This window comes from Nonomuraea pusilla (assembly GCF_900109355.1).
Taxonomy (GTDB): domain Bacteria; phylum Actinomycetota; class Actinomycetes; order Streptosporangiales; family Streptosporangiaceae; genus Nonomuraea; species Nonomuraea pusilla.
Genome location: NZ_FOBF01000002.1, coordinates 230,360 through 287,897, shown reverse-complemented (window position 1 = coordinate 287,897; position 57,538 = coordinate 230,360). Strand labels below are relative to the sequence as shown.

Below are 57,538 nucleotides of genomic sequence, written 5' to 3'. Positions count from 1 at the left end.
GGGGCTCCGCTGTCCCTCGCGGCCCTGGCCGCGGGAGCCGTGCTGAGGCCGTACCCGGTCGTGGCGGGGTCGGTGTTCCTGCTGCTGATCCACGTCGCCGTCCACGTCCGCCGGTACGGCCCCAGAGGGCAGGGGGCGGGCGTGTTCGCCTTCATGGCCTTCTTCCTGGCGCAGTTCACCGGGGCACGAGCGGTTCAGGTGCCGCAGCTCGGCGCGGCGGTGCTCGTCGCGTTCTGCGCCGTCGTGGCCGTTGGCCACTGCCTGGGGCACATGACGTCGTCCCGCGTCCTGGCCCGGTTGCGGCGTAGCTTCGACGGGCGGCTGCGTGACGTCCTGCGGGACACGGCCGCCGTGCTCACCGCCGGACCGGACGCCGGCGCACTTCGCCCGTCGATGCAGCGCCGCCTGGACAGGCTTCACGCGGCCGTGCTCCTGATCGGGGACTTTCTCGGTGAACGCGGGGTCGATGGGGCAGCCGACGGCCCGCTTCTGGGGTACCTCGCCCGCGTGGAGGTGGCCGCCCAGCGGCTGGCCGTCCTCGTGGTCCGCGCCGCCCGCACACCGGTCGCCGCAGACGATCTCGCCGAGGCGGACGGGCGGCACCGGCTCGCGGCACGGATCACGATCCTGCGCCACCAGCTCGCCTCCGGCACGCCTCCCACCTCCGGCCGGCGAACGCGGGAACGTGAGATTCCGCCGGCCGCGTCCCCCTCGTTGCGGGACTGTCTCCAGGGGCTCGACGAACTGGCCGCTCTGCTCCGGGGCACCGCCATCCCGCCGACCGGGGCATCCTGTGCCGGCCGGTGTCGCAAGGCGGGCTTCCAAGAGCGCGGACGGGGAACGACCCGGCAGGCCCTCCAGGTGACCACCGCCTGCGCGCTGTCCATCCTCGGCGGCCACCTGGTGTCCCCGGAGCACTGGTACTGGGCCGTCATGGCCACGTGGGTCGTGTTCGTCAACACCGAGAGCACCGGCGAGGTGCTGCTGCAGAGCGTGCGCCGGCTGGCGGGTACCGTGCTCGGCGCGGTGTTCGGCTACGGCCTGGCCACCCTGGCCGCACCGTACGGCCCGCTGCTCCTGGTGCTGCTGCTGGCGTGCATGTTCGGGATGTTCTACACACCGGCGGACGCCTACTGGGCGGTCACGTTCTTCATCACCGGCATGCTCACCATGCTGCTGGCGCTGCTGGACACGTTCTCTGCGGACGTGCTCCTCGTGCGCGTTCAGCAGACCGCGCTGGGAGTCTCCTGCGGCGTCCTCGCCGCCGTGGTCGTGGCGCCCCTCACGGTCCGCCGTGCCCGCGAGGAGGAGCTGGCCCACGTCCTGCTGATCCTGCGGCGCCTGCTGGACGCGACGACGCCGGGCCCGGGCACCGGCGGCACGACGAGCCTGATCCGCGCGGCCCATGACTTCGACCGGGCAGTGGAGTCCTTCCGCAGGGCCTGCCTGCCGATCGTCCACCCGCTCAATCCCCGGCGCGGCCGCCGTGATCGCGCCCGCCACCTGCTGGAGGTGCTGGACGCCGCCGCCTACCACGCACGGAGCCTGGCCGCCGTGGCCGGGCGACTGCCGCCGGGCGGCGACGCCGCGTACGCCACCCGGGTCACCGCGGCGGCCGGCCGCGCGCGGGAGAGGGTGACGCACCTGATCCGGCTCACGGGCCGCCGGACGGGCGCCGCCTGCCTTCCGGCACGCCCCGAGGTGGCCGGAGCGCTGTCCCTGCTCTCCGGCGAACGGCGGATGCGTCGCGGGCGCGTGTCGCCGCGGCGGCGTCTGCTGGTCCACCTCGACCGTCTCGACCTGACGCTGGCGACGCTCACCCGAGCCCTCGACCCGCCCCAACCGGCTGCCGCGCAGGTGCAGTCACGTGACGCATACCGCGGCACCTGCCAGCCGCCGCACCATGGGTGAGCAGGGCCGTCATGAGCGACCGCTCCTCCGCGTTGCGGCCCCAGCCGCGAAATCCATCGAACTGGAGACAACCATGGACACCATCACCCTGGGCGACGTCACGCTGACCCGGGTGCAGGAGTACTTCGGCCCCGTCGACATGACGCCCGAGACGTTCTTCCCCGACAGCCCGGAGCGCGCGTGGCAGGACCACCGTTCCTGGCTGGTGCCGGACTTCCTGAACGCCGAGACCCGGATCGTCAACTCGGCGATCCAGACCTGGGTCCTGCGCAGCGAGGGCAGGACCATCCTGGTCGACACCGGCGTCGGCAACCACAAGGAGCGCCCGTACGCGCCCGTGTGGAACCGGCTGAACACCGACTTCCTGGACAACCTCGCCCGCGCCGGAGTCCGTCCCGAGGACGTCGACCTCGTCATCAACACGCACCTGCACATCGACCACGTCGGCTGGAACACCTACCTCGACGGCCGGACCTGGGTGCCGACGTTCCCCAACGCCACCTACCTCATGCCCAGGGCGGACTTCGACTTCTGGAACCCCGCCAACGAGCACAAGCCCCGGCTGGGCCGCGGCAACCAGAACGTCTTCGAGGACAGCGTCGCCCCCGTGCACGAGGCCGGCCAGACCCTGCTCTGGGAGGACGGCCACCGCATCGACGGCAACCTGCGCCTCGACCTCGCCCCCGGCCACACGCCGGGCTCGTCGGTGCTGACGCTGGAGTCCGGGGCGGACCGGGCGCTGTTCGTCGGCGACCTGCTGCACAGCCCGGTCCAGATCCACGAGCCCGACTCCAACAGCTGCTTCTGCGAGGACCCCGCCGGGGCCCGCGCAACCCGGCGCAAGCTCCTGGGTTGGGCGGTCGACAACAACGCCCTGGTCATCCCCGCGCACCTCGGCGGCCACGGCGCCGCCGAAGTGGTCCGGGAGGCGGACAAGTTCGCCATCAAGGGCTGGGTGCCCTTCGCCCCGTACACCGAGCAGGCCTGAGTCCCTGCGGAAAGGCACCACCGTGAACCACCACCCCGACCCCGTCGCCACCACCGCGCAGGGAGCCGTCCGAGGCCTGCGCCAGGGCGCCGCCCTCACCTTCCGCGACATCCCCTACGCCGCCCCGCCCCGCGGCGCCGGCCGCTTCGCGCCGCCGCGGCCGCACGAGCCGTGGGACGGCGTACGGGACGCCACGGCACCGGGGCCCAACGCGCCGCAGTCCGAACGCAAGCTCGGCAACGTGGACATGTCCCCCTACTTCGGCGCCGGTTGGAGCCGCGGGGAGGACTACCTCACCGTCAACGTCTTCACCCCCGCCGCCGGCGGTACCGGGCTGCCGGTCATGGTGTTCGTCCACGGCGGCGGGTTCGTCGCCGGCTCGACGCGGTCCCCGATGTACGACGGCTCCGCCTTCGCCCGCGACGGCGTCGTCCTGGTGACCCTCAACTACCGGCTCGGCATCGCCGGGTTCCTCGACCTGCCCGGGGCCCCCGCCAACCGCGGCCTGCTCGACGTGGTCGCCGCGCTGCGCTGGGTGCGGGAGAACATCGCCGCCTTCGGTGGCGACCCGCGCAACGTCACCCTCTTCGGCCAGTCGGCCGGGGCGACCATCGTCGGCGGCGTCCTGGCCACCCCCGAGGCCGCCGGCCTGTTCCGCCGTGCGATCGTGCAGAGCGGCAGCGGCCTGGGCGCGTTCACCACCGAGCAGGCCGCCCGCGTCACCAAGGCGGCGGCCGAGGTGCTGGGCGTCAGGCCCCACGCCCGCGACTTCGCAGGTATCCCCGACGAACGCCTGGTCGAGGCCGCTTCCCGGCTCTCGGGCATCGACCTGCGGACCGAGACCCGCCACGACCCGTTGATCGGGCTCAGCCCCTTCAGCCTCGTCCTGGACACGCAGCCGGCCGAGTCCGTCGCCGCCGGGCTGAGCGCCGGCGTCGACCTGCTCGTCGGCACCAACGCCGAAGAGGGCAATCTCTACCTGGTGCCGGTGGGCGCCTACGCCACCTCGACCGCCGCCGACGTCCACGAGGCGGCGGCGCGCTCGCACCCGGATCCGGCGCGGCTCGTCGGGACCTATCGGGCCTCGCGTCCCGGGGCGTCCCACGCGGAACTGCGCTCGGCCATCATGGGCGACGCCCTGTTCGGCGCGGGCAGCCGCGCCCTGGCCGGCGCGCACGCCGCCCATCCCGGCTCCGCCACCTACGCCTACGAGTTCGCCTGGCGCTCCCCGGCCCTGGACGGGCAGCTCGGCGCGACCCACACGGTCGAGCTGCCCTTCGTCTTCGACCTCGCGGACCGGCCCGAGCTGAACGGCCCCAACGCCCTGCTCGGCCCCGGCCCGGTGCCCGTGGGCCTCGCCGCCCGCGTGCACGAGACGTGGATCCGGTTCGCCAGGACCGGCGAGCCCGGCTGGGACCCGTACGAGAACGAACGCAGGGCGACCATGCGCATCGACACCGAGTGGACCCAGATCGACGACCCCCGCCCCCAGGAACGCCAGGCCTGGAACCAAGGGCCTGCAGAGAAATGACTCTTGGCATCCCGGGTTCCCAGCCGATGGTCTGGTATGAGCGCGTCGGCGGAGACCGCGATGCGCGGTGCGCAGGTCGACGCACGCCCGCTGAAAGGCATTCCTGATCACGTCCGCAGGATCATCCAGGTCTCTGACGCCGGGTTTGATGCAGGCAGGGTACTCATAAGCCGGCAGCAGGTCCGAGCCGGACTGTGCCCAGGCGCCGCGCTTGTCATCCCAGGCTGCCTCGGCCTCGCTGAGCAGCACGTTCAGGTCGGCGGGTCGGGGGATGAAGGGGTGGATGATGAAGGTGGCTGCCCAGCCGAGCGAGACCATGTCGAGGTTGAAGGTGCGCCGATCGGGATGATCGCGCGGCGGCAGCGGGTCGGAGGCCGAGCCGGAGAACCACGGTGCGGTGTAGGCCGGCAGCCTCCCGTTCTTCTCCACCGACTCGCCGGTGGCGATGACCGCCGGCTTGCGCTGGGAGCCGTCCGTCGCTCAGGAAGTCGACAGGCATGTACGCAACGTATGACTCAACAGACACAGCGTCATCAGAGCGACACAGCCGTTACCAGCCGCTACCTGCTGTCACGCAATGCAGATCAACGTTGCGCTGTGAAACCGAACGGGATCCGGCGTTAACCACCTCCGGAAGACCACGACGGCAGGGGTACTGACCTGGGAGGACCCCGTTAACGCCGGATTCCGTTCCAAATCTCTCTGACCCCCGGCTACGCCGCCGCTACGCCCCCTACCTTGCGGGCCTGCTGCACGCGGTGCGGATGGCGGCCCCGCTGGCCGGCCCGTTCCCGACCGGCGTCGCCGGCATCACCTTGACGGAGGAGGACAAGTCCCGCCTGGAGCTATCGTGCAAACTCCTCGACAACCTCACCCCGCCACCCGAAGGCGAAGGCATGCCCGAGCTCGAAGCCGCCGACCGCCAGCGCGGGCACAACCCGGGCGGCGGCCGGAACTGGATCTCGCCGCGCTCCGGCAGACGCTGGTTGAGCTCGACCCGGACATGTGGTGGGGCGGCCTGCGGGAGCGGGAAGTCCCCGAAAGCGGCGAGGTCGTCTATCTGTGTTACCGGCACCGCCAGGCGCTGCGTTATCCCGCCCAGCTGCAGGACAGCCGAGATGCAGCAATCGCTGCTGGCGGGCAACCCGGGCGGACGATCAGCTTCCTCCGGCTCGCCGAACGTCTGCGTGAGCTTGGCATCCACTCCAGCCAGGCCCGCTCCACCGCGCTGTTCCAGCTCGCGACCGACCTGCCCGGCGTCGCGCCCTGGCCCGCATGCTCGGCATCCGCATCACCGTGGCCGTCGCCTGGCAAGGCGCCGGCAGCGGCGGCTGGACCGGCTACACCGCTGAGGTCAGCCGCCGCCATACACGACCAGCCACCATACGGCCAGATGAGGAGCACCCTGATTGAGCACGCCCATCGAGATCGTCCCCTACGACCGGCGCTGGCACGAGATGTTCGCGGCTATCCGCGACCTGATCGCCCACATACTCGGCTCGCTCGCCCAGCGAATCGAACATGTCGGCAGCACTGCAGCCCCAGGCCTGCCAGCCAAGCCCATCATCGACATCGACGTGGTCATCAACACCCGTGACGACCTGCCCGCGGTCATCAAGAACCTGCGTCTCCTCGGCCACCACCACGAAGGAAACGGGAACATATCGGGGCGAGAGGCGTTCACCAGCCCTGCAGATACGCCTTCGCACCATCTCTACGTCTGCGCGGTCGACACCCGGAACTCGCACGTCACCTCGCCTTTCGGGACTTCCTTCGCGGGCACTCGCAGACCGCGGACGCCTACGCCGAGTTGAAGAAGTGATCTGTGGTGACTCTCAGTCGTGCGGCCTGAACGCCTTCTCGGCACCCCGGATGACTCGTGCCGGACGAGCTCTCTGACGATGACAAGCGCGCCCCTGTCGCGCTGATCATCGACTGCGCCAGCGAGGAAACCGACAATCGGCAGCTGACCGCCTGGGAAATGTCGGAGAACCTGGGCCTCATCGCCTGAGGACCGTCAAGGTTGGGGCAGGACCCCCCCGAGATCCTTCGGAGGGCGGCCATGAAGCCTTTCTCGATCGTCGTCACCACGGCGCTTGTCGTCGCGATCGGCTGGATGCTCGGCCCTGGCGCGCCGTGGTGGCTGGAACACGTCGACGGCGTGACCAGTCTGACCGGCAAGGACTTGGCAGCGGCCGTCGACGCGGTCCGCGGGCGCGTCCTGGCGGTCGCCACCGGCTTGGCCGCTCTCGGCGCACTCTTCTACACCGCCCGCAACGCCGACACCGCCCGGCGCACCTTCCAGCTCAGCGAACGCGGCCACGTTACCGACCGCTACGGCAAGGCCGTCGAGCAGCTCGGCAGCGCCCAGGCCCCGGTCCGCCTCGGGGGCCTGCACGCCCTGGAACAGCTCGCCCAGGACAACCCCGGCCCGGAGTTCCGGCAGACGGTCGTGGACGTGATCTGTGCGTACCTCCGCATGCCGTATACCCCGCCGGCGGACGCAACCGATCCAGCCGAGCCCGCCGTACCGCGTGCCGCCGTAGCCGGGGTCTCCGCGCCGTCCACCGGGCGCGATCCCCACGAGGAACGCCAGGTCCGCCTCACCGCCCAGCGCATCCTGCACGCTGGGACTTCGAGCTCACTCGAGATGCTTGGGCGTTCGACCGGCAGGTGAAGGTTTGGGTTCGTGGCCAGGGAATACCGAGAGCGTTACGAGCAGACCAGATGAAGTACGGCGGCCACACGGAGACGGCTCTCCTCTCGGACATCAGTGAGGCTTTTCCAACCTGATCGGGCTGATCAGCAGGAGAGAACCGGGACGGGTTGGCATGAGAAGAGGCTCTCGGCAGCTCGTACGCCCGGGTCTGACCCCATGAACCAATAGGCTCCTGGTTGCCAGATGTGCCGGTTGAGCGGTCTTTCGACGGCTCGGATCATGTGTGGAGGGATGTCGGTGATGATGATCAGCCAGCTCGTGATCGCCGGGCTGTTGTTACCGAACCTGTCCGTACAGGCACAGCCACCTCCCCTCCACGTGATGACGTGGAACGTCTGTGCGGGCACCAACGCCGGGTGCGCGCTCTTTCGCCGCTCGAACGCCGAGCTGGCTTGGCACGTGGCAGTGCTGGCGACCGAGGCGGACGTGGTCTTCCTCCAGGAGTTCTGCACAGACGCCGACGCCGACCTGGAACGCGAGCTCGAACGCCGTACCGGCCGGAACTGGAGCGTCCGGTCAGCCGGGCTGAAGTACTCGGACGGTTCCCCGTACCAGTGCCTGCCCGACAGAAACGGCAGGCCGCGTGGGGTGCTGAGCGTCACCCTGGCCGTGGCCGTGGCCGGAGCGGACACCGGCCTCGTCGTGCACGCGCTAACCTCGCCGCCGTGGGGACCCCGCAGGTACGCCGTCTGCACGGCCGACCGGGCGTTCTGCACCGCGCACTTCTCGTCGGGATCGAGCTACGACGACAGGCAGAAGGGCAGGCCCTACCGCCACATCCAGTTGCGCGAGCTGTTCAAGCTCGGCCGGGGTGTGATCGGCGGCGACCTCAACCTTGTGCCGCGCGACGCCGCCGGGGCCTACAAGGGCCGCGACGAATGCGACCCGCGCCGGCGCTGGACCTACGTGACCCGCAAGCGGAAGATTGATTACGTGTTCGCCGGCGAGGGCCGCGTACGGAAATGCTTCGTCGATTACGCCCGGAGCACGTGGTCTGATCACGTCCCGCTGCACGCCTGGGTGAGAGCAGGCTCAACGCCGCTTGCACCACGTTGAGCTGGCCCAGCATCAGATTGTTCGTCATGCCCTACCAGCGAAACCCGGATTTGCGCATCCACCTTACCGGCCAGGGACGAATTGGGATACGTCCTCACTGAGGCCTTTCATCCGTGGGTGAGCTCGTAGTGAACCCGTCCGGCATTGATAAAGGCTCCTGCGGTTGGAAAGGATGGAGCCCATGGCCGGTCGATCTTCTTCGCATCCCTCCCACCGTCGATACCCGCCAGAGCTGAAAGCAGTCCGGTGAGTCCCACGCAGTGATCACTCGGGTGGCGCGTCAACTCGGCGTCGGGTCCGAATCGCTGCGCAGCTGGGTGCGCCAAGCTGACGTCGACGCCGGGCAACGGCCAGGCACGACGACGGAGGACGCGCAGCGAATCGCCGAGCTGGAACGCGAGGTGCGCGAACTGCGCCGGGCCAACGAGATCCTCAAGGCGGCTTCGGCTTCTTTCGCGAGCCAACTCGACCCACGCCCGCCCAGATGAACGCCTTCATCGACGCCCATCGCGACCGGTTCGGGGTCGAGCCGATCTGCCGGGTGCTGCAACACCCGACGTCGACCTACTACGCCGCCCTCCCGACCACCATCGGCCCGCGCCGTCCGCGACCAGCAGCTCAAAGCCGAGATGTTGGGGCTGGGGTCGGCCGGGTTCCTGGTCGCCGCCTTCCGTTCCAGGTCGCTCGCGCAGCGGGCCGAGATCGACGGATGAGTGATGCCGGAACGGCGGCCGAGGACTTACGCGGCTGCAGACGCGTGCGGAGTGCCCCATGCGCAAGGTGATCGTTTTCCTGATGGCGCTCGTCATCCTCCTCATCATCGACCGAGTCGCCGTGGCGAGCGTCGAGCGCGACCTGGCGAACAGAATCGACGCCGTTCCCAGCCTGTCCGGCACGTCGGCCGTGTCGATCGAGGGCATCCCGTTTCTCACGCAGGCCGTGTCGGGGCGCTGTCCAGAGGTGCGGTTCGATCTCGGCACCTTCAGCTACGGCAGCGTGCAGGTCAGGAACGTGCGGGGCGCCGCGTACGACGTGACGGCGCCCCTGGCCGACGTCCTGCGGAACCAAGCCCGTGTCCAGGCCGGTCGCGTGAGCATCAGCGGCACCCTGTCCAGGGCGACGATCGACGCGTTCGCGCCGAGTGGCGTGAAGATCGGCGGTAACGGGCGACGGCTCACGGCCTCGGGGGAGGTCACGATCGGGGCGAACAAGGTGAAGTTCAATGCCGAGCTGCGGGTCGAGGTCACCGACGGGAAGATCAGGCTCCAGGCCGAGAAGATCCAGGGCGTGCCCTTGCCGGACCAGGTCGCACAGCTGATCTCCTATCCGATCCCGTTCAATCTGCCCTTCGATGTGAAGCTGACCGGGGTCAGGAGCCTGCCGGAAGGACTGGAGCTCTTCGCCGAAGCGTTTGACGTGCCGATTCGTGGAAGAGGTTGAACCACTTCGCCCTGTCGTCCGGGAAGAGCGCGGGCACAGCAGGCGCCGAGGCTGAGCGCCACTACTTGATCCCGCCATCGTTGAGACATCATCTTGTGAACGATCAACCTCACAGAGATCCTCTCGCCGGCAAGAAAGACTGAACGACTTCCTCGAAGCCGTTCAGGCCAAGGTGTCGTGCCGCAGGTCAGCGCCTGCCCCTTCCGCCAACTTCATCTGGAAGGGACAGGCTCGGCGGTCCTGACCACCCGCGCCCCGGCCGTCGAGGTCGGAGGGCACCCCGCCTCCCTGCAGGCGCTGGAGTTCCTCGTGCTGGGCGCCGAGCACCTGGTGACCGGCCTGGACCACGTCCTCTTCCTGCTCGCCCTGCTCATCGGCGCGCGCCGCCCGCGCGACGTGGTCGTCACCGCCTCGGCCTTCACCGCCGCCCACAGCATCACGTTCCTGCTGGCCGCGATGGGGATCGTGGAGGTTCCGGCGCGGGTCGTCGAGCCGGTCGTCGCCGTGTCGATCACCGTGGTGGCCGTGGCGAACCTTTTCGGCCGCGCGGAAGGCGGGGCCGGCCGGTGGCGGCTGCCCGTCGTGTTCGCCTTCGGCCTCGTCCACGGCCTCGGCTTCGCCGGGGCCCTCGACATCGGCGGGAGCGGGTCGTGGGAGCTGCTGCTGTCGCTGCTCAGCTTCGACCTCGGCATCGAGGTGACGCAGCCGGCGATCGTCGCCGTGCTGTTCCCGCTGCTCAGGTGGCTGCGCCGCTCCCCCGCGCACCGCTGGGCGGTGGCCGCTCCGACCGTGCCGATCGTGACGGTCAGCCTGTACTGGCTCGTCGACCGGCTCCCCCTGCCGTTGTGACCGGAGGCGGCCCTGAGCTGCGAACCTGGACCGATAACCGGATTTCGGGCATTCTTGTCGAGATCTTCTGTCAAACCGAAAGGACGATAACGTGCGAATGCCCGGCAAGGCAGCACTCCTGACCGCGGCCGTCTGCCTGAGCGGTGTCCTCGCGACCCCGGCCGACGCCGCCACCCGCAGCCCGGAGAGCATCTGCGGCGGGGGATTCGGCCGGGTCTCCGGCGGCACCAAGGACGTCGTGACCCCCAGCGGCCGCAAGTACGGCACGGTCTACCTGCTCTACAACCGCGCCACCAAGCAGAACTGCGTGGTCACCATCAAGTCCAGCTTCGTCGGCGCGAAGAGCCCGGTGAGCGCCGAGCTGAGCGTCCAGCCCAAGGCGGTCAAGGACCAGAAGCAGAACCCGATCGTGCGCCGCGACAGCGGCAGGTACAAGTACTACGCCGGCCCGGTGAAGTACTGGGCCAAGGACCTGTGCGTGAAGTTCTGGGGCACGATCAAGCCCAACGGCCACGACCCGGCGGTCGCCAGCGGCGGCCGCCAGAGCTGGGGCAACTGCAGCTGACCGCGTAAGGGGGCGGGTCACCGCCCCCTTCCCGCGGAGGACGCGCGTGGACCATGGTCGTAGGCGGGCGGCTACCAAAGTCGCGGGCCTGAAGCGCCCTTATGGCCGAGGTGCGGACGGCCTCGCGGTCGGCACAGTGGTTCCCATGCCAAGAAAGATCATTCGCGGTGTGGTCACCGCCGTGGCGCTGCTCGCGGCCTCGGCGCCCGCCGTCGCCGTGCCCGTGGCCGCCCAGGCCGCCGTCCCCACCCCCGCCTCCGCCTCCACGGGCGCCGGGTTCGCCCTGCCCCGCCCGACCGGCCCCCACCCCGTGGGCGTCACCACCCTGCACCTGGTGGACCGCTCCCGCCCCGACCCGTGGGTGCCCGAGGAGAAGGCGCGCGAGCTCATGGTCTCGGTGTGGTACCCGGCCAGGGAGGCGCGGGGCAGGCGGGCGCCGTACATGACGCAGGAGGAGGCCCGGCTCGTGCTGAAGGGGCTCGGCGGGCGGGCGGAGGCCGCGGCCCCGCTCAGCGCGACGCGGACCAACGCCTACCTCGACGCCCCGCCCGCCGGCCGCAAGGGGAGCCTGCCGCTGGTGGTGCTCTCGCCCGGCTTCTCGGTGCCGCGCACCTCGCTCACCGCGCTCGCCGAGGACCTGGCGAGCAAGGGGTACGCCGTGGCGGGGATCGACCACGTGCACGAGTCGTTCGGCACCAGCCTGCCCGGCGGCCGCACGGCGACCTGCGCCGCCTGCGCGCACGAGGACGACGACGACTTCGGCGCCAGGACCGACAGGGGCCGGGCGGCCGACGTGTCGTTCGTGCTCGACCGGCTGACGGGGACGCGCCCGGCCTGGAAGGGCGGCGAGCTGATCGACGCGTCGAGGATCGCGATGGCGGGCCACTCCATCGGCGGCAGCGGCGCCGCGGCGACGATGATGAAGGACTCCCGGGTGCGGGCCGGGGTCAACATGGACGGCACCTTCCGCACCCCGATGCCCGCGACCGGATTCGAGCGGCCGTTCCTCATGCTGGGGGCCGGGAAGGTCCACGAGCCGGACGGCATCGACGTGTCCTGGCCGCGCGACTGGCGGCGCATGACCGGCTGGAAGCGCTGGCTCAACGTGCGGGGCATGGAGCACCTGTCCTTCTGCGACTTGCCGCTGTTCGCCGACCGGCTCGGGGTGAAGACCGAGGCCACGCTCTCCGGCCCGCGCACGGTGGAGATCATCCGGGCGTACGTGGGGGCCTTCGTGGACCTGCACCTGCGCGGGCGGCGGCAGCCGCTGCTGGACGGCCCGTCCAAGCGTTACCCGGAGGTCCGCTTCCTCCCCTGACGTCCGCCCTGGACTGGGGGGCCGCCCGGTGGGCATGGGGGACGAGGGGGGCAGATGGTGAAGTACATCGCGCGCATGTTTCCTGACCCGGGTGACGAGGCCATGGGGATCGTCCGCAGGGAGGTGTTCGAGGTGGCCGGCGACGGCGCTCTCGTCGTGAGCGACGTGGAGGCCCGCGACCACCCCGAGGTGCCGCTGTCGGCGGAGCAGCGGGACGCGGTGCTGGAACGCCTGGGATACGTCCGCACCGGCCCGTGGATCGAGGAGGGCGAACGGGCCGAGGCGTCGGTGCGCCCGCACTGACGCGTTCTCACACCTGTCGGCGCTGTCACTTGTCCGTCACGAACGGTGACGGCAGAGGTGCCGCCGTGACAGCTGTGGTTCGTGGTGCCCGTGGGCAGGCTGAGGGGCGTTGTCACCGTCCCCCCTGATCCTGGAGGACCCGATGCGCCACTCTTCGATCGCCGCCGCCGCCGTCGCCGCCCTGGCCGTGGCGGCCCTCGTCCCGGGGGCCGCCACGGCCCAGGCGGCCGGGGCGACCGCCTGCCCCGGGGTGCTGCGGACGCCGCAGACCGAGCTCAAGCCCGTCGTCGCCCAGCTCTCCTACCAGGCGCCCAACAATCGCGACGGCGAGGACACCGTCACCGCGGCCTACACCAAGATCCCCCAGGCGGACGAGGTCCAGTTCGTCCTGCACAGCGCCCCCCAGGTCACCTGGTGGAAGGGGATCAGTGTCACCGACCAGAAGGGCCACGTCCTGCGGGACCAGCAGGACTTCACGCAGGACGCCAAGCACGACACCCGCGTCCTCACCCTCACCAGGACGGAGGCCGCCGCCTGCGCGTACGTGTGGCTCTCCAAGGCCAAGACGTTCGGCAAGCACACCCCCATGTACCCGGTCTTCGTCCAGGCCTCCGACCTGGGCAACCGCATCGACCTCACTTGGGTCAAGGACTGACGCGCACGCGGCGCCCTCCGGCGCCGCCGCCCTGGGTGGGCGGGCGGCCCGGAGCGGTCAGGAGGGCTCCTTCGACGAGGTGACCGCGGGCAGAGGCAGCGGGCGGTCGAGGAGGAAGGTCGTGAGCAGGTCGCGGTACAGGTCCGGGCGGCCGTTCGCGATCGAGTGCCCGGCGCCGCGGACGTACACGAGGGTCGAGGCGGGCAGGATCCGCCGGTACTCGTACGTGACGTCCCACTTCAGATAGTCGCACTCGCCCCGCACGATCAGGGTGGGCACGCGGACGCCGCGCAGCCGCGGGCGCGGGTCGGGCACGGCGGAGGCGTCGGCCGAGGTGAGCTGGTTGCCGTAGAAGCCGGGGCGGTTGTCGTGCAGGGGCGCGGGCGCGCCGCCCGGGCAGCCGGTGGCGTCCTTGGCGGTGAGCAGCAGCGCGCGGAAGCGGGCGTCGGCCTCGGCGTCCGGGACGAGGGCGTGCGCGGCGGCCGGGTTCAGCTGGAGCAGGAGCCCCTGCACGAGGAAGCGCGGGTCGGAGGACAGCTCGTCGGCGCGGGCGGTCTCCGCCGGGGTGAGACGGTCCCAGGGGCCGCCGATGCCGCCGGGGAAGGCGGGCTCCCAGATCGGGCCGGGCGAGGTGAGCACCGCCTTGGCGACCCTGTCGGGATGGGCCGCCAGGTACGCCGCCGTGAGCGTCCCGCCCCACGACCTGCCGACCAGGATCACCCGCTCGGCGCCGATCGCGCCGCGGATGGCGTCGAGGTCGGCGACGTGCCGGGCGACCGTGTAGCCGGCCACGTCCTGCAGCCGGGTGGACCGGCCGGCGCCGAGCTGGTCGTAGGCGTAGACGTCGAAACCGGCGGCGGCCAGCTCGGCGCCGCCCTCCGGGACGCCCTCCCCCGGCGTTCCCGGGCCGCCGTGCAGGAAGATCACCGGAGTGGGCCGCGCCCTCCCCGACGCGGGGATCTTGGCGTAGGCGATGCGGGAGCCGGTGGGCAGGTTCCAGTAGGAGACGCCGGGAGGCGCCGCGGCGGCGGGCGGCACCGGGTAGCCGCTGAACACGGTGACGGCGGCCAGCCCGGCGGTCAGGAGGACGACGCCCGCGACGTACCCCCAGAGCGCCCCCCGCCGCAACGGCCTGCGGCGCGGAGCGCGCGGCCGCCCGGCCACCGGTCCCGCCGCATCGGGCGGCGGGGCTTCCTGCCGGGCCGCTCGCGCCGGGGCGAGCCTTCTGGCCAGGGGGCGGCCGAACAGCCACGCCGTCCCCGCCGCCGCCACCAGCCCGGCCGCCGAGAACGCCGCCACTACGGGGACGAGGGCGGCTGCCCCCACGAACGCCACCGCACCGGCGACCGGCGCCACCACCAGCCCGGCAAGCGCGAACACGATGCCGTACACAAGGTTGGATCTCATGAGATCACGCTAGGAAGCCGATCCGGCCCCCACCTCCTGCCGCGGAACCGTCCGCACCCCCGCCGCGTGGCGGGGGGCGGGAGCTCCTTGGTAGGGGCGAGCGGCTCGACCCGGGGGGTGGCCGCCGGCCCGAACCAGGTTTCTCAGCGGCGGCCCGGCCGCACCAGGCCCGTCTCGTACGCCGCGATCGTCGCCTGGAGCCGGTCGCGCACGCCGAGCTTGCCGAGGACGACCGCGACGTGGTCCTTGACGGTCGCGCGGCTGATGCCGAGCGCGTCGCCGATCTCGGCGTTCGTCAGCCCGCGCGCCACCTGGCGCAGCACCTCCGTCTCGCGCGGCGTGAGCGTGGCCAGCACGCGGGCGTCCCGCGGCTCCGGCTCCGCCGCGAACCGGTCGATCAGCCGCCGGGTGACCCCCGGATCCAGGAGGGCGTCGCCGGCGGCGGCCACGCGCACCGCGTCGGCGACCCGTTCCGGCTCGGCGTCCTTGAGCAGGAAGCCGCTCGCCCCCGCGCGCAGCGCCGCGAACAGGTACTCGTCCAGGCCGAACGTCGTCAGCACCACCACCCGCGTGCCCGGCGCGCGGGCGACGATCTCGGCGGTCGCCCGCAGACCGTCCATGCCCGGCATCCGCACGTCCATGAGCGCCACGTCCGGACGCAGCGACACCGCCAGCGCGACCGCCGCGTCCCCGTCGGCCGCCTGGCCCACGACGCTCAGGTCGGGCTCGACGTCCAGCACCGCCGCGATGCCCGCCCGCACCACCGCCTGGTCGTCGGCGACCGTCACCCTGATCAGGTCTCGGGCAGCCACACCGTCACCGTCCCGTCCTCGTGGGCGGTGAAGCCGCCTCCCGCCGCGTCGGCGAGCGCCCGCAGCCGCCTGACCGCCCTCGGCGACGCCGGCCCGCGGACCGCCGTCCCCGCGCCGTCGCCGGTCACGGTGATCTCCGCGCCCGTGCGTCCGCGCAGCATCAGCTCCACCGCCGTGAACGCCGCCACCTCCACGCCGGGGGACGCCTCGCGGCGGCCACCGGCGTACCGGACGGCCGCTTGGTGCCGCGTGGCGAGCAGCGCGATGCCCGCGAACGTGGGGGGCGGGTCGTCGCCGACGACCGGCGAGCGCAGCTCGTCGAGCGACTCCCTGAGCGCGGCCAGGCCCGCCCTGGCCTCGGCCAGCACCACGTCCAGCCGGCCGCGTTCCGCCGCCGCCAGGACCGCCCCCATGCGGCGCAGGGCCGAGGAGCGCAGCCGCGCCTCCAGGCGGGCGCGTTCGGCCCGCACCGCGGCCTCCGCCTCCCGGCTGAGCCGGACCTGCTCGTCGCGCGTCGCGGTACGTCGGCGGGCCCGCAGCCGCGCCACTCCCACCCCCAGCGCCCACGCCGCCGCCGCGGGAACCGCCAGACCCGAGGCCAGCACCGCTCCCGCCGCTGCCCTGTCGCCGACGATGCCGGGGCCGCAGGCCAGCACCAGTCCACCTGCCGCCGCCACGGTGGCCGTGGCCGCCGCACCGGGCCGCCATCGCCGGCCGCCCTGGACACCCACCGCGTACAGCAGCGTCAGCTCCACCCACAGGCACCAGAGGAAGAAGTCACCGGCGGGCTGCGTCGTCCAGCCGGCGAACCAGGCGGCGAGCAGGACCGGGTGGACCGACAGCGCCGCCGCCAGGCCGGGCAGCGGGGCGCGGGCGCGTACCGCGAGCGGCAGGGCGTGCGCCACGAACAGCACCGCCAGCAACGCGACCTCACCGGCGCTCAGGGGGACGTCGTCCGCCAGCAGGCTGAAGCCGACCGACCAGGCCACGGCGAACAGCACCAGCGCCCCGTTGGACGCCGGCCCACCCCGCCACCCGCCCCACCGACCGGGGACGGGCGGCGCGGAGACGGGCGGCGCGGAGACGGAGAGCGGGAGGGCGGCCGGCACCACGGCGGCGGGCCCAGGAGGGGAGGCCGCCGAGGCGGAGAGCGCCGGGACGGACGGCGCGAGGGCCGACGGCACTGAGACCGACGGCGCTGAGGCGGACGGCACTGGGGCGGAGGGCGCGTCCTGCAGCGGGAACTCGGCACGCACTGCCCACCCGGCCCCTTCCGGCCCTGCCGACAGAACGCCGCCGCACTCGGCCACAGCCACCCGCAGCCCCGCGAGCCCATGGCCGCCGCCGAGCCCCTCAACGTCCCGACGCCCGCCGAGCCCGGCCGCCGTCCCCGCACCGGCCAGACCCGGCGACCGGCCTACGGCGCTCGGCAGGGGCGGGGTGCGGGCGTCCCTGGACGTGGCCGCCGTCTCGTCCGGTCCTGGCACCGGCGTCGTCCCGCTGTGGCGGCTCGTGCTGTCGTCGGAGGGTTGCGCCGCGTCCTGTGTGGTGGTGGGGCCGTCGACGAGCGTGATGACCAGGCGGTCGGCCGCCTGTTCGACGGCCACCCGCACCGTGCCGCCCTCCGCGTAGCGCAGGGCGTTGGTGAGCGCTTCGCGTACCACCCGGTAGGCGACGGCGGCGATCTCCGGCGGCGCGCTCCGGGCCGTCCTGACGTAGGTGACCCGCGGATCCGGCCAGGCGGCGACCAGCGCGTCCAGGTCGGCGAGGTCGCGGGGGCCCGGCCGTTCGTCCTGCGCGCCGCCACCGGGTGCGCGGACGCCGGTCAGCCGCTCCAGCTCGCCTTCCGCCAGCCGCGCGGTCTCGGCGGCGTCGCGGACGGCACGCGCCTGCAGGTCGGGGTCGGCCAGGCGCAGCGCCGAGGCGGCGCCCACCACGATGCCGGTGAACCTGTGGGCGGCCGTGTCGTGCAGTTCCGCGGCGAGCCGGTGCCGCTCCACCTCGCCCGCCGCCTCGGCCGCGGCGCCCGCCGCGGCACGGTACGCCTCCAGCGCCAGCCGCCGCGCCCGGCGCCGCCTGCCGGACCTGCCGAGCGCCCAGGCGACGGCCGCGCACCCGGCCGTCAGCAGCGTCGCCCCGGCGACGGGCCCGGGCCGCTCGCCGAGGGCGAGCGCCGTCACCGCCACCGCCACCGTCACCACCGCGACGCCTGCCGCCGCCACCCCGGCCGTACGCCTCAGGGCGAGCACGTACAGCGCCGCGGCGACGGCGGGCGGCACGACCGCGGGCGCCCAGCCGCCCATCGGCACCTCCTCCAGCATCGTCAGCACTCCCCTACGCCTCCTCCACGCCGCCTTCGCACCGCCTTCGCATCACGGCCACCACCACCGCCCCTGGACCGGCGACGGCGCCGACGGCACCCGGGGGCGCCGCGGCGGCCGGCACCCGGGCGAGCACGGGCCGGGCCCGAAGGCGGCGTACCGCGACCGGGCGGCCGCACGGCGAGAACCGGCGCGACCGGCGCGGGGCGGCCCGCCCGCGCGCCAGGACGCAGCTGACGGCGCGCGGGCGGCACGGCGACGGCGGCGTCCAGGGGCGGCCGGTCACCGGGACGCGGCTTCCGGGAGAACGGCGGCGCGGCTCGGGCACGAGGCAACGCTATCGGCCGCCGCGCACCAGGCGGCGCCTTCGGCGGGAGGCGCCCGGCGGCTCCCCTTGGGCAGGACGTCATGCGGAGGCGGGACTCGTCCTCCCGGACGAGCCGTCCCTCCCGCACACCGCGCTCCCCCTCCCCGCGCCCGCCGGCCGTAACCTCACGAGAGGGGGAACGGGTACGCGATCATGTGATCCATGTCGATCCCCCCGGACCCGTCCGCGGCCGCACCGCCGCAGAAGTCAAGACATTCACGAATGGCTCGGGCAAGCGGCTGCCTGGCCCTGCTATTGGTGCCGCTCCTGCTGCTCGCGGCGATCGTGATGGCGCCGGTGTGGATCAATGACCACCGGCTGGCGCGCATGGTGGACCGCATCCAGGAGTATCCGCTGCCGGCCGGAACAGACTTCGGGTCCTTCGACCCGCAAGTCAAGGTGAGCGGCGACTCCGGTGACTGCTTGTACACCATCCGCTTCGGGCTCTTCACCGAGCGGCCCGTCCAGGAGGTGCTGAACCACTACCGCCAGGCGAAGATCGAAGACCCCGACGGAGACCTCGGCGACTACAGGGTCGTGGCCTTCACGGTGTTCGACGAGCCGGGCACGCCCGTGGCCGGCACCTCCGCCACGAACTCAGTGATCATCGATCTGGACGGCGTGTACGACGGCACCGGGATGGACATGCGCTGCCACTGACACGGCAGGGCCGCTCGCGCGCCGGTCTTCTGCGCTCTGACCGAGATCGCGGGGAAGGCGGCCATGACGTCGCTCACGGCCGCGCTCCGCCCCTGACGGGGCCTGCCCCCGGTGTCAGACGGTGAGGAGCACCTTGATGGCGCGCCGCTCGTCCATCGCCCGGTACGCCTCGGGCGCCTCTTCCAGGGGCAGTTCGAGGTCGAAGACCTTGCCGGGGTCGATCGTGCGGTCCCAGATCAACCCGATCAGCTCGGGCAGGAACCGGCGCACCGGGGCGGGCCCGCCGAGCAGGTGCACCTCGGCGAAGAACAGTTCGTCGCCGGGGATCCGGACGTCGTGGGCGACCCCGACGAATCCGACGTGCCCGCCCGGCCGGGCGCAGCGGATGGCCTGCATCATCGACTCCTGCGTGCCGACCGCCTCGATGACCGAGTGCGCGCCGAGGCCGCCGTCGAGCTCCTTGAGCCTGGCCACGCCCTCGTCGCCGCGTTCGGTGATGATGTCGGTGGCGCCGTACTCGACGGCGAGCTTCTGCCGGTCCTCGTGCCGGCTGAAGACGACGATCCGTTCGGCGCCGAGCCGGCGGGCGGCCAGCACGCCGAGCAGGCCGACCGCGCCGTCGCCGACGACGGCGACGGTCCTGCCCGGTCCGGCCTGGGCGGCGACGGCGGCGAACCAGCCGGTGCCGAGCACGTCGGAGGCGGCCAGCAGCGACGGGATCAGGTCGGGTTCCGGCATGCCGGGGGTGGCGACGAGGGTGCCGTCGGCGAGGGGGACGCGGGCCCGCTGCGCCTGCGTGCCGATGTCGTTCATCGACTCGGCGCGCACGCAGCGGGACTGGTAGCCGTCCCGGCAGATCTCGCAGGTGTTGTCGGAGGCGAAGAAGGAGCCGACGACGAAGTCGCCGGGCTTGACGTTCCTGACCTCGCCGCCGACCTCTTCCACGACGCCGACGTACTCGTGGCCCATCGGCTGGTCGCGGACGTCCTGGACGCCGCGGTAGGGCCACAGGTCGGAGCCGCAGACGCAGGTGGCGGCGAGGCGGATGACGGCGTCGGCCGGGTGGAGGATCGTCGGGTCGTCGCGTTCTTCCACCCGGACGTCGCCGGGCGTGCGCATCACCACACCGCGCATGTCGTTCCCTCCTCGGGGTCGCTGTCCTGACCGCCTACCCGGGGAAGGGCCCCGCTGGGGAGACCGCCGGCCAAATCGCGGTAAGGCGGCGACCGGGCCGTGGAGGCGTCAGATTCCCTCGGGGGTGAAGTCGCGGTCCAGCGGGAAGATCGGCCGGGTGAGGTTGGCGTAGGGCAGGCGGGGCAGGTCCTGGTCGACGCCGCCGGGGGTGAGGGCGAGCATCCAGCCGGCGGCCGCCTCGAACAGCTCGGGCTCCAGGTAGCCGATCTTGACGGTGACGACGTCCACGCCGGCCACGTCGACGCCGAGGCGGCGGTACGACTCCAGCAGCCGGTACTGCATGCGGCGCGAGGTGAGGAAGACGCTGAGCCCGCCGACCCGGACGGAGGCCACGCGGCCGCCGTCGGGGTCGTCGGCCACGGCCTCCAGGGTGCCCTCCAGCGGCACCGGTCCCGGGTCGCGGGTGTCGACGCGGCCGCCGGCGCGGACGCTGACCGGCGAGCCGACCGGCAGGTGGGCGATCTCGGCGACGGCCTGCGGGTCGAACAGCGAGGCGAAGACGGCGCGGACGGAGCCGTCGCGGATCTCCGGCCGGGCCAGCATGCGCTCCAGGGCGTAGGTGACGTCGTCGGCGCCGCCGGCGCCGGGGTTGTCGCCGGAGTCGCTGATGAAGTACGGCCGGGCGCCGTCCTTGATCGCGGCTTCGAGGCATTCGTCCATGGAGCCGGTGGGGGCGACGAAGGCGAACTCCTCGCGCGCCTCCCAGAAGGCGCGGGCCAGTTCGCGGGCGGCCTGCTCGGCGGCGTCCGGGTCGGTGCCGGTGGCGACGACGGCGCCGGAGCAGCGGGGCTCGTCGGCCCAGGCGAAGCCGATCCAGACGGCGGCGTCGATGACGCCGGGGCGGGCCTCGATCTCGGGGATGCGGCCGTACAGGCCGGCGGCGGGCTCGACGCGGGTGCTGGTCATCTCGCCGGGCAGCAGGATCGGGACGTGCACCAGCGTCTTGTGCGGCCGCTCGCCGCGGCGCAGCGCCTCCACGAGGTTGCGCGCGGCGCGCTCGCGGGTCTCCCACACGTCCACGTGCGGGGCGGTGCGGTAGCAGGTCAGCAGGTCGCAGCCGGCGAACAGGGTGTGGGAGACGTTGCCGTGCAGGTCCATCGCGGCCGACACCAGCGGCTCGGGGCCGAGCACGCCGCGGACGGCGGTGACGAGGTCGCCCTCGGCGTCCCGGCGGCCCGCCACGCTCATCGCGCCGTGGATGTCCAGCAGCATCCCGTCGAAGCGGCCGGCGGCCAGGCCCTCGACGATCTCGGCCTTCCACGCGTCGTACGCCTCGGGCTCGACGGCGCCGCCGGGCAGGGCGCGGGCGTGCACGAGCGGCACCCATTCGACGTCGCGCGCCCACGGCTGGTCGCGCCAGGCGTAGCGGTCCAGGAGCGCCTGGCCGCGGGTGACCTCGAAGTCGCCGGTGCCGCTGCGGTGCGGGGAGAAGGTGCTGGACTCGATGTGGATGCCGCCGATGGCGATGCGCAGGGGCACGGTGACTTGACTCCTTCTGGACGGTTCCTGGGCCTGGCCGGGCTCGCTCGGGGCGCCTAGACGGTGGAGGCGCGTACGAGGCGGCCGAGCCCGACGAGGGCGGCGTCGGGGCCGGCGAGGCTGGCCTCGATGGACAGGGACTGGGTGATCGACGGCAGGCACCGCTCGTACAGCATGCCCTTGGCGGCGGCGACGTAGACGTCCAGGCTGGACAGCGACCCGCCGATGACGACGGTGTCGGGGTTGAGGAAGTTGACCAGCCCCGACAGCGCCACGCCGAGCAGCCGGCCGGCGTTGCGCACGAGCGTGACCACGGCGGGGTCGGCGTTGAGCGTGGCGGCGACGACGTCGCGGGTGCTGGTGACGGGCAGGCCGCGCCGGGCCAGCTCGCGCACCAGGGCGGCGCCGCTGGCGACGGTCTCCAGGCAGCCGCGGCTGCCGCAGGAGCACTCCTGCTCGCCGCTGTCGGCGACGCGTACGTGGGTGACGTCGCCGCTGAGGCTGCGTCCGCCGCGGTAGACCTGGCCGCCGGAGACGAGGCTGCCGCCGATGCCGGTGCCGGCCTTGACGTAGATCATGTCGCCGGCGTCGGGGCGGAGGGCGTGCTCGCCGATCGCGGCGGCCTTGGCGTCGTTGTCGACGACGACGGCGACGTCGAAGCGGTCGCGCAGGTCGCTCTGGGCGTCGTAGCCGCTCCAGCCGGGCATGCGGGCCGGGCCGACGAGGCGGCCGTGGGGGAACTCGACGGGGCCCGGCAGGGCCATGCCGACTCCGAGCAGCCGCTGGCCGGGGGCGTGGGCGGCTCTGACGCTGTCGAAGGCCGCGCCCATCTCGTCGAAGATCGGGCCGGGGCCTGCTCCTATGTCGATGGCGCGCTCCTCGGCGGCCAGCAGGCGGCCGGAGGGCGAGCAGAGGCCGACGCGGGCGTGCCGGGCGCCGAGCTCGGCCACCGCGTAGAGGCCGCCGGCGTCGCGCAGCCGCAGGATCTTCCGCCGCCGCCCGCCGGTGGAGGCGCTGACGCCCTCCTCCAGGATGACGCCCTCCTCCAGCAGGCGGCGCACCACGCTGGAGACGGTGGAGGGCGCGACCTGCAGGGTTTCCACCAGATCCGCACGGGAGGCGGCCTGGCCGCTGGCCAGCAGGCTGAGCGCCTGGTCGCGCAGGCTGGCGGGATCCGACATGCCTCTCCTCTGGGTGCGCGTCGCGGTCGCCCGTCGTCCGGGCGCGGCGAAGATCTCCGAAAGATGTACTGGACGCGGACTGTACACCGAAATAAGTGTCCCGAACAAAGTGGATTTTTCGCATTGACTTCACCGAAATGCGTCTATACATTCTCCGGACTGAGCGCCCCCAGGAGGGCACGCGCACGTCTCGACGAGGAGAACCATGGGGACGAGAATCCGCATCGCCTGCGGCGTCGCGGTTGTCGGGCTCAGCCTGACCGCCTGCGGCGGCACCACGGGCAACAGCTCGCAACAGGGCGGCAGCCAGGGCAAGGACACCGCGACGGTGGCCTTCCGCACGCCCAACTGGATCCTGCCGATCTCGGCCCCCGGCTTCACCCAGGGCGAGAACGACATCTTCTCCACGGCCCTGTACCGCAAGCTGTACAGCTACAAGCTGGACGGCTCCAGCCCCGACAACATCGACCCGCGCCGGTCGCTGGCCGAGGCTCCGGCCGTCAGCGACGGCGGCAGGACGCTGACCATCACGCTGAAGGACAACACCTGGTCCGACGGCAAGCCGATCACGACCAAGGACATCCAGTTCTGGTGGGACCTGGTCACCACCAACAAGGACAAGTGGGCGTCCTACCGGCCCGGCGGCTTCCCGGACAACATCGAGGAGTTCAAGGTCAAGGACGACAAGACCTTCTCCTTCACCACCAAGAAGGCCTACAACACGGCCTGGTTCATCGGCAACCAGCTCAACCGCATCGTCCCCCTGCCCCAGCACGCCTGGGACAAGGGCGACCCGAAGACGACCTTCGCCGCGCTGACCACGGCCGCCAAGGACCCCAAGTCGTACGCCACCGACCCGCTGTGGAAGGTCGGCAGCGGCCCGTGGAAGCTGGAGAAGTACGTCCCGAACGGCGAGGTCGTGCTCGCCAAGCAGGACACCTACTCCGGCCCGGACAAGCCGTCGCTGAACAAGGTCGTCCTGCGGCCCTTCACCGGCGACGACTCCGAGTTCAACGTGCTGCGCGCGGGCCAGATCGACTACGGCTACATCCCGCCGGCGAACCTGTCGCAGAAGTCGTACCTGGAGTCCAAGGGCTACACGATCTCCCCCTGGTACGGGTGGTCGATCACCTACCTGCAGCTGAACTACAACAACCCGAAGACCGGGCCGCTGTTCAAGCAGCCGTACCTGCGTCAGGCGCTGCAGATGCTCATCGACCAGCCCACCATCAGCAAGGTGATCTGGGGCGGCATGGCGTCGCCCACCTGCGGCCCGGTGCCGTCCAAGGGTGAGGGCTGCGCCTACTCCTTCGACCCGGAGAAGGCCAGGCAGCTGCTGGAGGCCAACGGCTGGAAGGTCACCCCGGACGGGCAGACCACCTGCGAGGACGCCGCCAAGTGCGGCGAGGGCGTCGAGAAGGGCGCGCCGCTGGCGTTCACCGTCACCAGCCAGTCCGGCTTCACCGCCACCTCCAAGATGTTCGCGGAGATCAAGTCGCAGATGGCCAAGGTCGGCGTGCAGCTGACCATCAAGGAGGTGCCCGACTCCGTCGCGGTCACCCCGGCCTGCAAGCCGGACGAGTCCAAGTGCTCGTGGGACATGAGCTTCTTCGGCTCCCAGGGCAGCTGGTACTACCCGGCCTTCGCCTCCGGCGAGCGCCTGTTCCAGACCGGCGCCCCGGTCAACCTCGGCAGCTACTCCAACCCCGAGGCCGACAAGCTCATCGACAGGGCCCAGTTCTCCTCCGACGCCTCGGCGCTGCAGGAGTACAACGCCTTCCTGGCCAAGGACCTGCCGGTGCTGTGGATGCCGAACCCCGTCTACCAGATCTCGGCCTACAAGTCGGGGCTGCAGGGCGTCGACCCGCAGGACCCGATGAACCTGATGTACTTCCAAGACTGGTCCTGGAAGAGCTGACCCGGTGGCCCGCTACCTCCTCACGCGACTGGGCCAGGCCCTGGTCATCGTGGTCCTGGTGACGCTGATCACGTTCGTGATCCTGCACTTCCTGCCAGGCGGCGCGGCGCGGGCCATCTTGGGCAAGGAGGCGACGCTGGAGCAGATCGCCGCCTTCAACCACGAGATGGGCTACGACCGGCCGCTGTGGGAGCAGTACGCGCTGTACCTGCAGCGGCTGGTCCACGGCGACCTGGGCTACTCCTTCCAGCTCAACCAGTCGGTGGCCGAGGCGATCAGCCAGCGCCTGCCCAAGACCATGCTGCTGTCGCTCGCCTCGACCGCCCTGGCGGTCGTGGTGGCGATCCCGCTGGGCGTGGTGCAGGCCGTACGCCGCAACAAGTGGCCCGACTACACCATCAACGCCCTGTCGCTGCTGGCGTACGCCACACCGATCTTCTTCATGGGGCTCATGATGATCATCCTGTTCTCGCAGGTGTGGCCCGTGCTGCCGCCGGAGGCGCCGCAGGGCTTCACCCTCGGCGAGGTGCTGGCCGACCCGGCCGGGCTGGTGCTGCCCACGGTGACGCTGGCCGTCCTCACGGTCGCGGTCTACTCCCGCTACGTGCGCTCGTCGATGGTGGACAACCTCAACGAGAACTACGTGCGCACCGCGCGCAGCAAGGGCCTGTCCGAGGGGCGGGTCATCGTCGGCCACACCCTGCGCAACGGCCTGTTCCCGGTCATCACGCTGCTCGGCATGTACCTGCCGGCGCTGTTCAGCGGCGCGCTCGTGGTCGAGCGGCTGTTCAACTACCCGGGGATGGGGCTGCTGTTCTGGCAGTCCGCGCTCAAGCGCGACTACCCGATCCTGCTCGGCGTCACGCTGCTGATCTCGGTCGCGACCGTGCTGGGCGCGCTGGTGGCCGACATCCTGTACGCCGCCGTCGACCCGCGCGTCCGGCTGAAGGCGAGCCGCTCGTGAACGACGAGACCCGCGACGAGACCCACGACGGGGCCCACGACGAGGCCCACGACGACGGGACCCGCGTGCGCGGCCTGTGGCGGCAGGGCCTGGAGGTGTTCGTCGACAACCGGCTGGCGCTGGTCGGCGTGGGCATCTTCGTGCTGCTGGCCGCGTTCTCCTTCCTCGGCCCGCTCTTCCACGACAGCGACCAGGTCCACACCGACCTGGCGAGCGTCTACCTCTCCCCCGGCACGGCCGGCCACCCGCTGGGCACCGACGGCGTCGGCTACGACCAGCTCGGCCGGCTCATGCTGGGCGGGCAGACCTCGATCGTGGTGGGCCTGGCCGCCGGCCTGCTGGCCACCGTGGTGGGCACCGTGTGGGGGGCCATCGCCGGGTTCGCCGGCGGCTGGGTGGACGCCGTCATGATGCGCGTGGTCGACGCCATGATGTCGATCCCGGCGCTGTTCCTGTTCATGCTGATGGCCGCCATCGTCACCCCGACCGTGCCGATGCTGATCGTCATCATCGGCGCCTTCGCCTGGCTCGGCCCGGCCCGCCTGGTGCGCGGGGAGGCGCTGACGCTGCGCACCCGCGAGTACGTGCTGGCCATGCGCGGCATGGGCGGCACCGGCGGGCGCGCCGTGCGCCGGCACATCATCCCGAACGCGATCGGCACCGTCATCGTCAACGCCACCTTCCAGATCGCCGACGCGATCCTGTACGTGGCCTATCTGTCCTTCCTCGGGCTCGGGGTGCCGCCGCCCGCCGCCAACTGGGGCGGCATGCTGTCCGACGGCCTGTCGGACACCTTCAGCGGCCACTGGTGGCTGCTGTACCCGCCCGGGATCGCCATCATCCTCATCGTCCTGGCCTTCAACTTCATCGGCGACGGCCTGCGGGACGTCTTCGAGGTCCGCCTCAGGAGGAGGTAGCCATGAGCCTGTTGCGGCTTGTCGACCTCAGCACCGACATCGCGCTGCGCCGCGGCGCCGTCCACGCCCTCGACCACGTCAACCTGGAGGTGCGGCAGGGCGAGACGCTCGGCGTGGTGGGCGAGTCCGGCAGCGGCAAGACCATGACCGTGCTGTCGGTCATGGGGCTGCTGCCGCCCGGCGGCCGCGTCGTCGGCGGTCAGATCCTCTTCGACGGGCGCGACCTGCTGGCGATGAAGCCCGAGGAGCTGCGCCGGGTGCGCGGCGTGGAGATGGGCATGGTCTTCCAGGACCCGCTCACCTCGCTCAACCCCACCATGCGCATCGGCGCGCAGGTGGCCGAGCCGCTGCGGGTGCACCAGGGCGTGGGCAAGGCCGAGGCGCGCGAGCGGGCGATCGAGATCCTGCGCCGGGTCGGCATGCCCCGTCCCGAGAAGATCGTGGACGACTACCCGCACCAGCTGTCGGGCGGCATGCGCCAGCGCGTGGTCATCGCGATGGCCCTCATCCGCTCCCCGCGCCTGCTGATCGCCGACGAGCCGACCACGGCCCTGGACGTGACCACCCAGCGGCAGATCCTCGAACTCATCGACGACCTGCGCGAGGAGTTCAAGATGGCGGTCATCCTGGTCACGCACGACCTCGGGGTGATCGCCAGCCGCGCCGACCGGGTCGCCGTCATGTACGCCGGGCGGGTGGTGGAGACCGCGACGACGGAGGAGCTGTTCCGCGCGCCGCGCCACCGCTACACCGAGGCGCTCATGCACGCGCTGCCCGAGTCGGCGCAGGGGAAGCTGTACTCGATCCCCGGGCTGCCGCCGGACCTGTCGCGGCCGCTCACCGGGTGCCGCTTCGCGCCGCGCTGCCGCCACGCCACCGACGCGTGCCGCACCACCGACGTCCAGCTCGTCCAGGCCGCCGAGGAGCACCTGTACGCCTGCCTGCACCCGGTGACCGAGCCCGTGGCCTTCGCCCCTCGCGGGGCCGGGGAGCCCCGCGAGGCCGCCGGGTCGGGGACGATCCTGTCGGTGCGCGAGCTGGTCAAGGAGTACGACGCGGGCGGCAAGGGGCGCGTCAGCGCGGTGGCCGGCGTCTCCTTCGAGGTCAAGGCCGGGGAGACGTTGGGCATCGTGGGCGAGTCCGGCTGCGGCAAGTCCACGGTGGGGCGGCTGGTGGCCGGTCTTGAGGAGCCGACCGGCGGGCAGATCGTGCTGGACGGCACCGACATCGCCGGCCTCGACCGGCGGGCCCGCCGCCGCATGCACCGCGAGGTGCAGCTGATGTTCCAGGACAGCTACGCGGCGATGAACCCCCGCATGCGCATCGACGGCATCCTCACCGAGCCGCTGGAGATCCAGCGGGTCGGCGACCAGGCGGCGCGCAGGGCCCGGGTCACGCGGCTGCTCGACCAGGTGGGGCTGCCCGCACGGGCGCTGGAGCGCTACCCGCACGAGTTCTCCGGCGGGCAGCTGCAGCGCATCGGCCTGGCCAGGTCGCTGGCGCTGGAGCCGCGGCTGATCGTGGCCGACGAGCCGGTCAGCGCCCTGGACGTGTCCATCCAGGCGCAGGTGCTCAACCTGATGCGGGACCTGCAGTCGGAGCTGGGCCTGTCGTACGTGTTCATCAGCCACGACCTGTCGGTGGTGGACTACATGGCCGACCGGATCGCGGTCATGTACCTGGGCAAGCTCGTCGAGATCGGGCCGGCGAGCCAGGTGGTGCGCGCCGCGCGCCACCCCTACACGCAGGCGCTCATCGACGCGGTGCCCTCCCCCGACCCGGGACACGCGCCCAGCCCGGCCACGGCCATCCGGGGCGAGCTGCCCAGCGCGCTCAACCCGCCCACGGGCTGCCGCTTCCGCACCCGCTGCCCGCTGGCGCAGGAGATCTGCGCGACCGAGCCTCCGCTCCAGGGCGGCCCGCACCAGGTGGCCTGCCACTTCCCGCTGCGCCCCGAGGCCGCCGTGTCGGCCGGCGCGGCGCCCGCCGGGGCGGGGTGACCGCGGGAGGGCCATGCCGGCTCACGCGTCCGGCTTGACTGTCGATCTTTCTTGCACAAGATTGTTCGAGTCTTCGCGTCCCTCCCAAGGAAACCCATGAAACGAGCGATCGTCGGCGCCGTCGCGGCCGTGAGCGTGATGCAGATCACCGCCACGCCCGCGCAGGCGGCGCCCAAGAGCGACCCGGTCCGCGCGCTGCAGGCCCACCTGGCGCGCGGCCAGGCCGTCAACGTCCAGACCACGGCGAAGGTCGTGTTCACCCCGGCCATGGTGACCAGCTACGAGCTGGACGGCACGTTCGGGCTCGGCCCGCGCGGCGCCGTCGCCTCCGACGTGGCCGGCACCCTGCGCTTCAGCAAGGACATGCTGCGCGGCATGAAGAAGCGGCAGCCCGCCGACACCGAGGCCCTGCTGGAGGGGCCGATCAGGATGATCTCCTCGCCGGAGGCGACGTACGTCTCCGGGCCGATGGTCGAGCGCGCGATGCCCATGGGCCCGGCCTGGGTGCGCTACAGCCGCACGGCGCTGCCGCAGAGCAACGCGGTGCTCGACGTCCTGGAGCCCGCCACGCTCAAGACGCTCATGGCCCACCGCACGTCCTGGAGCGGCGGGGTGGTGAAGGGGTCGGTCAGGACGAGAGAGCTGGCGGCGGCGTCGCGCTCGTTCAGGTCGGAGTTCGGCCCCGGCTCCGGCACCGGCCGGGGCAAGGTCACCTACACGCTGTGGCTCGACCCGGCCGGGCTGGTGCGGCGGGTGTCGGCCACGGCCGTCATGCCGTACGGCGGCGGCTCGTTCACGATCGAGTCGTCCAGCCGCTACTCCGACTGGGGCCGCGAGCTCACGGTGCCGCTGCCCCTGGAGTCGGACGTGATCGACCGGCGGGACGTCGAGGGCGTGCTGCCCGCCCGCCTGCCGGGGATCTGGAGCTAGACCCGCGCCACCAAGAGGACATTCCGGAAAAGCCGGAATCGCCACGGTCGGCGCCGTGCCGCGGGGCGTCCGCCTCGTCCGCGGCCCGGCGCCGAGCCGCAGGCGGGGCCGCCGTTCCGCCGAGGCGGGGAACAGACGCGCGGCCCGGACCTCGTGACGGGCAGATCGGACGTGCGCCCGTTCAAGGCAGCCGATCTGGTCCGATCGTCACAGGCCGGGGCAGGGCAGGGTCCGCTCGAGTTCCACGAGGGCGAGCGGAGGGCCCTCGCCGAAGTCGTGGTCGTGTCGCCTGCCGGTCTCGCTGAAGCCGTTCTTGGCGTAGAAACGGCGGGCCTGGGCCGAGTCCCGGAGCGTCCAGAGGTGCACGCGGTCATGGCCGGCCTCCCGCAGCCGGTCCAAGGTGGCCGCCAGCAGGGCCGGCGCGAGGCCGCTGCCCCAGACGTCCGGGTGGGCGAAGAAGGTGTGGATCTCCCCGAGGCCGGGGCGGGAGGAGGAGGCCCCGAAGCGGGCGAAGGCTCCTGGGCGATCGTCCAGCAGCCCGAGCAGAACGGGGTCCTCGCCTTCGGCCAGGATGGCCTCCCACTTGGTGCGCCGCTCCTGGATGCCGGCGGCGGCGACCTTCGGCGCGCACAACGGGCCGTGGGAGACGCCCCAGGAGACTGCGTGGATCTCGCCGATGACGTCCCCGTCGCCGGGCCCCGCCTCGCGGATCCTGATCACGGCCTGCATGGGGGAGACTCTACGCGGGGCGTCCAGGGCTCGCTTCAGGGGACGTTCCGGAAAGGCCGGGATTGCTACTGTTAGCCGCGTGCTGATCGGTCGGGAGCGCGAGCAGGAACGCCTGGGCGAGCTGCTGGAGCGCGCCCGCGCCGGGCACAGCGGCGCGGTGGTGGTGCGGGGCGAGGCGGGCATCGGCAAGACGGCCCTGCTCGCCGGGCTGGCGGCGCGGGCCGAGGAGCGGGGCGTCAGGCTCGTCCGGGGGCTGGGCATCGAGTCGGAGGCGGAGCTGCCGTTCAGCGGCCTGCACCTGATGCTCCACCCGTTCGCGGGCCGCTTCGGCGCGCTGCCCGGCCAGCAGGCCACGGCGCTGCGGTCGGTGTTCGGCCTCGCCGAGGCGCCCGTGCACGACCGCTTCCTCGTCGGCGCGGCCACCCTCACCCTGCTGTCGGAGCTGGCCGAGGACGGGCCGCTGCTGTGCCTGGTGGACGACGCGCAGTGGCTGGACCGCTCCTCGTCCGACGCGCTGTTCTTCGCCGCGCGCCGGATCGTCGCCGACCCGGTCGCCATGGTCTTCGCGGTGCGCGACACGGCCCGGCCGTTCCTCGTGCCCGGCATCGACGAGCTGCGGCTGGGCGGGCTGGACCGCGCCCGCGCCGCCGACCTGGTGGCGGCGTGCGCGCCCGAGCTGACCGTCCCCCTGCGGGAGCGGCTGCTGGACGAGGCGGGCGGCAACCCGCTCGCGCTCATCGAGCTGGCCGCGGCGGCGGGGGCGGAGGAGGGCGCCGGGCGCCTGGCCGGCCCGCTGCGGGTCGGCGGCCGGGTCGAGGACGCCTTCCGCGCGCAGCTCGGCGAGCTGCCCGAGGCCACGCGCCTGCTGCTCCTGCTCGTCGCGGCCGAGGGCACGGCCGGGCTGCCCGCGATCCTGAGGGCCGCCGAGCCGTTCGGGGCGGGCGCGGCCGACCTCGGGCCCGCCGAGTCGGCCAGGCTCGTCGTCGTCTCCGGGGACGAGGTCCGGTTCCGGCACCCGCTCATCCGCGCGGTCACCTACCAGGACGCGCCGCACCACCGGCGCATCGCCGCTCACGACGCCCTCGCCCGCGCGCTGACGGGCGGCGAGCACGCCGACCGGCGGGCCTGGCACCTGGCGGCGGCCGCCGTGGGCCCCGACGAGAAGGTGGCGGCCGGGCTGGAGCGCGTGGCGCGGCGGGCCAGCCGCCTCGGAGGCACCGCGGCCGTGGCCGACGCGTACGAGCGGGCGGCCAGGCTCAGCACCGAGCGGGAGGGCGGGGCGCGCCGCATCGTGAGCGCGGCGCGCGCCGCCTACGACGCCGGACAGCCCGGCCGCGCCACCCGGCTGGCGGTCGAGGCGGCGTCGCTCACGCGCGAGCCGGCCGTCGCCGCCGAGGCGGCCTTCGTCAGGGCCCAGGTGGCGTACGAGCGCGACTCCCCCGCCGCGGACGCCGCCCTGGCCCTGGAGGGGGCGACCCTGGTCACCGGCGCCGACCCCGAGCGGGCCGTGTCGATGCTGACGGAGGCCGTCTGGGCCGCGCGGGACGCGGGGGCGCACGACCTCGTCCGGCGCGCGGTGGAGCAGTTCGGCCTGGTGCGGCTGCCGCCGGGTTCGCCGGTGGCGCCGGTCGCGCGGGCGCTGGCGGCGTACGGGCGGCTGGTCGAGGGGGACGCGGAGGCGGCGGTCCCGCCGATGCGGGAGCTGGTGGACGCGGCGCTCGCGGGGCGGGTGCCGGACTTCGTGAACCGGATCATCGCCGGGTTCATGGGGATGCTGGTGGCCGACGACGACGCGGCCGTGGCCGTGCTGGAGGCGCTGGCGGCCGACGTCAGGGGGCAGGGCGCGCTCGGCTGGCTCCCCTACGTGCTGGAGCCGCTGGCCATCGCCCGGGTGCTCCGCGGCGACTTCGGCGCGGCGGAGGCGGACCTGGCGGAGGCGACGTCCCTGGCGTCGGACATCGGCATGGACACGCAGGTCACGGCCCTGGCGTGCATCTCGGTGCGGCTAGACGCGGTGGCGGGTGACGAGGCGCGCTGCCGGGAGCGGGCCGGTGACGTCCTGGGGCACGAGGCCGTGCACCCGACCAACACGGCGCTCGCGTCGTGGGGGCTGGGCCTGCTCGACCTGGCGCAGGGACGGTCGGGGGCCGCTGTGGAGCGGCTCGGCGCGGTGTGCGGAGGGCCGGCCCGCCACGACGTCCTGCTGAGGGCCGTGCCGGACCACGTGGAGGCGGCCGTACGCGGCGGCAGGCCCGACCTCGCCCGCGCCCACCTGCCGGTCTTCGAGGCGTGGGCCCGCCGCACCGGCGGCCCGGCGGCCACGGCCCTGCTGCTGCGCTGCCACGCGCTGCTCGGCGAGGACGCCGAGGCGGGTGAGCAGTACGAGGCCGCGCTGGGCCTCAGCCTGGAGGCGGGGCGCGGCCACGACGCCGCCCGCACCCGGCTCGTGTACGGGGAGTGGCTGCGCCGCAGGCGCCGCCGCACCGAGGCCCGCGACCAGCTCTCCCTGGCCGGCGACGCCTTCGCCCGGCTGGGCACGCCGCGCTGGGCGGAACGGGCCCGCGCCGAGCTGGGGGTGCTCGGTGACCGGCCGGTCGCCGAGCCGCGCCACGCCGACCCGCTGCTGCGGCTGACGCCCCAGGAGCTGCAGGTCGTGCGGCTGGCCGCGGCCGGGCACAGCAACCGCGAGATCGGCGCGCGGCTCTACCTGAGCCCCCGCACGGTCGCCCACCACCTGTACCGGGCGTTCCCGAAGATCGGCGTGACCCGGCGGGCGGAGCTGGCCCGGCTCGACCTGTCGCGCCCCGGCGGCCCGTCCGCCGGCTGACCCCTCACCACCCGGCCGTCCGCACGCCTCCGCCGTCCGCGCGCCTCCACGCCGTATCCGTCGGCTGACCGGTCGCGGCCCCGCGTCCGCCGCCGCGCCGCCCGGCCGGGGGCGGGCTGAGCTGCTCCTTCGCCGTACCCGACGGATGACCGATGCGGGGCCGCCCGCGCGGCCCCTACGGTCACCAGGGCATCAGCACTTCGACACGGACCCACAGGAGGCGGACGTGCTTCTCGAGAACAGGACCGCGGTGATCTACGGCGGGGGTGGCGCCATCGGACGGGCCATGGCGACGGCGTTCGCCGCGGAGGGCGCGAGGGTCTTCCTCGCCGGGCGCACCCCCGACCGGCTCGACGCCGTGGCCGCGGAGATCCGGCAGGCGGGCGGCCTGGCGGAGACGGCGGTCGTGGACGCGCTCGACGAGGGCGCGGTCAACGGCTGGGTGGACTCGGTCGCGGCCGTCGCCGGCGGCATCGACGTGTCCGTCAACGTCATCTCCCACGACGCGATCTTCAAGCCGCTGGCCGACATGCCGGTGGACGACTTCGGTCGGGCCATGGACAAGATCGCCAGGACGTTCCTGCTGACCACGCAGGCCGCCGCCCGCCACATGGTCAAGCGGGGCTCCGGCGTCATCCTGCACTTCGGCGGCTCCGACCCGGCCAACTCGATGCCGGGGCTCGGCACCGTCCAGATCGGGTGCGACATGGTCGAGGCGATGCGCCGGCAGTGGGCGTGCGAGCTCGGCCCGCAGGGGGTGCGGGTGCTGTCGATGCGCACCGGCGGCATCCCCGAGAGCCTGCCGGACATCCCGCAGACCGAGCCGTACAAGCAGAAGATGGTGGACGCGACGCTGCTCAGGCGGGCGGCGACGCTGGGCGACGTCGGGCAGGTCGCGGCCTTCCTCGTGTCGGACCGCGGGCGCACGATGACCTCGACGCAGGTCAACATCTCCTGCGGCGCCCTCGTGGACTGACCGCAAGGCCCCCCGCGCGCCCTCCTCCGCCCCGGCGGAGGAGGGCGCGCCGCTGTTCGGGCACTTCCCGGAGCTTCCGCCATCGCTCGCAACCATGACAAGCGCTCGCCTCCCGCCTCTGTCCGTCTGTTCGTGGCGGCGCTTGCGAGCTCGATGGCGTCGTGGACGAAGTGACGCGCCGGCGAGCGGCCCGCCCGCCAGCACCGCACGCCCGCGTCGGTGTGCTCGGAGACGCCGCCGTCGTCGCGGCGCGCGCCCGCGCGTTCCCCCTGGCCGACCGGGTCCATGACGAGCGCGACCGGGTCCGTCAGCCGCGCCGCCGGCCTGACCGTCGCTCCCGCTGCTCGCCCTGGAGCCGGGTCAGCGGGTGGCGGCGGTGGGGCAGGCGGCGGTCGAGGAGCGCAGGACGAGCTCCGGCTCGAACAGCTGCTCGCCGGCCCGCCCGCCCCTCCCCCTGATCTCGTCGATGAGGGTGCGCACGGCGGCCACGCCGATCGCGAGCACGGGCTGGCGGACGGTCGTGAGCGGCGGGTCGGTGAACGACATCAGCAGGGAGTCGTCCGCGCCGATCACGGAGACGTCCTCGGGCACGCGCAGGCCGCGCCGCCGCGCCGCGCGGATCGCGCCCAGCGCCATGAGGTCGCTGCCGCACACGAGCGCGGTGGCGCCCTGCTCCAGCAGCAGGTTCGCGGCCGTCTGCCCGCCGGTGACGTCGAAGGTGGCGAGCTCGACGAGGTCGCCCGCGCCCGGCCCGACGAGCTCGCGCACGGCCTGCCGGAAACCGGCGAGCCGCCGCCGGACGGGCGAGTACTGGGCGGGCCCGCTGAGGAAGCCGATGCGCCGGTGGCCGAGGTCGACCAGGTGCCGGGCCGCCATCCGCCCGGCCAGGCGGTCGTCGCACGACAGCGTCGGCACCGGCAGTCCGGGCAGCTCGCCGTTGACGAAGACGATCGGCATGCGCTGCCGCCTGAGGTCCTCGTAGCGGGAGCGGTCGATCGTGCTGTCGGCGTGCAACCCGGAGACGAAGATGATGCCGGAGACGCCCCGGTCCAGCAGCATGCCGACGTACTCGTCCTCGCCCGCGCCTTCCGGGGTCATCGTGCACAGCACCGCGGTGTAGCCGTGCCGGGCCAGGTTGCCCTCGATCACCTGCGCGAACAGCGGGAAGACCGGGTTCTGCAGCTCGGCGACGATCAGGCCGACGAGCCCCGAGCTGCGGGGCCGCAGCGCGCTCGGCCGCTCGTAGCCGAGCACGTCGAGCGCGGTGACCACGGCCTTCCTGGCGCGCGCGCTCACGCCGGGGCGTTCGTTCAGCACGCGGGAGACGGTCGCCTTGCTGACGCCCGCGTGGCGGGCGATGTCGTCGAGCCGTGCCGGCACGCGGTCTGTCATCGGGGGCGGGTTTCCGATCTCTCGTTGGAACGCTGCAGGTCATCGTGAAACACCGCAGCAAATGATTGCAACATCTTTCGGCAGCTGAAAGCTCTTGTTAACTTCTCGGCACACCGCTGCGGTCACCCCCTAATCCCCCCATGGGCCACGGCCCTTTCCCCCTGGAGCGACGCTGTGCGCAGACCTTCCGGAGCACCGGCTCCCCGTCCAGGCCGCGTGCCGGCGCTCGGCCTGGCCATGTGCCTCGCGCTGACCGCCTGCGGCGGTGGCGGTGGTGGCGGCACGGCGAACGGCGGCGCGGACGGCGACGCGCCGTCGTCCGCCGCGCCGGCCGCCTCGCCCGCCGGCTCCGCCGCCGCCACGCTGACCATCTGGGCCGACCAGAAGCGGTCGGAGACCCTCAAGCCGTTCGCCGAGGCGTTCGCCAAGGAGAACGGCGTCACCGCGGACATCGTCGTCGTCGCCCAGAACCAGCAGCAGACCTTCGTCACCGCCTCCCAGGCGGGCAAGGGCCCCGACGTGCTCGTCGGCGCCCACGACTGGATCGGCAACCTGGTGCAGAACGGGCTGATCGACCCCATCCAGATGACGCAGGACCAGCTCGCCGGGTACGTGGACGTCGCCCGCAAGGCCGTCACCTACGACGGGCAGGTCTACGGCGTGCCGTACGCGGTGGAGAACCTGGCGCTGTTCCGCAACACCGGCCTCGCCCCCGAGGCGCCCAAGACGTTCGACGAGCTCGTCGCCACCGGCCAGAAGCTCAAGGCGGCGGGCAAGGTCAAGGAGATCGTGGGCTACCCGATCAGCCAGCAGAACGGCCAGTCCGGCGACACCTACCACATGTACCCGCTGTACACCTCCGGCGGCGGGCACCTGTTCGGCGCCAAGCCCGACGGCGACCCGGACCCGGCGGACATGGGCGTGGGCACGCCCGAGTCGATCGCCGCGTTCGAGAGGATCGCCGCGCTCGGCGAGAAGGGCGCCGGCGCGCTCAAGCGCTCCTTCACCTCCGACAACGCCGCCGCGATGTTCACCGACGGCAGGACGGCGTTCCTGGTGGCGGGGCCGTGGCGGCTGGCCGACGCCCGCGCCGCCGGGGTGAAGTACGACGTCACCCCCGTCCCGCCGTTCAAGGGCGGCGAGCCCGCCCGCGGCTTCGTCGGCGTCCAGGCGTTCTTCGTGGCCGCCAAGGGCAGGAACAGGGCCCTCGCGCAGGAGTTCGTCACCAACACCCTGGCCTCGCCCGAGGTGGCGCAGGCGCTGTTCGACGCCGAGCCGCGCATGCCCGCGCTGAAGACCGCCCTGGCGTACGCCTCCGGGAAGGACCCGGACGTCGCCAAGTTCGAGGCGGCCGCGCGGGACGGCGTGCCGCTGCCCGCGATCCCGCAGATGGTCGCCGTGTGGGGGCCGTTCAACAACCTCATCCACGCCGTGGTCAAGGGCGAGCCGGTGGAGCCCGCCGTCAAGGCCGCGGGCAAGGCGATCACCGAACAGCTCGGGAAGACCGGATGACGGTCACCCGCACCCCCGCCCGGCACGACCGGGCGGGGACCCGCTCCGCCCGGCGGGGCGGGGTGTTCCGGCCCGCCTCGGCCCGCGCGGTGACGGCCCGGGTCCTCGCGCTGGGCCTGATCATCGGGGTCGCGCTGTGGGCCGCCGCCCCGCTCGTCGCCTCGGGGAACTGGACGGGCGTCGCGATCACCGCCCTCGCGACCGGCGCCGCCCTGTACGCCTACCTCACCCCGCGCCGGCTGCCGCTGAAGTACCTGCTGCCCACCACGTTCCTCCTGCTGGCCTTCCAGGTGTTCCCCGTCGTCCACACGATGTCGCTCGCGCTGAGCAACGCAGGCGACGGGCACCTCGGGACCAAGCAGGAGGCGATCGCCGCGATCGAGACGTCCTCGGTGCGGCGCGAGCCCGGCTCCGCCGAGTTCCGCCTCACCGTGGCCGTCAAGGACGACGCCCTGGTCTTCCTGCTGGCCGACCCGGCCAAGGGCGCCGCCTACGCCGGCACCGCCGACGGCCTGCGCCGGATCGGCGGCGTCACCCTCGGCCCGGGAGGGCGGATCACGGCCGCGGAGGGCTACACCGTCCTCACCACGGCCCAGGCGTCCGCGCGCGGCACCGAGATCACCGCGCTCGCCGTGCCCGTGAAGGGCGGCGCCATCCGCAGCCAGGGACTGACCCGCGCCTACCAGGGCAGGGCCGCGCTCGCGTACGACGCCGCCTGCGACTGCGTCACCGGCCAGGGCACGACCTGGCGGGCCGACGAGGAGCAGGGCAGGTTCGTCGCCGCGGACGGCAGCGCCCTCCCCCAGGGGTGGAAGGTCGGGGTGGGCCTGTCCAACCTGGCGGCGGCGCTGACCAACCCGAAGATCAACGCGCACGTCGCGAGCGTCTTCGCCTGGAACCTGTTCTACGCCGTCGCGGTCGTGGCGCTCACCGCCGCGCTCGGCGTGGCCGGGGCGCTGGTGTTCCACCATCCGCGCATGCGGGGCGTGCGCTTCTACCGCACGCTCATCGTCCTGCCGTACGCCATGCCCGCGTTCGCCATGCTGCTCGTCTGGCGCGACCTGTTCAACACCGACTTCGGCCTGATCAACCGGCTGTTCGGCCTGCACACCGACTGGCTCGGCACGCCGCTCACCGCGCGGCTGTCGGTGCTGCTCGTGCAGCTGTGGCTCGGCTTCCCCTACATGTTCCTCGTCGCCACGGGCGCGCTGCAGACGATCCCGGCGGAGTACATGGAGGCCGCCCAGGTGGACGGCGCCTCGGCCTGGCAGCGCTTCGGCAAGGTCACCCTGCCGCTGCTGCTCCTCGCGCTCGCGCCGCTGCTCGTGTCGTCGTTCGCGTTCAACTTCAACAACTTCAACGGCATCTTCCTGGTGACGTCCGGCGGCCCGTTCCCCTCGGACGACCCGACGGCCGGCGCGACCGACCTGCTGATCACGTACACGTTCCGGCTCGCGTTCGGCCAGGAGGGCGCCCGGTACGGCCTCGCCTCGGCCATGTCGATCTACGTCTACCTGATCGTCGCGGTGATCTCGATTATCGGCTTCCGGCGCACCAGGGCGTTCAAGGAGGTGACGTGATGCGCGTCGTCGCGTGGCGGCACGCCGCCGCCGTGCTCATCACGGCGTTCGCCGTGCTGCCCATCGTCTTCGTGGTGTCGGCCGCGCTCAACCCGGTCGGCACGCTCAGCTCCTCCGGCCTGCTGCCGCGCGGCGCCGGGTTCGGTAACCTGGTCCGGCTGGTCGAGGAGACGCCGTTCTGGACGTGGTACCGCAACTCGGTCGTCGTCTCCGGGCTGACCGCCGTGCTGGCCGTCGCCGTCTCGGCGCTCGCCGCGTACGCGTTCAGCAGGTTCCGCTTCGCCGGGCGGCGGGCCGGGCTGGTGACGCTGCTCGTCATCCAGGCGTTCCCGCAGTTCCTCGCGATCGTCCCGCTGTACGTGATCTTCAGCGCGATCAGCGACAACTGGCCGGTGTTCGGGCTCAACAGCGTCTGGGGCGTCGTGCTGCTCTACGTCGGCGGGCAGGTCGGCGTGAACACCTGGCTCATCAAGGGCTTCTTCGACTCGATCCCGACCGAGCTCGACGACGCCATGAGGATCGACGGCTGCACCCACAACCAGGCGTTCGTCCGGGTCGTCCTGCCGCTGGCGGCGCCCGTGCTGGCGATCAGCGCCCTGCTCGTGTTCATCGCCACCATCAACGAGTTCCTCATCGCGAGCGTCTTCCTCACCGGCGACGACGCCCGCACGCTCGCGGTAGGGCTGTTCGGCCTGCTGGCCGACCAGCGCAACGCCAACTTCGGCATGTTCGCCGCCGGTACCCTGCTGACCGCGGTGCCGACGGTTCTCGTGTTCCAGTTCCTGCAGCGCTACATCGTCCACGGTCTCACCGCGGGCGCCGTGAAAGGATGACAATGCTCGATCGGGGATTCCACCACGACGGTTCGGCCGACCACGTCAGCACGCTCGCGCCCGAGCCGGGCGAGACGGTCACCGTGTTCGTCCGCACGCCGAAGGGGCACGGGGGCGGCGTGCACGTCCGCACCACGCCCGACGGCGAGCCGCACTTCACCGAGGCCCTCGTCGACAGGGAGACCGAGCACGAGATCTGGTGGCGCGCCGACGTCGTGGCGCGCAACCCGGTGACCCGTTACCGCTTCCTGCTCACCGATCCGGACGCCGCCGCCGGCTACCGCTGGCTGAACGGCTCCGGCCTGCACGCCGGCGACGTGCCGGACGCGCACGACTTCCGGCTGCTCACCCACGCCGCGCCGCCCGGCTGGGCGCGCGACGCCGTCGTCTACGAGATCTTCCCCGACCGGTTCGCCCGCTCCTCCGCGCGCCGGCCGCTGCCCGGCTGGGCGGAGGAGCGCGGCTGGGACGACCCCGTGACGGGCACCGGCCCCTCCACGCCCCGCGAGTTCTTCGGGGGCGACCTGGACGGCGTGCGGGAACGGCTCGGCCACATCGCCGCGCTCGGCGCGAACACCCTCTACCTGACGCCGGTGTTCCCCGCGCCGTCCAACCACCGCTACAACGCCTCGTCGTTCGCGGAGATCGACCCGCTGCTCGGCGGCGACGCCGCCTACCGCAGGCTGCTGGACGAGGCGCACGCGCGGGGCCTGCGGGTCCTCGGCGACCTCACCACGAACCACTGCGGCAGCACCCACCCGTGGTTCCAGGCCGCGCTGGCCGGCGAGGACGCCCCCGAGCGGGAGATGTTCGTCTTCGGCGACGGCGAGCTCGGCTACGAGGCGTGGATGGGCGTCGCCTCCCTGCCCAAGTTCGACTGGCGCAGCGACCTGCTCAGGCGGCGGATGATCGAGGCGGACGACTCGGTGGTCCGCCGCTGGATCCGCTTCGGCCTCGACGGCTGGCGGGTGGACGTCGCCAACATGACCGGGCGGCTGCGCGGCGACGACCTGACCCGCGAGGTGGCGGCCCGGTTCAGGCGCGCCATGACGGAGGAGAACCCGGCCACGGTGGTGCTGGCCGAACACGCCCACGACGCCGCCGGCGACCTCGACGCGGGAGGCTGGCACGGCACCATGAACTACGCCGGCTTCACCCGGCCGGTGTGGAGCTGGCTGCGCGGTCCCGACGTCCGGATGCCGTTCCTCGGGGTGCCGGCGCCCGTCCCGCGCCTCGGCGGCGACACGGTCCTCGCCACCATGCGGGCCTTCGCCGCGCAGATCTCCTGGCGCTCCCTCACCCACTCCTGGTCGCTGGTCAGCTCCCACGACACCGCCAGGATCCGCACGGTCTGCGGCGGCGACCCCGCCCTCGTCGAGGTCGCGGCGGGCCTGATGTTCACCCTGCCGGGCACGCCGATGCTCTACGCCGGGGACGAGCTCGGCCTGGAAGGCGCCTGGGGCGAGGACGGCCGCCGCACCATGCCATGGGACCGCCGGGACTCCTGGGACACCCGCACGCTCGCCGCGTACCGGGGGCTGGGCGCGCTGCGGGGCGCGCACGACGCGCTGCGCCACGGCGGGCTGCGCTGGGTGCACGCCTCGCGGGACGCGCTGGTGTTCCTGCGCGAGCACGCCGGCGAGCGGCTGCTCGTGCTCGCCGCCCGCGCCGCGCACGACCCGGTGCGGCTGCGGCTCGGGGGCGCCGCCGCGCCGGTGTACGGCTCGGAGGAGCTGGCCGCGGGCCCGGACGGCACGTACACGCTGCCCTCGGACGGGCCGGCCTTCCACGTGTGGCGCCTGCTGTAACGCCCGGGTCCGCGGTGCTCTCGTCCCGGGGCGGGGGTCAGGGGCGGGCGGCGTACACCTTGCGCAGGGTCTCGTGGACCGTCCAGGTGGTGCGGGCGCCCGCCGGCATGAGGACGACGTCGCCTGGCCCGACCTCCAGCACCGGGCCGTCCTCGACGGCGATCGTCGCCCGCCCGGCGAGCACCACGAACACCTCCTCCGCCTCGACGTCGGTGCTCACGCCCGGCCCGTGCTGCCAGACGCCCACCCCCAGGTCGCCGGCGTCGGCCAGGCCGAGGTGGCGGACCTCCGGCGCGCCGGACACGACCTGCGCCGGGTCGAGCGGGGCCGGGCCGAGGTCGCCGTCGGGCAGGGCGGCGGCGCGCACGACGCGCGGGGTGTCGGTGAACGGGCTCGGGCTCATTCCGGTCAGGCCCTCCTCGGTCGGTACGGGACATCCGGGAGCATATCCGCCACTCGCGCGATGGCGGTCAGCGGAAGACGCCGGTGTGGCCGAGGGAGTGGCGTCCAGGCTGGGGGTAGACGCACAGGCCGTGCGGCCCGCGCCCGACCTTGATCGTGCGCAGCAGCCGGCCCGTCTCGGTGGAGAAGACGTAGACGACGCCGTGGTACCGGCCGGACAGCCACAACTGCCTGCCGTCGGCCGACACCCCACCCATGTCGGGCGAGCCGCCGCCCGGCACGCTCCACCGGTCGACCACCCTGCGGTCGGCGAACGAGACGACGGAGACGCTCCCCTCGCCCCGGTTGGAGACGTACAGCTCGCGGGAGTCCCTGCTGACGTACAGGCCGTGGGCGCCCTTGCCGGTGGGCAGGAAGCCCGCCCTGGCGAAGGTGGCGGCGTCGATCATCCACAGCCCGCCGGCCATCATGTCGGCGACGTAGAAGAGCCGGCCGTCGGGAGAGAGCTTGACGTCCTGCGGCATGTTGCCCCTGCCCACGTCGATCACCTTCAGCACGCGGGGGACCTTCCAGTCGACGGCCACGACCTGTCCCGAGAACTCGCAGCTGACCAGGAAGACGGAGCCGTCGGCGGTGAAGTCGCCGTGGTTGACGCCCTTGCAGGGCAGGGGGAGCGGGCGGATCAGGGCCATCGTGCGGGGGTCGCGGAAGTCGAGGCGTCCGGCGCGTTCCGCCATGACGACGGCGTACGAGCCGTCGGGGGTGAAGTAGAGGTTGTAGGGGTCGTCCACCGGGACCGGCCTGCCGGGGCGGCCCGTCACCGGGTCGATCGGGGTGAGGCGGTCGCCCTCGTTCTCGTTGACCCAGAGCGTCTTCAGGTCCCAGGAGGGGACGACGTGCTGCGGCAGGCGGCCGACCTTGAAGCTGCGCACCACCTGGAAGGTCTCGGGGTCGATCACGTCCACCGTGCCGGACTCGCTGTTGGGCACGTACACGCGTGGCGTCAGGTGGGCCACCGCTGGGCTGAGCATGCCCGGCCGGTCGTGGGCGTAGACGTCGGTGCCGGCCGGCGGGACGGACGGCGGGACGGACGGCGGGGTGGACGGCTCGGCGTACCCCTGTGCCTGGCGGCCCCGCGAGGGGGAGGCCCAGGGCGGCGGCTCCGCGCAGGAGGCGGCGGCCAGGGCGGTCGCTACCAGCACGGCCGTCACGCGGAGTAGCCTCATGGACACAGACTAGACAGGCGACTTCACGCGGCCTCGACCGGGGCGCGCCGGCGGCGGGGTGAGGAGCGGGGACGCAGAGCGCGGGCGCGCGGTCGAGCGGGCACGGGACGCAGGTGAGCGGGCACGGGCGCACCGGCGGGTGTGCGAGGCGGGCGATGGTAGGGCTGGCCTTACCTGGGACATGCCTGGTCGCCTGCTCCTTCCGGAGCGACCCGCGTCGTTACGGTGGTGCCACCATCAGCGATTTGCGACATATGAGGGATTCTCGTGTCATTGCCTGCCATCCGCATGAATGCGGTGACAAAGACCTACAAGCAGGGCGCCCGGGTGGTGCACGCGCTGCGGGAAGTGACGGCCGCCCTGCCCCGAGGCCGGTTCACCGCCGTGATGGGGCCGTCGGGTTCGGGCAAGAGCACGTTCCTCCACTGCGCCGCCGGGCTGGACACGCCGACCTCCGGGACCGTCCACCTCGGCGAGGTGGAGATCTCGCGCATGAGCGAGACCCAGCTGAGCGAGCTGCGCCGCGACAGGGCCGGTTTCGTCTTCCAGTCGTTCAACCTGATCCCCGCGCTGACCGTGATGGAGAACATCACGCTGCCGTTCCGGCTGGCCGGCACCCGGCCCGACCCGGCCTGGCTGGACGAGGTCGTCCGGCGGGTGGGCCTGGAGAACCGCACGCGCCACCGGCCGTCCCAGCTCTCCGGCGGCCAGCAGCAGCGCGTCGCCATCGCCCGCGCGCTGGCGACCCGACCCGAGGTGGTCTTCGCCGACGAGCCGACCGGCGCGCTCGACCCCGTGACGGCCGCCGACGTCCTGGGCCTGCTGCGCCGGCTGGTGGACACCACGGGCCAGACCGCCGTCATGGTGACCCACGACCCCGTCGCCGCGGCCCACGCCGACCAGGTGCTGTTCCTCGCCGATGGCGTCATCGTGGAGGAGCTGCTCTCCCCCTCGGCCGGGGAGATCGCGCGGCGCATCTCGGCCCTCGGCCGGCGGACGGCGGCCGCGTGATGCTGCGCCTCGCCTTCGCGACCCTGCGCGGGCGCCTGTCGTCGCTCGCGGGCTCCTTCCTCGCCCTGCTGTTCGCCGCAGCCCTCGTCACCGCCTGCGGGCTGCTCGTGGAGACCGGGCTGCGCGGGAGCACCCCCACCGAACGGTACGCCGCCACCCCCGTCGTGCTCACCGGCCCCCGGCAGGCCTCGGTCGTCAAGAACGACGCGAGCGACGAACCGGTGGAGGTGACCGAGACCGTCCCGCTCGACGAGCCCTCGACGCTCCCCACGTCCCTCGCCACCCGCCTGCGCCAGGTGGACGGCGTCCAGGACGTCGTCCCCGAGCTGACCTTCCCCGTCGCGCTGCTGGCCGGGGACGGTTCGGCCGTCCCCGGCGCCGCGCCCGGCGCCACCTACGGTCACGCCTGGGACTCCGCCAGGCTCACGCCGTACACGCTGCGCGCGGGACGCGCGCCCGCCGCCTCCGGCGAGGTCGTCATCGACGCCGGGCTGGCCGCGCGGGCCGGGCTGACGGTCGGCGTGCGTGCCCGCGTGCTGGGGAGGGACGGCGTCCGCGCCTACACCGTGACGGGGATCGCGGGCCCCGGCCTCACCGGGCAGTCCGCGGTGTTCTTCACGGCGGGACGGGCCGCCGAGCTGTTCGGGCACGCGGGCCGCGTCTCGGCCTTCGGCGTGTTCGGCCCCGGCGACCCCGATGCGATCAAGGACGCGATCGCCGCCAAGCTGGGCATCGCGCAGGAGCGGAGCGCCCGCGTCTCGCTCGGCGTCAAGGGCGCCCCCGCCGAGGCCGGGCCGGCCGTCTACACGGGCGGCGAACGCGGCCAGGCGGAGAACCCGCGGGCCTCGGCGGCCAGGGAGACGCTCGTCGCCCTCGGCGGCAGTCTCGGCGGCATCGCCGTCATGGTGGCGGCCTTCGTCGTCGCCGGCACGTTCGGGCTGGCGCAGCGCCAGCGCAGGAGCGAGATCGCGCTGCTGCGCGCGGTGGGGGCGACCCCTGCGCAGATCCGGTCGATGACAGGCAACGAGGCCCTGCTGCTCGGGATCACGGCCAGCGCCGCCGGCCTGCTGCCCGGCGTCGCGGCCGGCCGGTGGCTGGTCGGCGAGCTGACCGCCGAGGGCCTCGCGCCCGAGGCGTTCGCGCCCGTCGTCGGCCCGGTGCCGATGCTGGTCGCGCTCGCGGTGGGCACGGCCACGGCCTGGCTCTCGGCCAGGGGAGCCGTGCGGCGGGCCACCCGCGTGCGGCCGACCGAGGCGCTGGGCGAGGCCGCGGCCGAGCCCCACGCACCCGGACGGGGCCGCCTGATCACCGGACTGGTCTTCCTCGCGCTGGGCACGGGCCTGTGCGGCCTGGCGATGTCCGTCGCCGGCGAGACCGCCGCCATGAGCGCGGGCGGCATCGTGATCCTCCTCGTGGTGGCCGCCGCGCTGCTCGGACCGTGGCTCGTCCGGTCCGCCGTCGCGCTCGCCGGTGGCCTGCTCGCCCGCACGTCCCGGGTGGGCGGCTACCTCGCCGTCGCCAACACCCGCACCGCCGCCGGGCGGCTGGCCTCGGTGGTCAGCCCGCTCATCCTGATGATCGCGTTCGCCGGGGCGACCGTCTTCGCGCAGACCACCATCGGCGAGGCGACCGCCCGGCAGGCCGCCGAGGGCACGCGGGCCGACTACGTCGTGCAGGCGGCGGGCCCCGGCCTCCCCCCGGAGGTGGCGCGCGCCGCACGGGCCGTGCCCGGCGTCACCGGGGTGACCGAGATCATCGACACCGGGGTGATCGGCGACTACGAGGAGCTCGGCGACCGCACGCTGCGTTCCTACCGCGCGTTCGGGCTGACCGTCCCCGCCCACGGGCTCGACCTCGACGTACGGGCCGGGTCACTGGACCGGCTGCGCGGCACGACCGTCGCGCTGAGCACGCTCGCGGCCGGCTCCTTCGGGGTGTCCGTCGGCGACAAGGTGCGGCTGCGCCTCGGCGACGGCACCCCCGTCACGCCGACCGTCGTGGCCCTCTACGGCCGCGGCCTCGGGTTCGGCGACGTCGCCCTGCCGCACGACCTCGTGCGCGGGCACACCGGCAGCGGGATGACCGACCGGCTCCTCGTCGTGGGGGACGCCTCCGCAGGGGGCCGCCTCGCCGCGCTGGGCCCCGCGGTGACCGTGCTGGACTCCCGCGACGCCTCCGCCGCCCGCGACGAGGCGATGGAGCTGAACAACTGGGTGAACCTGCTCGCCCTCGGCCTGATCATCGTGTTCATCGCCATCTCCGTGGTCAACACGCTCGTCATGGCGACGGCGGGCCGGGCGCGGGAGTTCGCCCTGCTGCGGCTGGTCGGCGGCACCCGCAGGCAGGTGCTGGGCGTGCTGCGCTGGGAGGCGCTGCTCGTCGCCGCGATCGCGCTGGTCGCCGGCACCGCCATCGCCGTGCCGACCCTGATGGCCGTCAGCTACGGCGTGACCGGGTCGCCGATCCCGTACGTGCGGGCCGAGGTGTGCCTCGCGGTGGCGGCCCTGACCCTGGGCCTGGCCTTCGCCGCGACCCTGCTCCCCGCCCGCGCCGTCCTCACCGGCCGGCCCGCGGACCGCGTCCGCGGCTGACCTTCACCCGCGGGCCACCCGAGGGTCCCTGACCGTCACGGAAGTGTGACTGGGCACCTGGCCGCGGCGCTTCTACCGTCCTGGTGACGGAACGCGCATACGTCCAGGCGAGGGGATGCATGGCAACCGACGTCAGGAACCCGTGGTGGAGGGGCCCGTTCTTCCCGGGAGACAGGAGAAGGCGGGCGGAGGCAGCCCTTCGGCCCGCCGAGGAGACGGGCCAGGAGGCCGACGGGGCGGCGCAGGAGTCCCGCGCCGGCCATCACGCGACCACCGAGGCGCTGGTCAAGGACATGGCGGCAGCTCTCGAACAGGTCGTGCACGAGCAGACCGGCAGGGTTCTGGCAGCCGTGGAAGGGCTCAGGCAGCCGTCGCCGCCCGTCGAGGACGCCCACCTCGGACGGCTGTACCGGCTCTACCTCTGCTCCGGCCGGCGCGGAGGCGTCCAGGCGTTCATCGAGTGGATGCTGGAGAGCGAGGAGCACCGGCAGTACGCCTCCCCCGCCGTCGAGGCGGTGCTGCAGGGCGAAGAGGTCAGGCAGCGTCGGCCACGGCCGCCCCAGCCGTTGTCACCGGAGGTGAAGGCCACGTACGAGGCGTTGGCGGCCCCGGACCGGCCGGCGCGCGGCGGGACGGATCTCGTGGCCTGAGCCACCCGGCCGCCCGCCTGGCCCGTCCGGCCCCGGTGCCGGTCGGCCGGTCGGCTCGCCCGGCTTGACGGCGCCGGCCGGTAGCGGCGGGCCCCGGTTTCCCGGCAAGATCGGGCGGGGCGCCCGCCGAGGGGCGGGCGGCACCGCGATCTGGAGGGGTGTCGATGCGTGGACGAGCCGGCATGCCGAGCCCCCTGCCGCCGACCGCCCCGCGCACCGCCGCACCCGAGGTCCCGCACCCCGCGACCTCGGGTGCGGCGGCCAGGAGGGGGTGGGCGCGGATCCCGGTCGCCGCGCTCGCTCTCCTGGTGGGCGTCGTGTCCGCCGTCGGCGGCTGTGCGGGCGCGGGGTCCGAGGCGGTCGCCGTGCGGGTGAACGCCCTGCCCTCCGGCGTCCGGGTGCCGGGGCCCGCCGTCTTCCTGGCGCGCGTCCCCGGCGAGGAGCGTTCCGGCGTGCTCGGCCTGGTCCGGGTGGGGGCGTTCGGCGACCCTCTCACCGAGGGCGTCTGGGTCCGCAAGCACGCCGAGGTCGCGCTCGGCGACCCCAGGATCCCCACGGCGGTACGCGGGCTCGCGGACGACCCCAGGGACGGCGTGCTCGCGGGCGGGAACGTCCTCGACGCGACCCTGCCCGACCACGTCTTCCTCACCCGGGTGCGCCCGGCCGGCGAGGGGCTGTCGTGGACGTCGGGCCGGTGCGTGCTCGTCCGGCGCGACGGCCGCGCGGTGAGCCCGGCGCCCGAGGCGACCTGCGAGGAGGCGGCGAACGGCGGTCTGTACTGGACGGCGGGCGGCGGGCGGCCCGCGTACGGCGGCGTGGACCTGGCGAGCGGCACGGCGTCACCCGCCGTCGGGCTCCCGGCCTCCCCCTCGGCCGTCTCCCCGGACGGCAGGTACCTGGCGGCCGTGACCCGCGACCGCGGCCTGGTGATCGGCGACACCCGTACGGGCAGGCTGGTCAGGCCCTCCGGGAGCGGCTTCGGCAGCGAGGGCGTCTTCACCTCGCGCGGCTACGTCACCGTGCGCGACGCCGCAGCCAGCAGCAGCGGCGGCGGCGGCGGCGGCGGCGGCGGCGAGGTGAGCCTGGTCACCCCGTCCGGGAAGGTCACGGACCTGCTCGGGCCGGTCGGCAAGGTCTCCTTCGCGCCCGGAGGGCGGCGGGTGGTGGCCGTCGTGACGCGGCCCGCCGCCCGGCTGGTCGTGGCCGACCTGGACACCGGGACGGCCACGCCCGTGCGCGGCTTCCCCGCGCCCGGCGCGGACCTCGCGCTGGCGCTCGCCGGTGACTTCGCGCTGGCGGTCCCGCTGCCCTCCGCCCTCGGCGATCCCCGCCCGGTCCAGGTGTGGCGGATCGACCTGGGACGGGCCCGCGCGGAGCGGGTCGCGACCGTGCCCGCCGCCACCCGCGCCCGCCCCGTCGAGGAGGACCGCGACCGCGCGGGCGCGCCGGACCCCGCCTCCGGGCTGACCGGCCTGCGCTTCTCCCCGCAGGGGGAGGTGGTGGCCCTCACCGCCGGCGGCGTCACCGCGCTCGGCCCCGCCGGCGCCCGGCCGCTCCTCCCGCTGCCCGAACGGCGCGTGCTGTTCGCCCCCGACGGCGGGCGCGGGGACACCCTGCTCGCGGTGGCGGAGTCGGGCGCGCGGGCACGCGTCGCCACCGGCGCGGCGGAGGACCAGAGCGCGGCGCCCGTCATGCCGACCTCCGACGGCGGCCACCTGATCGTCGCGCTGCGTCCCCGCTCAGGCGCCTACCCGGACCCAGGCCCTCGGGACGAGGTCGTCCTGACCCGCCTCGACGGCACGGGCTCGCCTCTCCCGCTCTACCGGGGCGCGATCCTCGCGGGCGTCTCCCCCGGCTGACCCTCCGCGCCTCCCCGGCCGGTACGGCGGCCATCACGGAGACGGCCGGCTGCCCGCCACGCCTCTCCCGCCGGGGACCCTGGCTAGAGTGCTGGGATGACGAACGGCGGGACGACGCCCACGGCGTACGCGGCGCTGCTGCGGGGCGTCAACGTGAGCGGGCACAGGAAGGTGCCGATGGCGGAGCTGCGGGCGCTGCTGTCCGGCATCGGGCTGGCGGAGGTGCGGACGCACCTGCAGACCGGCAACGCCGTCTTCACCTCCCCCGCGCGATCCGAGGAGGAACTGGAGACGCTGGTGGGCCAGGCGATCGAGGAGCGTTTCGGGTTCGCCGTGGACGTCCTCGTGCGCGACCACGCCTACCTGGCGGCGGTGGCCGGCGCCTGCCCGTTCCCCGCGGGCGAGCTGGCGGGCCGGCAGCTGCACGTCACCTACTTCTCGGCGCCGGTGGAGGCCGCGGCGTACGCGTCGTTACGGCCGGAGGCGTTCCTGCCGGAGGAGTTCAGGCTCGGCGACCGCGCCCTGTACCTGTACGCCCCCGACGGCATGGGCCGCTCGAAGCTGGCCGAGGCGCTGGCGCGCCTGCCGTCGCGGGGCGTGGTCGCGACCAGCAGGAACTGGAACACGGTCGCCAAGCTGGTCGAGCTGACCCGCCCGTGACGGGCGCGGCTTGACGCCGGTGGGCGAGGGCCGGTGGTCAGGGGGCGCAGAACTCGGTGGCCAGGAGCCGGTTGACGGCCTGGTCGGTGGCGGCGTCGTCGCGGGAGTGCATGGCGTTGGCGGTGACGGTGAGGTCGCGCCGGTCGCTGTGGAAGCTGTAGGTGGCGTAGCCGGGGATGTGGCCCTTGTGTCCCCAGACCTGGGCGCCGCACGGGAGCGTGAGCCTCATCAGGCCGAGGCCGTAGTCCAGGCCGGGGCCCGGCACGGTCTGCTTCATCTGCGCCAGCAGGGAGGCGGGGACGACCTGGCCGTGGGTGAGGAGGAAGAAGAAGCGGTTGAGGTCGGCGGCGGTGGAGATGACGCCTCCGGCGGCCCAGGCGTGGGAGGTGTCGGAGCGGGTGATGTCCTCCAGGCGGCCGTTCTCGTCGGTGGTGTGGCCGTTCAGGTGGGTGCCGGGGATGGTGCGGCCGGTGGTGGGCAGGAAGGTGCCGTGCAGGCCGTACCGGAGGAAGAGCCGGTCGCGCAGGGCGCGGGACAGGCTCTGGCCGGTGACCTTCTCGGCCAGCAGGCCGAGGACGATGTAGCCGGTGTTGGAGTAGGCCCACCGGCCGCCGGGGGCGGAGGTGGGCGGCAGGCCGACGCCGCGGTCGATGAGCTGCTGCGGCGTGTAGGTGGTGGTCGCCAGCCGGCGGAAGCCGCGCGGGGTGTCCTCCCAGGTCGCGGCGTAGTCGGCCACGCCGCTGGTGTGGTTGAGCAGCATGCGGACGGTGATCTGCTCGCCGCGGGGCAGCAGGCCGGGCAGGTGCTGGGCGATGGGGTCGTCCAGACGGAACTCGCCCTGGCCGGCCAGTCGCAGGACGAGGGCGGCGACGAAGGTCTTGGTGACGCTGCCGACGCGCCAGCGTGAGCCCCGTACGACCGGGGTGCCGTGGAGGTCGTTGCCGCCGCTGGTGCCGGCCCAGTGGCCGTTCTCGTCGCGTACCTCGGCGAGGGCGCCGGGGGCTCCACTGGCGGCGATGGCGTCCAGTGCCGCCTGCAGGGCGGCGCGCTGGGGGGCGGCTCGCGCGGGCTCGGGTGCGAGCAGGACCGGCCCGAGGGCCTCGCGGATGGCTGGAGTGCCGGGGTAGCTGACACTCCAACCATGTACGGAGAGTGAGTGGTCAACCACTTTTCGTGACGGCAGTGTCTGGTTGCCGGAGCGCGACGAAAGTGCCGCCCCACACCGGGGCGGACGGGACGCCCCAGGCAGGCCGACATGACAGCAGGTCACGCGGCTCGCCGCAGCCATACGAGCGTGGACCCCGCCACCCCACTATGGTTACTGATCGTTATTCGATCATCACCCAAAGTGAGGATGAATGTCGACTCTCCTGACACACCCCCCGCGCCGCGCCAAGGCCATGGCGACGGCAGCCCTCCTGGTTCCTCTCCTCGCGGCGGCCTCCGCCGCGTCGCAGACGCAGGCGCTCGCTGACGCCAGCCTGAGCAAGCCCGTTCAGCGAGCCGCGGCCACGCCCTGCGTCCGGCACGGGCAGGCCGACTACCCGGTCGAGTACTACTGGAAGAACGCGATCGGCTGGCGGCTGGGCAGCGGCTCCATCTCGGTCACCACCTCACCCCGTCTGTGGGGCGGCGAGATCGCGCCAGGCAGCACCTTCACCCTCACGCTGACGCACCGCACGGCGCAGTGGCCGCTGCTCGTCCGCACCTACACCACCAGGTGGGATCTGTCGTCCCTGCTGGCCAACGCCACCATCGTGGGGCCGGTGAGGAACGCCTCCCTGAGCGGCAACACGCTGAGCATCCAGTCGCCCGGCGTCAAGACCGACCCCGCGCCGGCGGTCATCACCTTCCGCGTCAACCCAGGCACCGTCGGGCGCAGCATGACCATCCGCCCGACCGGGATCAGCAGCGTCATCGCCGCTCCCGGCCAGCTCGGCAACAACACCTCCGCGCCCCCGATCCGGATCGTCAGCGGACAGTCCATCTCGCCCACCAGCGCCGCCGACGACACGGCCGCCACGACCGAGAACACGTCCGTCACCGTCCCCGTCCTCAGCAACGACACGGGGGCGGCGCCGACGATCAGCAAGGTCACCCAGCCCGCCCACGGCACGGTGAAGATCTCCGGCAACGAGCTCATCTACACGCCCGACAAGGACCGCGCCGGCACCGACACCTTCACCTACACCATCGAGACCGCGTGCGGCACCAGCACCGCCACGGTCACCGTCGCCGTCGCCTGCACCCGTGAGCCCGTCAAACTGATCAACGGCAGCTTCGAGACGCCTGCCGTGCCCAGGATCGACTGGAACATCCCCGACGCGTCCACCGACCCCGCCGTCGGCTGGCACACCACCGCCACCGACCGCAAGCTGGAGTTCTGGAACAGCTCCAGCGGGGTGCCGGCCGCGGACGGCCAGCAGTTCGCCGAGCTCAACGCCAACCAGGTCTCCACGCTCTACCAGGACGTCCCGACCGTTCCCGGGACGGTGATGACCTGGTCCCTGTACCACCGGGGCCGGGCTGGCACCGACACGATGCGGGTGCTCATCGGCGCGCCGGGAGCCACGACCCCGCAGACGCCGGACGGAGCCGCCTCTCCCGACATCTCCGACGGCAACACCGCCTGGGGCCACTACACCGGCACCTACGTCGTGCCCGCCGGGCAGACGGTCACCCGCTTCGCCTTCGCCTCGGTGTCGGCCGCCGGCGGGAACCCCATGATCGGCAACTTCCTCGACGGCGTCGTCTTCCAGACGCCGGCCTGCCTGCCCATGACCGGCGAGGCGACGTCCGGGAACGCGGCCCAAGGCGCGTCGCCCATGACGGACAGGACCGCGCTCCAGCGCTGATCCACCGTTGGCCGGCCCCACCACGCGAGCGAACGCGGTGGAGCCGGCCGCGAGCCGAGGGGGCGGGGTGCGCAGACCCCGCCCCCTCTCCCCTCCCGGCGAAGACCTTCTCCGTCCGGCACCGGGGGTGCGCGCCGAGGGCGGCATACTGATCGCAACGCCGTCCGCGATCACGAGGTGTCCGGGTGCCAGAAACCCTGCTGCGCAACGTCTTCCACGTGCCCGCCGCGCCGTCCGCGGTGCTCGCCCACCTGGGCGAACCGGCGAGCTATGTCGGCCTGTCCCCGCTCGTCGTGGCCGTGCGCGACGTACGCCGCGAGCCCGGCGGCGCCCGCTTCGTCTCCGTCGAGCGCTTCCGTTTCCTCGGCTTCGTCCGTTACGACAACCTCATCGAGGTGACGTTGCGCGCCGGCGACGCCGGGGTGGAGGGCGAGGTGGACAGCCCCGGCGGGGTGTGGCTCGGCTACCGGTTCGCGCTCACGCCGGACGGCGACGGCACCGAGGTCGAGGACGTGCTGCGGGTGCGGGCCCGCTTCGGCCCCCTGCTGCGCTACGCCGCCCGCAAGGCCCGCGAGGTGCAGCTCGCCCGCGCCACCGTCCTCGCCGAGCGAGCCCGCTCCTTCTGAGCCCAGCGCGCCTCCCTCGCTGCGAGCGCGGCCGGCCTGTCTCTCCCCGAGCCCGGCCGGCCCGTTCCTTCCAAGCCGAGCGGGCCCGCTTCTGCGAGCCCAGCCGGCCCGCTGCTTCTGACGGCCACCCCTGGACCCGTACGGCGCGGGGCCGGAGACGACCGGCCCTTCATCAGGGGACTTTCGCCCCTGCCCGGCCCGGGGCCCGGCAGGCGAGCCTGGTGAGTGCGGCGCACCGCCCGCCACGCAGGTCACGCCGGTGCGCCGCGCCGACTTCCGGGTGACGACAGAGGTCACACCCTGGTCACCCACGTCAGCGCCCCGGCCAGATGGCCACGGAACGCCGGCGCGGTGTACGACTCGATCGTGTGGCACACGGCCGTCCTTGAGGCTGACGAAGCTGAGAAGCACAAGCGGCACGTGCCGGCCCGCGTCGGCGACTACATGGGGCTCGCCCGCCGCGCCGTCCACAACGGCCGGCAGTACGCCGTCCGCCAGCTCTCCGCGGACGGCGTGCCCCACGCGAAGCCAGACCCGCACCTCGGCGAGACGCCGGCGCCCCATGCAGTGAACGCGAAGACTGCGGAGGAAGCCGCATGAACGCTCGCCAACCATCTGCCGCCCTGGACAGGCGGGCTCAACTTTCCGAGCTGGTGGTGGACCACAAGAAGATCCTGCGGGAAGCTGGTCGGCTTTGCGCAGCTCGGCCTGCGCCCGGGTGTCGGTGCGCTGGGCCACGGCTGGCTGCTGCCGATGTGGAACGGCCGGGAAGGCCGCACGGACGCGACGATGACCATCGGTTATCGCGGATACGTGGCGCTCGGCTACCGCGACCCTGCCGTGCAGGCCATCGCCGCGCACTGCGTCTACACCAACGACACCTTCAAGGACGTCCTGCACGGAGCACGCGGGACCGTCGAGCACACCATGGCCGAAGGCGACCGTGGTCTGCCTGAGAAGTACTACGGTGCCCGCCGCCTGGCAGCTCACCACCGCCGGGGCCATCGACGACGGCGGGTGCGGGAGGACATCGATCCGACCGTCGATCCGGTCACGGCACGGTGCACCCGAACAGGCCCGACTGGTCAGTACGTTACCTGAGGCCGACCCCACACAGCAGGTCGGCGAGTCCATCACGATCCGCGCGACGTTTCCCTCCGGCGGGCCGGCCGGCAAGCAGGACCGCGAGATCGGGCAGTTCGTGCGCGACCGGAGCATGCGCCGTGAAGCTGCCCTGGACCTGGTGGAGAAGCTGTTCGGCGAGCGGAAGTCCGGCCGTCAGGTCACCGAGGCACAGGCCGCCCACCTCATCGCCGAGCTGAGAAAGATGCCGCTGCCCACCATGACAGGCGAGATCGTCACGCCCGGGAAGGCCCTCTGCCGAGCCGGACCAGCCGCAAGGCTCCTCAGTTCACCCCAGGCGCCGCGCCGCCGGCTACCGCCTCGCCCAGGCCACCGAACGAACCGCGCCGCGACGACCCGCTGGTTTCGATCATCCAGGCGACTCGCCGGCTCGAACGCCAGGGCGAAGGGACGCCGGGTCGCTGCTGCGCAACGCTGCTGACGTGCTGAACGCGCTCGCTGACTACAGGCAGGCGACAGCAGCCGTCTCACTCCACGACCCGTATCTGCCGTCCGGTGGCACCCTTGTAGGCATCCCGGCCGCGCAGGTCACGGGGCGATGACGTGTTCGGCCAGTTCCCGTGCGGCGGTCGCCGGGTCGGTGCCGGGGCGGGTCGCCCCGGCGGCGAGGGTGCCGTCGATGAGGAGCAAGAGCTGGTCGGCGCCGCGCCCGGGCCGTGGGTGCCCGAGCGCGACCAGTTCGCGCTCCAGGAGGTCGTGCACGTGCCGCCGGTAGTCGCGGGTGATCTCGTGCGCGGGGTGGCCAGGGTCGGTCAGAGCGAGGTCGGCGGCCAGGTAGCGACAGCCGTGGAACCCGGGCATCGCAGTGATCTCGCCGAGCCGGTCGAACACAGCCAGCAGACGCTCGCGCGGGTTGTCGCCGGCGTCGTCCATGGTGCGCCGGTAGTCGGCGGCGTCGGCGGCGGCGGCGGATCTGAGGACCTCGACGATCAGGCCGTCCTTGCCGCCGAAGTGCTCGTACAGCGATCGTCTGGCCACGTTCGCCGCCTTGAGCAGCGTGTCCACGCCGACGTTCACGCCCTGACTGTAGATCAGCTGGTGAGCGGCTTCCAGTAGTCGCTCTCGCGGGCCGGGTCGTGTGCGAACGCTCATGAACGCCAGGCTCCCATGGATTGACAAGTAGATCAACCGGTCTATATACATGCGTAGACCGATCGATCTATCTACATCTGGAGGAGTTGTGTCTTTCCGTTCCACCGCCGAGGTCATCGACCGCTTCAACCGTGCCTTCGTCGACCGCGACCGCGACCTGCTCGCGGACCTGGTCGCCGAGGACTGTGTGATGGAGTCCGTCCAGCCGGCCCCCACCGGGGAACGCGTCACAGGGCGCCAGGCCTGCCTGGACTGGTGGGGCGCGCTCGTGGACGACCGCACCAGCCGGTTCGAGCCGCAGGAGGTCGTGGTCGCGGGAGAACGGGCGGCGATCCGCTGGAACTACCGCTACGGCCCCGGTCCCTCGGACTGGGTCAGCGGAGTGAACCTCATGCACGTGCGCGACGGCCAGATCATCGAGGCTCTCGGCTACAGCAAGACCGCCGGTGAAGTCCCGCTGGCCACTGACAACTGAAGGACCGGATCCCCCTCATGCGCAGCTACCACGTCAACAGCGGGGCCGGGATCTCCGGTCTGTCGATCAAAGATCATCCCGACCCCCAGCCCGGTCCCGGACAGGTGCTCGTCGCGGTGCGCGCCGCGTCCCTCAGCCACCGCGAGCTGATGATCCTGCGCGGCGACTACGTGCTCCCGGTGAAACCGGATGTGGTGCCGATCTCTGATGGGGCCGGCGAGGTCGTCTCGGTCGGCTCCGGCGTCCATACTGCGAAGATCGGCGACAGGGTCGCGGCCACCCTGTTCCCGAGCTGGCAGGACGGCCCATTCGGCCTCCAGCACCTGCCGCAGCTGGGCGGCTCGCTGGACGGCATGCTCACCGAACTCGCACTACTCGACGAAAGCGCGCTCGTGCCGATCCCCGCGCACCTGTCCTACGAGGAGGCGGCGACGCTCCCCTGCGCCGCCGTCACCGCCTGGAACGCCCTGACCGGCGACGACTCCGGCCCGTTGTCCGGGCAGACGGTCGTCACCCAGGGCACCGGAGGAGTGTCCCTGTTCACGCTCCAGTTCGCCAAGGCGCTCGGCGCCCGGGTGATCGCCACCACCAGCAGCCCGGCCAAGGCGGAGCGCCTTTCCGAGCTCGGCGCTGACGAGATCGTCGACTACCGGACCACGCCCGACTGGCCGGCCAGGGTCCGGGAGCTGACCTCGGGACAGGGCGCCGAGCGCGTCATCGACGTCACCGGCGACCTGGGGCAATCCCTCAGAGCGGTCGCGATCGCGGGCCACGTCGCCAGCGTCGGGTTCGTCTCCGGCAACCCTCCGCTCCTCGACCCCCGGGCGATCTTCAACTCCGGAGCCGTGGTCCGTGGCATCGCTGTCGGCAGCCGCGCCCAGTTCCTCGCCATGAACCAGCTCATCGAGGCCCACCGGCTCCGGCCGGTCATTGACCGCGTCTTCCCCTTCGACCAGGCACCCGACGCCTACCGCCACTACGCTTCCGGCGAGGCGTTCGGCAAGGTCGTCATCACTGTGTGACACCCCGGTCCAAGGCGTCGCGGATCAGAAGGAGGATCTCCTCCCTGGCTACGCCGCGGGCGGACTGTGGTGCCAGAGGTTGCGGCCCGTTCCTGCTGTATTCCGGTGGCATCCCAACGGGAGTTGGGCGCATTGGTTCCAGGTCGACGAGCGCAGGACCGTGCTGCTCTCGACGCGTGTCACGAGCGATCTGGAGGCCGTCGCCGACCACGTCACCGTGCTGCTCGACGGCAGGGTGTTCGCCTCGGCCACCACTGACGACCTCCTGGCCGGCTACCGCCTGGTGCGCGGCGGCCCCGGCGGGCTGCCGCCAGGCCTGCGCCGCCGCCTCGTCGGCCTGCGCGAGCACGCCTCCGGCTCCGAGGCGCTGGCAGCCACCCCCGACCTGCCCGGCAGGTCCGGCCCGCCGGCGGCGCTCTCCTCGCGGCCGCCGCCGGCCGCGCGTTCGACCTGGGCGGCGCGCTGACGGCGACGGCCGCCGCGGTCGCGGCCGCTCACCCGCAGGCCCTCACCGCGGTGCTGCTCGTCGCCGCGCCGGCCGCGCCGGCCGTCTCGTACGCCGTCAGCCTGAGAATCTACGATGCCAAGGACCTGTGAACCGGCCCCCTCGGAGAACCCCCGTGAACGACAGGCCCCGCATCGCCTACCGGCCGGCGTCGCCGGAGGACGCGCGGCGCATCGCCGCGATCGACGACTCCTTCACCACCGGCACGGTCTTCGAGGTGGAGGCGGGGCCGGACGGGTTCGCGCTGCGCCCGGTCGCCGCCGAGCCTCCGCTGGTCAA

General features: G+C 73.2%; 50 protein-coding genes and 1 pseudogene (2 of these 51 cut by a window edge). 39 read left to right on the top strand and 12 right to left on the bottom strand.

Features of this window, described 5'->3' with window-relative positions:
• The 14 genes and pseudogenes from BMX74_RS04205 to BMX74_RS04140 all read left to right on the top strand — a co-directional run.
• A protein-coding gene (locus BMX74_RS04205; RefSeq protein WP_091098403.1) for an FUSC family protein crosses the window boundary here: on the top strand, positions 1-1,911 show its 3' portion. The gene continues 234 nt to the left of window position 1, outside the view; 1,911 of the gene's 2,145 nt are visible here — the last part of the coding sequence; the start codon falls outside the window, past its left edge; it ends in the stop codon at positions 1,909-1,911.
• 73 nt (positions 1,912-1,984) lie between these two features.
• Positions 1,985-2,899 (top strand): MBL fold metallo-hydrolase, encoded by a 915-nt coding sequence (locus BMX74_RS04200; RefSeq protein ID WP_091098401.1) that lies wholly within the window; start codon positions 1,985-1,987, stop codon positions 2,897-2,899.
• A gap of 22 nt (positions 2,900-2,921) precedes the next feature.
• Positions 2,922-4,430 carry a carboxylesterase/lipase family protein gene (locus BMX74_RS04195; protein ID WP_091098398.1) on the top strand — a complete coding sequence of 503 codons (1,509 nt, stop codon included), beginning with the start codon at positions 2,922-2,924 and terminating at the stop codon, positions 4,428-4,430.
• Between the two features lie 1,409 nt (positions 4,431-5,839).
• Complete coding sequence (locus BMX74_RS04185; RefSeq protein ID WP_218153866.1) at positions 5,840-6,244, top strand: GrpB family protein; 405 nt, start codon at positions 5,840-5,842, stop codon at positions 6,242-6,244.
• Between the two features lie 65 nt (positions 6,245-6,309).
• A complete protein-coding gene (locus BMX74_RS45380) occupies positions 6,310-6,441 on the top strand; it encodes a hypothetical protein (RefSeq protein WP_256256763.1) in 132 nt (43 codons plus the stop codon).
• A 51-nt stretch (positions 6,442-6,492) separates the two neighbouring features.
• Entirely contained in the window at positions 6,493-7,107 is a 615-nt protein-coding gene (locus BMX74_RS43800) for a hypothetical protein (protein WP_177227216.1), read from the top strand.
• A 300-nt stretch (positions 7,108-7,407) separates the two neighbouring features.
• Positions 7,408-8,205: an endonuclease/exonuclease/phosphatase family protein gene (locus tag BMX74_RS04175; RefSeq protein WP_143078551.1), complete on the top strand. Its 798-nt coding sequence runs from the start codon at positions 7,408-7,410 to the stop codon at positions 8,203-8,205.
• Positions 8,206-8,456: 251 nt separating this feature from the next.
• Positions 8,457-8,693, top strand: a pseudogene (locus BMX74_RS04170) (transposase); the annotation flags it as partial.
• 283 nt (positions 8,694-8,976) lie between these two features.
• On the top strand, positions 8,977-9,645 hold the full coding sequence (locus BMX74_RS04165; protein ID WP_091098389.1) for an LmeA family phospholipid-binding protein: 669 nt from the start codon (positions 8,977-8,979) through the stop codon (positions 9,643-9,645).
• A 177-nt stretch (positions 9,646-9,822) separates the two neighbouring features.
• A complete protein-coding gene (locus tag BMX74_RS04160; protein WP_218153865.1) occupies positions 9,823-10,494 on the top strand; it encodes a HupE/UreJ family protein in 672 nt (223 codons plus the stop codon).
• Between the two features lie 91 nt (positions 10,495-10,585).
• Positions 10,586-11,059 (top strand): hypothetical protein, encoded by a 474-nt coding sequence (locus BMX74_RS04155; protein WP_143078550.1) that lies wholly within the window; start codon positions 10,586-10,588, stop codon positions 11,057-11,059.
• Between the two features lie 145 nt (positions 11,060-11,204).
• On the top strand, positions 11,205-12,377 hold the full coding sequence (locus BMX74_RS04150) for an alpha/beta hydrolase family protein (RefSeq protein ID WP_143078549.1): 1,173 nt from the start codon (positions 11,205-11,207) through the stop codon (positions 12,375-12,377).
• A gap of 54 nt (positions 12,378-12,431) precedes the next feature.
• On the top strand, positions 12,432-12,680 hold the full coding sequence (locus tag BMX74_RS04145) for a hypothetical protein (RefSeq protein ID WP_055501700.1): 249 nt from the start codon (positions 12,432-12,434) through the stop codon (positions 12,678-12,680).
• A 142-nt stretch (positions 12,681-12,822) separates the two neighbouring features.
• Positions 12,823-13,335, top strand: a complete 513-nt coding sequence (locus BMX74_RS04140) for a hypothetical protein (protein WP_091098386.1) — start codon at positions 12,823-12,825, stop codon at positions 13,333-13,335.
• A 57-nt stretch (positions 13,336-13,392) separates the two neighbouring features.
• On the opposite strand, the gene BMX74_RS04135 is transcribed toward BMX74_RS04140, so the two are convergent.
• From BMX74_RS04135 to BMX74_RS46255, 3 genes are all read right to left on the bottom strand, one after another.
• Positions 13,393-14,742 (bottom strand): alpha/beta fold hydrolase, encoded by a 1,350-nt coding sequence (locus tag BMX74_RS04135; protein WP_091098384.1) that lies wholly within the window; start codon positions 14,740-14,742, stop codon positions 13,393-13,395.
• A 143-nt stretch (positions 14,743-14,885) separates the two neighbouring features.
• Positions 14,886-15,554 carry a response regulator gene (locus BMX74_RS04130; protein ID WP_236714577.1) on the bottom strand — a complete coding sequence of 223 codons (669 nt, stop codon included), beginning with the start codon at positions 15,552-15,554 and terminating at the stop codon, positions 14,886-14,888.
• Positions 15,536-17,875 (bottom strand): sensor histidine kinase, encoded by a 2,340-nt coding sequence (locus BMX74_RS46255; RefSeq protein ID WP_305728621.1) that lies wholly within the window; start codon positions 17,873-17,875, stop codon positions 15,536-15,538. Before BMX74_RS46255 ends, BMX74_RS04130 begins: the two co-directional genes overlap by 19 nt.
• Positions 17,876-18,404: 529 nt before the next feature.
• On the opposite strand from BMX74_RS46255, the gene BMX74_RS04115 reads away from it, so the two are divergent.
• On the top strand, positions 18,405-18,902 hold the full coding sequence (locus BMX74_RS04115; RefSeq protein WP_143078548.1) for a hypothetical protein: 498 nt from the start codon (positions 18,405-18,407) through the stop codon (positions 18,900-18,902).
• A gap of 114 nt (positions 18,903-19,016) precedes the next feature.
• On the opposite strand, the gene BMX74_RS04110 is transcribed toward BMX74_RS04115, so the two are convergent.
• The 3 genes from BMX74_RS04110 to BMX74_RS04100 all read right to left on the bottom strand — a co-directional run bounded on the left by BMX74_RS04110 (position 19,017) and on the right by BMX74_RS04100 (position 22,756).
• Entirely contained in the window at positions 19,017-20,036 is a 1,020-nt protein-coding gene (locus tag BMX74_RS04110) for a zinc-dependent alcohol dehydrogenase family protein (RefSeq protein ID WP_091098374.1), read from the bottom strand.
• Between the two features lie 108 nt (positions 20,037-20,144).
• A complete protein-coding gene (locus BMX74_RS04105; RefSeq protein WP_218153864.1) occupies positions 20,145-21,575 on the bottom strand; it encodes a M81 family metallopeptidase in 1,431 nt (476 codons plus the stop codon).
• A 56-nt stretch (positions 21,576-21,631) separates the two neighbouring features.
• Positions 21,632-22,756, bottom strand: a complete 1,125-nt coding sequence (locus tag BMX74_RS04100) for an ROK family transcriptional regulator (protein WP_055501690.1) — start codon at positions 22,754-22,756, stop codon at positions 21,632-21,634.
• 205 nt (positions 22,757-22,961) lie between these two features.
• On the opposite strand from BMX74_RS04100, the gene BMX74_RS04095 reads away from it, so the two are divergent.
• From BMX74_RS04095 to BMX74_RS04075, 5 genes are all read left to right on the top strand, one after another.
• Positions 22,962-24,674 carry a peptide ABC transporter substrate-binding protein gene (locus BMX74_RS04095; RefSeq protein WP_055501689.1) on the top strand — a complete coding sequence of 571 codons (1,713 nt, stop codon included), beginning with the start codon at positions 22,962-22,964 and terminating at the stop codon, positions 24,672-24,674.
• A gap of 4 nt (positions 24,675-24,678) precedes the next feature.
• On the top strand, positions 24,679-25,638 hold the full coding sequence (locus BMX74_RS04090) for an ABC transporter permease (RefSeq protein WP_055501688.1): 960 nt from the start codon (positions 24,679-24,681) through the stop codon (positions 25,636-25,638).
• A complete protein-coding gene (locus BMX74_RS04085) occupies positions 25,635-26,555 on the top strand; it encodes an ABC transporter permease (RefSeq protein WP_218153863.1) in 921 nt (306 codons plus the stop codon). The genes BMX74_RS04090 and BMX74_RS04085 overlap by 4 nt, the downstream gene beginning before the upstream one ends.
• Before the next feature lie 2 nt (positions 26,556-26,557).
• Positions 26,558-28,555: a dipeptide ABC transporter ATP-binding protein gene (locus BMX74_RS04080; RefSeq protein WP_091098372.1), complete on the top strand. Its 1,998-nt coding sequence runs from the start codon at positions 26,558-26,560 to the stop codon at positions 28,553-28,555.
• A gap of 96 nt (positions 28,556-28,651) precedes the next feature.
• Entirely contained in the window at positions 28,652-29,485 is an 834-nt protein-coding gene (locus tag BMX74_RS04075; RefSeq protein ID WP_055501686.1) for a hypothetical protein, read from the top strand.
• A 207-nt stretch (positions 29,486-29,692) separates the two neighbouring features.
• Here BMX74_RS04075 and BMX74_RS04070 read toward each other — a convergent pair whose 3' ends face one another.
• Entirely contained in the window at positions 29,693-30,214 is a 522-nt protein-coding gene (locus BMX74_RS04070) for a GNAT family N-acetyltransferase (RefSeq protein WP_218153862.1), read from the bottom strand.
• 79 nt (positions 30,215-30,293) lie between these two features.
• Between BMX74_RS04070 and BMX74_RS04065 the strand changes: the two genes are divergently transcribed.
• Both BMX74_RS04065 and BMX74_RS04060 read left to right on the top strand, forming a co-directional pair.
• Entirely contained in the window at positions 30,294-33,041 is a 2,748-nt protein-coding gene (locus BMX74_RS04065; RefSeq protein ID WP_218153861.1) for an ATP-binding protein, read from the top strand.
• 226 nt (positions 33,042-33,267) lie between these two features.
• Complete coding sequence (locus BMX74_RS04060; RefSeq protein ID WP_177227214.1) at positions 33,268-34,017, top strand: SDR family NAD(P)-dependent oxidoreductase; 750 nt, start codon at positions 33,268-33,270, stop codon at positions 34,015-34,017.
• Positions 34,018-34,377: 360 nt separating this feature from the next.
• On the opposite strand, the gene BMX74_RS04055 is transcribed toward BMX74_RS04060, so the two are convergent.
• Positions 34,378-35,409, bottom strand: a complete 1,032-nt coding sequence (locus BMX74_RS04055) for a LacI family DNA-binding transcriptional regulator (protein ID WP_091098368.1) — start codon at positions 35,407-35,409, stop codon at positions 34,378-34,380.
• A 174-nt stretch (positions 35,410-35,583) separates the two neighbouring features.
• Between BMX74_RS04055 and BMX74_RS04050 the strand changes: the two genes are divergently transcribed.
• Genes BMX74_RS04050 through BMX74_RS04035 form a run of 4 tightly spaced genes read left to right on the top strand, consistent with a single transcriptional unit; the run spans position 35,584 to position 41,142 of the window.
• Complete coding sequence (locus tag BMX74_RS04050) at positions 35,584-36,921, top strand: sugar ABC transporter substrate-binding protein (RefSeq protein WP_256256762.1); 1,338 nt, start codon at positions 35,584-35,586, stop codon at positions 36,919-36,921.
• Positions 36,918-38,501 carry an ABC transporter permease subunit gene (locus tag BMX74_RS04045; RefSeq protein WP_143078547.1) on the top strand — a complete coding sequence of 528 codons (1,584 nt, stop codon included), beginning with the start codon at positions 36,918-36,920 and terminating at the stop codon, positions 38,499-38,501. Before BMX74_RS04050 ends, BMX74_RS04045 begins: the two co-directional genes overlap by 4 nt.
• Positions 38,501-39,334 carry a sugar ABC transporter permease gene (locus tag BMX74_RS04040; protein WP_091098366.1) on the top strand — a complete coding sequence of 278 codons (834 nt, stop codon included), beginning with the start codon at positions 38,501-38,503 and terminating at the stop codon, positions 39,332-39,334. Before BMX74_RS04045 ends, BMX74_RS04040 begins: the two co-directional genes overlap by 1 nt.
• 2 nt (positions 39,335-39,336) lie before the next feature.
• The gene (locus BMX74_RS04035) at positions 39,337-41,142 is read left to right on the top strand and encodes a glycoside hydrolase family 13 protein (protein ID WP_091098364.1); all 1,806 of its coding nucleotides are present in this window, start codon (positions 39,337-39,339) and stop codon (positions 41,140-41,142) included.
• A 37-nt stretch (positions 41,143-41,179) separates the two neighbouring features.
• Here the strand turns inward: BMX74_RS04035 and BMX74_RS04030 are convergent, their stop codons facing one another.
• Together BMX74_RS04030 and BMX74_RS04025 are read right to left on the bottom strand one after the other, a co-directional pair.
• Positions 41,180-41,545, bottom strand: a complete 366-nt coding sequence (locus tag BMX74_RS04030; protein ID WP_055501680.1) for a cupin domain-containing protein — start codon at positions 41,543-41,545, stop codon at positions 41,180-41,182.
• 67 nt (positions 41,546-41,612) lie between these two features.
• Positions 41,613-42,770 (bottom strand): YncE family protein, encoded by a 1,158-nt coding sequence (locus BMX74_RS04025; protein WP_091098362.1) that lies wholly within the window; start codon positions 42,768-42,770, stop codon positions 41,613-41,615.
• Positions 42,771-43,058: 288 nt separating this feature from the next.
• On the opposite strand from BMX74_RS04025, the gene BMX74_RS04020 reads away from it, so the two are divergent.
• The 5 genes from BMX74_RS04020 (at position 43,059) to BMX74_RS04000 (ending at position 49,541) form a co-directional block, all read left to right on the top strand.
• The gene (locus tag BMX74_RS04020) at positions 43,059-43,781 is read left to right on the top strand and encodes an ABC transporter ATP-binding protein (RefSeq protein WP_091098360.1); all 723 of its coding nucleotides are present in this window, start codon (positions 43,059-43,061) and stop codon (positions 43,779-43,781) included.
• Positions 43,781-46,372 carry an ABC transporter permease gene (locus tag BMX74_RS04015; RefSeq protein WP_256256794.1) on the top strand — a complete coding sequence of 864 codons (2,592 nt, stop codon included), beginning with the start codon at positions 43,781-43,783 and terminating at the stop codon, positions 46,370-46,372. The genes BMX74_RS04020 and BMX74_RS04015 overlap by 1 nt, the downstream gene beginning before the upstream one ends.
• Positions 46,373-46,491: 119 nt before the next feature.
• Positions 46,492-47,022 (top strand): hypothetical protein, encoded by a 531-nt coding sequence (locus BMX74_RS04010; RefSeq protein WP_055501677.1) that lies wholly within the window; start codon positions 46,492-46,494, stop codon positions 47,020-47,022.
• Positions 47,023-47,186: 164 nt separating this feature from the next.
• The gene (locus BMX74_RS04005) at positions 47,187-48,881 is read left to right on the top strand and encodes a hypothetical protein (RefSeq protein WP_143078546.1); all 1,695 of its coding nucleotides are present in this window, start codon (positions 47,187-47,189) and stop codon (positions 48,879-48,881) included.
• 96 nt (positions 48,882-48,977) lie between these two features.
• Positions 48,978-49,541 carry a DUF1697 domain-containing protein gene (locus BMX74_RS04000; protein ID WP_091098353.1) on the top strand — a complete coding sequence of 188 codons (564 nt, stop codon included), beginning with the start codon at positions 48,978-48,980 and terminating at the stop codon, positions 49,539-49,541.
• 37 nt (positions 49,542-49,578) lie between these two features.
• Here the strand turns inward: BMX74_RS04000 and BMX74_RS03995 are convergent, their stop codons facing one another.
• A complete protein-coding gene (locus BMX74_RS03995; RefSeq protein WP_177227213.1) occupies positions 49,579-50,709 on the bottom strand; it encodes a serine hydrolase domain-containing protein in 1,131 nt (376 codons plus the stop codon).
• A 190-nt stretch (positions 50,710-50,899) separates the two neighbouring features.
• Here BMX74_RS03995 and BMX74_RS43795 point away from each other — a divergent pair, with 190 nt between their 5' ends.
• The 4 genes from BMX74_RS43795 to BMX74_RS03975 all read left to right on the top strand — a co-directional run bounded on the left by BMX74_RS43795 (position 50,900) and on the right by BMX74_RS03975 (position 54,123).
• A complete protein-coding gene (locus BMX74_RS43795) occupies positions 50,900-52,396 on the top strand; it encodes an Ig-like domain-containing protein (protein WP_091098349.1) in 1,497 nt (498 codons plus the stop codon).
• Between the two features lie 185 nt (positions 52,397-52,581).
• Entirely contained in the window at positions 52,582-53,022 is a 441-nt protein-coding gene (locus BMX74_RS03985; RefSeq protein WP_091098347.1) for a hypothetical protein, read from the top strand.
• 351 nt (positions 53,023-53,373) lie between these two features.
• Positions 53,374-53,622 (top strand): hypothetical protein, encoded by a 249-nt coding sequence (locus tag BMX74_RS43790; protein WP_091098345.1) that lies wholly within the window; start codon positions 53,374-53,376, stop codon positions 53,620-53,622.
• 15 nt (positions 53,623-53,637) lie between these two features.
• Complete coding sequence (locus BMX74_RS03975; RefSeq protein ID WP_091098343.1) at positions 53,638-54,123, top strand: recombinase RecT; 486 nt, start codon at positions 53,638-53,640, stop codon at positions 54,121-54,123.
• Between the two features lie 570 nt (positions 54,124-54,693).
• Here the strand turns inward: BMX74_RS03975 and BMX74_RS03970 are convergent.
• Positions 54,694-55,257, bottom strand: coding sequence for a TetR/AcrR family transcriptional regulator (locus tag BMX74_RS03970; protein ID WP_091098342.1), 564 nt, complete (start codon positions 55,255-55,257; stop codon positions 54,694-54,696).
• 88 nt (positions 55,258-55,345) lie between these two features.
• On the opposite strand from BMX74_RS03970, the gene BMX74_RS03965 reads away from it, so the two are divergent.
• From BMX74_RS03965 to BMX74_RS03950, 4 genes are all read left to right on the top strand, one after another.
• Positions 55,346-55,732 carry a nuclear transport factor 2 family protein gene (locus BMX74_RS03965; protein WP_201784427.1) on the top strand — a complete coding sequence of 129 codons (387 nt, stop codon included), beginning with the start codon at positions 55,346-55,348 and terminating at the stop codon, positions 55,730-55,732.
• A 17-nt stretch (positions 55,733-55,749) separates the two neighbouring features.
• Complete coding sequence (locus BMX74_RS03960) at positions 55,750-56,754, top strand: zinc-dependent alcohol dehydrogenase family protein (protein WP_091098338.1); 1,005 nt, start codon at positions 55,750-55,752, stop codon at positions 56,752-56,754.
• A gap of 160 nt (positions 56,755-56,914) precedes the next feature.
• Positions 56,915-57,220 (top strand): hypothetical protein, encoded by a 306-nt coding sequence (locus tag BMX74_RS03955; protein WP_091098335.1) that lies wholly within the window; start codon positions 56,915-56,917, stop codon positions 57,218-57,220.
• Between the two features lie 154 nt (positions 57,221-57,374).
• Positions 57,375-57,538 carry the 5' end (the start) of a GNAT family N-acetyltransferase gene (locus BMX74_RS03950; RefSeq protein ID WP_091098333.1) on the top strand. It continues 385 nt past the right edge of the window, so 164 of the gene's 549 nt are visible here — the first part of the coding sequence; its start codon is at positions 57,375-57,377; its stop codon lies off the right edge, out of view.

Excerpts from the sequence above, each read along its gene's own strand:
- BMX74_RS46255 (WP_305728621.1), bottom strand. The coding sequence starts at position 17,875 with ATGCTGGAGGAGGTGCCGATGGGCGGCTGGGCGCCCGCGGTCGTGCCG.
- BMX74_RS04045 (WP_143078547.1), top strand. The coding sequence starts at position 36,918 with ATGACGGTCACCCGCACCCCCGCCCGGCACGACCGGGCGGGGACCCGC.
- BMX74_RS04035 (WP_091098364.1), top strand. The coding sequence starts at position 39,337 with ATGCTCGATCGGGGATTCCACCACGACGGTTCGGCCGACCACGTCAGC.
- BMX74_RS04200 (WP_091098401.1), top strand. The coding sequence starts at position 1,985 with ATGGACACCATCACCCTGGGCGACGTCACGCTGACCCGGGTGCAGGAG.
- BMX74_RS04015 (WP_256256794.1), top strand. The coding sequence starts at position 43,781 with ATGCTGCGCCTCGCCTTCGCGACCCTGCGCGGGCGCCTGTCGTCGCTC.
- BMX74_RS04020 (WP_091098360.1), top strand. The coding sequence starts at position 43,059 with ATGAATGCGGTGACAAAGACCTACAAGCAGGGCGCCCGGGTGGTGCAC.
- BMX74_RS04025 (WP_091098362.1), bottom strand. The coding sequence starts at position 42,770 with ATGAGGCTACTCCGCGTGACGGCCGTGCTGGTAGCGACCGCCCTGGCC.
- BMX74_RS04115 (WP_143078548.1), top strand. The coding sequence starts at position 18,405 with ATGTCGATCCCCCCGGACCCGTCCGCGGCCGCACCGCCGCAGAAGTCA.
- BMX74_RS04145 (WP_055501700.1), top strand. The coding sequence starts at position 12,432 with ATGGTGAAGTACATCGCGCGCATGTTTCCTGACCCGGGTGACGAGGCC.
- BMX74_RS04150 (WP_143078549.1), top strand. The coding sequence starts at position 11,205 with ATGCCAAGAAAGATCATTCGCGGTGTGGTCACCGCCGTGGCGCTGCTC.
- BMX74_RS43800 (WP_177227216.1), top strand. The coding sequence starts at position 6,493 with ATGAAGCCTTTCTCGATCGTCGTCACCACGGCGCTTGTCGTCGCGATC.
- BMX74_RS04000 (WP_091098353.1), top strand. The coding sequence starts at position 48,978 with ATGACGAACGGCGGGACGACGCCCACGGCGTACGCGGCGCTGCTGCGG.
- BMX74_RS04075 (WP_055501686.1), top strand. The coding sequence starts at position 28,652 with ATGAAACGAGCGATCGTCGGCGCCGTCGCGGCCGTGAGCGTGATGCAG.
- BMX74_RS04100 (WP_055501690.1), bottom strand. The coding sequence starts at position 22,756 with ATGTCGGATCCCGCCAGCCTGCGCGACCAGGCGCTCAGCCTGCTGGCC.
- BMX74_RS04055 (WP_091098368.1), bottom strand. The coding sequence starts at position 35,409 with ATGACAGACCGCGTGCCGGCACGGCTCGACGACATCGCCCGCCACGCG.
- BMX74_RS04110 (WP_091098374.1), bottom strand. The coding sequence starts at position 20,036 with ATGCGCGGTGTGGTGATGCGCACGCCCGGCGACGTCCGGGTGGAAGAA.
- BMX74_RS03970 (WP_091098342.1), bottom strand. The coding sequence starts at position 55,257 with ATGAGCGTTCGCACACGACCCGGCCCGCGAGAGCGACTACTGGAAGCC.
- BMX74_RS04095 (WP_055501689.1), top strand. The coding sequence starts at position 22,962 with ATGGGGACGAGAATCCGCATCGCCTGCGGCGTCGCGGTTGTCGGGCTC.
- BMX74_RS04005 (WP_143078546.1), top strand. The coding sequence starts at position 47,187 with ATGCGTGGACGAGCCGGCATGCCGAGCCCCCTGCCGCCGACCGCCCCG.
- BMX74_RS03960 (WP_091098338.1), top strand. The coding sequence starts at position 55,750 with ATGCGCAGCTACCACGTCAACAGCGGGGCCGGGATCTCCGGTCTGTCG.
- BMX74_RS04135 (WP_091098384.1), bottom strand. The coding sequence starts at position 14,742 with ATGAGATCCAACCTTGTGTACGGCATCGTGTTCGCGCTTGCCGGGCTG.
- BMX74_RS43795 (WP_091098349.1), top strand. The coding sequence starts at position 50,900 with ATGTCGACTCTCCTGACACACCCCCCGCGCCGCGCCAAGGCCATGGCG.
- BMX74_RS04010 (WP_055501677.1), top strand. The coding sequence starts at position 46,492 with ATGGCAACCGACGTCAGGAACCCGTGGTGGAGGGGCCCGTTCTTCCCG.
- BMX74_RS04040 (WP_091098366.1), top strand. The coding sequence starts at position 38,501 with ATGCGCGTCGTCGCGTGGCGGCACGCCGCCGCCGTGCTCATCACGGCG.
- BMX74_RS04070 (WP_218153862.1), bottom strand. The coding sequence starts at position 30,214 with ATGCAGGCCGTGATCAGGATCCGCGAGGCGGGGCCCGGCGACGGGGAC.
- BMX74_RS04165 (WP_091098389.1), top strand. The coding sequence starts at position 8,977 with ATGCGCAAGGTGATCGTTTTCCTGATGGCGCTCGTCATCCTCCTCATC.
- BMX74_RS04140 (WP_091098386.1), top strand. The coding sequence starts at position 12,823 with ATGCGCCACTCTTCGATCGCCGCCGCCGCCGTCGCCGCCCTGGCCGTG.
- BMX74_RS04030 (WP_055501680.1), bottom strand. The coding sequence starts at position 41,545 with ATGAGCCCGAGCCCGTTCACCGACACCCCGCGCGTCGTGCGCGCCGCC.
- BMX74_RS04080 (WP_091098372.1), top strand. The coding sequence starts at position 26,558 with ATGAGCCTGTTGCGGCTTGTCGACCTCAGCACCGACATCGCGCTGCGC.